At 50.4% G+C, this 57,671-nt stretch carries 44 protein-coding genes, 5 tRNA genes, 3 rRNA genes and 1 riboswitch (1 of these 53 running past the window's edge); of the genes, 24 read left to right on the top strand and 28 right to left on the bottom strand.

Going from position 1 to position 57,671, the window contains the following annotated elements; all coding sequences use genetic code 11:
- A protein-coding gene (locus tag QOS46_RS01705; protein ID WP_283606810.1) for an ABC transporter ATP-binding protein crosses the window boundary here: on the bottom strand, positions 1-405 show its 5' end (the start). The gene continues 1,341 nt to the left of window position 1, outside the view; the window shows 405 of its 1,746 coding nt (coding positions 1-405); its start codon is at positions 403-405; its stop codon lies off the left edge, out of view.
- Positions 402-2,138, bottom strand: a complete 1,737-nt coding sequence (locus tag QOS46_RS01700) for an ABC transporter ATP-binding protein (protein ID WP_283606809.1) — start codon at positions 2,136-2,138, stop codon at positions 402-404. The genes QOS46_RS01705 and QOS46_RS01700 overlap by 4 nt, the downstream gene beginning before the upstream one ends.
- A gap of 320 nt (positions 2,139-2,458) precedes the next feature.
- Here QOS46_RS01700 and QOS46_RS01695 point away from each other — a divergent pair, with 320 nt between their 5' ends.
- On the top strand, positions 2,459-2,758 hold the full coding sequence (locus QOS46_RS01695; protein ID WP_283606808.1) for a DUF3892 domain-containing protein: 300 nt from the start codon (positions 2,459-2,461) through the stop codon (positions 2,756-2,758).
- Positions 2,759-2,840: 82 nt separating this feature from the next.
- Here QOS46_RS01695 and QOS46_RS01690 read toward each other — a convergent pair.
- From QOS46_RS01690 to QOS46_RS01655, 8 genes are all read right to left on the bottom strand, one after another.
- Positions 2,841-2,916, bottom strand: a tRNA-Asn gene (locus QOS46_RS01690).
- Between the two features lie 7 nt (positions 2,917-2,923).
- Positions 2,924-3,040: ribosomal RNA gene (rrf, locus tag QOS46_RS01685) — 5S ribosomal RNA — on the bottom strand.
- Between the two features lie 87 nt (positions 3,041-3,127).
- Positions 3,128-3,202: transfer RNA gene (locus tag QOS46_RS01680), tRNA-Glu, on the bottom strand.
- Between the two features lie 66 nt (positions 3,203-3,268).
- A tRNA-Lys gene (locus QOS46_RS01675) sits at positions 3,269-3,344 on the bottom strand.
- Positions 3,345-3,498: 154 nt separating this feature from the next.
- A 23S ribosomal RNA gene (locus QOS46_RS01670) occupies positions 3,499-6,334 on the bottom strand.
- A 265-nt stretch (positions 6,335-6,599) separates the two neighbouring features.
- Positions 6,600-6,676 (bottom strand) — tRNA-Ile (locus tag QOS46_RS01665).
- 71 nt (positions 6,677-6,747) lie between these two features.
- Positions 6,748-6,823: transfer RNA gene (locus QOS46_RS01660), tRNA-Ala, on the bottom strand.
- 162 nt (positions 6,824-6,985) lie between these two features.
- Positions 6,986-8,504 (bottom strand): 16S ribosomal RNA (locus QOS46_RS01655).
- The 16S, 23S and 5S rRNA genes sit together here with 5 tRNA genes alongside, the layout of an rRNA operon.
- 538 nt (positions 8,505-9,042) lie before the next feature.
- On the opposite strand from QOS46_RS01655, the gene metA reads away from it, so the two are divergent.
- The gene (gene metA / locus QOS46_RS01650; RefSeq protein WP_283606807.1) at positions 9,043-9,963 is read left to right on the top strand and encodes a homoserine O-acetyltransferase MetA; all 921 of its coding nucleotides are present in this window, start codon (positions 9,043-9,045) and stop codon (positions 9,961-9,963) included.
- A 139-nt stretch (positions 9,964-10,102) separates the two neighbouring features.
- On the opposite strand, the gene QOS46_RS01645 is transcribed toward metA, so the two are convergent.
- Entirely contained in the window at positions 10,103-12,445 is a 2,343-nt protein-coding gene (locus QOS46_RS01645; protein ID WP_283606806.1) for a SpoIIE family protein phosphatase, read from the bottom strand.
- Positions 12,446-12,738: 293 nt separating this feature from the next.
- Here QOS46_RS01645 and QOS46_RS01640 point away from each other — a divergent pair, with 293 nt between their 5' ends.
- Both QOS46_RS01640 and trpS read left to right on the top strand, forming a co-directional pair.
- Complete coding sequence (locus QOS46_RS01640; protein ID WP_283606805.1) at positions 12,739-13,932, top strand: aminotransferase-like domain-containing protein; 1,194 nt, start codon at positions 12,739-12,741, stop codon at positions 13,930-13,932.
- 20 nt (positions 13,933-13,952) lie between these two features.
- Entirely contained in the window at positions 13,953-14,966 is a 1,014-nt protein-coding gene (trpS, locus tag QOS46_RS01635; RefSeq protein WP_283606804.1) for a tryptophan--tRNA ligase, read from the top strand.
- 116 nt (positions 14,967-15,082) lie between these two features.
- Here trpS and QOS46_RS01630 read toward each other — a convergent pair whose 3' ends face one another.
- The 3 genes from QOS46_RS01630 to QOS46_RS01620 form a co-directional block, all read right to left on the bottom strand.
- Entirely contained in the window at positions 15,083-15,514 is a 432-nt protein-coding gene (locus QOS46_RS01630) for a DUF2178 domain-containing protein (RefSeq protein ID WP_283606803.1), read from the bottom strand.
- Positions 15,501-15,731 carry a helix-turn-helix transcriptional regulator gene (locus QOS46_RS01625; protein WP_283606802.1) on the bottom strand — a complete coding sequence of 77 codons (231 nt, stop codon included), beginning with the start codon at positions 15,729-15,731 and terminating at the stop codon, positions 15,501-15,503. Before QOS46_RS01625 ends, QOS46_RS01630 begins: the two co-directional genes overlap by 14 nt.
- Positions 15,732-15,956: 225 nt before the next feature.
- On the bottom strand, positions 15,957-16,862 hold the full coding sequence (locus tag QOS46_RS01620) for a patatin-like phospholipase family protein (protein WP_283606801.1): 906 nt from the start codon (positions 16,860-16,862) through the stop codon (positions 15,957-15,959).
- Positions 16,863-17,201: 339 nt separating this feature from the next.
- Between QOS46_RS01620 and QOS46_RS01615 the strand changes: the two genes are divergently transcribed.
- Complete coding sequence (locus QOS46_RS01615) at positions 17,202-17,744, top strand: type II toxin-antitoxin system PemK/MazF family toxin (RefSeq protein ID WP_283606800.1); 543 nt, start codon at positions 17,202-17,204, stop codon at positions 17,742-17,744.
- A gap of 344 nt (positions 17,745-18,088) precedes the next feature.
- Here QOS46_RS01615 and nrdD read toward each other — a convergent pair whose 3' ends face one another.
- Positions 18,089-18,373: an anaerobic ribonucleoside-triphosphate reductase gene (gene nrdD / locus QOS46_RS01610; protein ID WP_283606799.1), complete on the bottom strand. Its 285-nt coding sequence runs from the start codon at positions 18,371-18,373 to the stop codon at positions 18,089-18,091.
- A 189-nt stretch (positions 18,374-18,562) separates the two neighbouring features.
- Between nrdD and QOS46_RS01605 the strand changes: the two genes are divergently transcribed.
- From QOS46_RS01605 to QOS46_RS01580, 6 genes are all read left to right on the top strand, one after another.
- Complete coding sequence (locus QOS46_RS01605) at positions 18,563-20,218, top strand: spore germination protein (protein ID WP_283606798.1); 1,656 nt, start codon at positions 18,563-18,565, stop codon at positions 20,216-20,218.
- Complete coding sequence (locus tag QOS46_RS01600; protein ID WP_283606797.1) at positions 20,215-21,384, top strand: Ger(x)C family spore germination protein; 1,170 nt, start codon at positions 20,215-20,217, stop codon at positions 21,382-21,384. The genes QOS46_RS01605 and QOS46_RS01600 overlap by 4 nt, the downstream gene beginning before the upstream one ends.
- Positions 21,381-22,682, top strand: coding sequence for a GerAB/ArcD/ProY family transporter (locus QOS46_RS01595; protein ID WP_283606796.1), 1,302 nt, complete (start codon positions 21,381-21,383; stop codon positions 22,680-22,682). The genes QOS46_RS01600 and QOS46_RS01595 overlap by 4 nt, the downstream gene beginning before the upstream one ends.
- A 16-nt stretch (positions 22,683-22,698) precedes the next feature.
- Positions 22,699-22,908 carry a hypothetical protein gene (locus QOS46_RS01590; protein WP_283606794.1) on the top strand — a complete coding sequence of 70 codons (210 nt, stop codon included), beginning with the start codon at positions 22,699-22,701 and terminating at the stop codon, positions 22,906-22,908.
- Positions 22,909-23,036: 128 nt separating this feature from the next.
- Positions 23,037-24,380, top strand: coding sequence for a CCA tRNA nucleotidyltransferase (locus QOS46_RS01585; protein WP_283606792.1), 1,344 nt, complete (start codon positions 23,037-23,039; stop codon positions 24,378-24,380).
- Positions 24,364-24,867 (top strand): DNA-deoxyinosine glycosylase, encoded by a 504-nt coding sequence (locus QOS46_RS01580; protein ID WP_283606790.1) that lies wholly within the window; start codon positions 24,364-24,366, stop codon positions 24,865-24,867. Before QOS46_RS01585 ends, QOS46_RS01580 begins: the two co-directional genes overlap by 17 nt.
- A 205-nt stretch (positions 24,868-25,072) precedes the next feature.
- Here the strand turns inward: QOS46_RS01580 and QOS46_RS01575 are convergent, their stop codons facing one another.
- The 3 genes from QOS46_RS01575 to QOS46_RS01565 form a co-directional block, all read right to left on the bottom strand.
- Entirely contained in the window at positions 25,073-27,595 is a 2,523-nt protein-coding gene (locus QOS46_RS01575; RefSeq protein WP_283606788.1) for a cation-translocating P-type ATPase, read from the bottom strand.
- 112 nt (positions 27,596-27,707) lie between these two features.
- Positions 27,708-27,804: riboswitch (NiCo riboswitch) on the bottom strand.
- Between the two features lie 356 nt (positions 27,805-28,160).
- On the bottom strand, positions 28,161-28,877 hold the full coding sequence (gene sigE, locus QOS46_RS01570; RefSeq protein WP_283610751.1) for an RNA polymerase sporulation sigma factor SigE: 717 nt from the start codon (positions 28,875-28,877) through the stop codon (positions 28,161-28,163).
- A gap of 8 nt (positions 28,878-28,885) precedes the next feature.
- Positions 28,886-29,785, bottom strand: a complete 900-nt coding sequence (locus QOS46_RS01565; protein ID WP_283606786.1) for a sigma-E processing peptidase SpoIIGA — start codon at positions 29,783-29,785, stop codon at positions 28,886-28,888.
- A 248-nt stretch (positions 29,786-30,033) separates the two neighbouring features.
- Here QOS46_RS01565 and QOS46_RS01560 point away from each other — a divergent pair, with 248 nt between their 5' ends.
- The 9 genes from QOS46_RS01560 to QOS46_RS01520 all read left to right on the top strand — a co-directional run bounded on the left by QOS46_RS01560 (position 30,034) and on the right by QOS46_RS01520 (position 40,085).
- Positions 30,034-30,699 (top strand): GOLPH3/VPS74 family protein, encoded by a 666-nt coding sequence (locus tag QOS46_RS01560; RefSeq protein ID WP_283606784.1) that lies wholly within the window; start codon positions 30,034-30,036, stop codon positions 30,697-30,699.
- Between the two features lie 18 nt (positions 30,700-30,717).
- Positions 30,718-30,987, top strand: a complete 270-nt coding sequence (locus tag QOS46_RS01555) for a helix-turn-helix domain-containing protein (protein WP_283606782.1) — start codon at positions 30,718-30,720, stop codon at positions 30,985-30,987.
- Between the two features lie 459 nt (positions 30,988-31,446).
- Positions 31,447-32,499 (top strand): inorganic phosphate transporter, encoded by a 1,053-nt coding sequence (locus tag QOS46_RS01550; protein ID WP_283606780.1) that lies wholly within the window; start codon positions 31,447-31,449, stop codon positions 32,497-32,499.
- Positions 32,500-32,544: 45 nt separating this feature from the next.
- The gene (locus QOS46_RS01545) at positions 32,545-33,168 is read left to right on the top strand and encodes a DUF47 domain-containing protein (protein WP_283606778.1); all 624 of its coding nucleotides are present in this window, start codon (positions 32,545-32,547) and stop codon (positions 33,166-33,168) included.
- A gap of 564 nt (positions 33,169-33,732) precedes the next feature.
- A complete protein-coding gene (locus tag QOS46_RS01540) occupies positions 33,733-35,289 on the top strand; it encodes an L-lactate permease (protein ID WP_283606776.1) in 1,557 nt (518 codons plus the stop codon).
- A 149-nt stretch (positions 35,290-35,438) separates the two neighbouring features.
- Positions 35,439-36,860 (top strand): FAD-binding oxidoreductase, encoded by a 1,422-nt coding sequence (locus tag QOS46_RS01535; RefSeq protein ID WP_283606775.1) that lies wholly within the window; start codon positions 35,439-35,441, stop codon positions 36,858-36,860.
- 33 nt (positions 36,861-36,893) lie between these two features.
- The gene (locus QOS46_RS01530; RefSeq protein WP_283606773.1) at positions 36,894-38,033 is read left to right on the top strand and encodes an acyl-CoA dehydrogenase family protein; all 1,140 of its coding nucleotides are present in this window, start codon (positions 36,894-36,896) and stop codon (positions 38,031-38,033) included.
- A 235-nt stretch (positions 38,034-38,268) separates the two neighbouring features.
- The gene (locus QOS46_RS01525) at positions 38,269-39,069 is read left to right on the top strand and encodes an electron transfer flavoprotein subunit beta/FixA family protein (protein ID WP_283606771.1); all 801 of its coding nucleotides are present in this window, start codon (positions 38,269-38,271) and stop codon (positions 39,067-39,069) included.
- Positions 39,070-39,083: 14 nt separating this feature from the next.
- Positions 39,084-40,085 carry an electron transfer flavoprotein subunit alpha/FixB family protein gene (locus tag QOS46_RS01520; protein WP_283606768.1) on the top strand — a complete coding sequence of 334 codons (1,002 nt, stop codon included), beginning with the start codon at positions 39,084-39,086 and terminating at the stop codon, positions 40,083-40,085.
- A 192-nt stretch (positions 40,086-40,277) separates the two neighbouring features.
- Here QOS46_RS01520 and QOS46_RS01515 read toward each other — a convergent pair whose 3' ends face one another.
- From QOS46_RS01515 to QOS46_RS01495, 5 genes are all read right to left on the bottom strand, one after another.
- Positions 40,278-41,036, bottom strand: a complete 759-nt coding sequence (locus QOS46_RS01515; protein ID WP_283606766.1) for a FadR/GntR family transcriptional regulator — start codon at positions 41,034-41,036, stop codon at positions 40,278-40,280.
- A 198-nt stretch (positions 41,037-41,234) separates the two neighbouring features.
- Positions 41,235-42,212 carry an acyl-CoA dehydratase activase gene (locus tag QOS46_RS01510; protein WP_283606764.1) on the bottom strand — a complete coding sequence of 326 codons (978 nt, stop codon included), beginning with the start codon at positions 42,210-42,212 and terminating at the stop codon, positions 41,235-41,237.
- Positions 42,184-43,278 carry a hypothetical protein gene (locus tag QOS46_RS01505; protein WP_283606762.1) on the bottom strand — a complete coding sequence of 365 codons (1,095 nt, stop codon included), beginning with the start codon at positions 43,276-43,278 and terminating at the stop codon, positions 42,184-42,186. Before QOS46_RS01505 ends, QOS46_RS01510 begins: the two co-directional genes overlap by 29 nt.
- Positions 43,271-44,227 (bottom strand): acyl-CoA dehydratase activase-related protein, encoded by a 957-nt coding sequence (locus tag QOS46_RS01500; RefSeq protein WP_283606760.1) that lies wholly within the window; start codon positions 44,225-44,227, stop codon positions 43,271-43,273. Before QOS46_RS01500 ends, QOS46_RS01505 begins: the two co-directional genes overlap by 8 nt.
- Positions 44,228-44,416: 189 nt before the next feature.
- Positions 44,417-45,256 (bottom strand): GGDEF domain-containing protein, encoded by an 840-nt coding sequence (locus QOS46_RS01495; RefSeq protein ID WP_283606758.1) that lies wholly within the window; start codon positions 45,254-45,256, stop codon positions 44,417-44,419.
- A 310-nt stretch (positions 45,257-45,566) separates the two neighbouring features.
- On the opposite strand from QOS46_RS01495, the gene QOS46_RS01490 reads away from it, so the two are divergent.
- Positions 45,567-45,935, top strand: a complete 369-nt coding sequence (locus QOS46_RS01490) for a helix-turn-helix domain-containing protein (RefSeq protein WP_283606756.1) — start codon at positions 45,567-45,569, stop codon at positions 45,933-45,935.
- 386 nt (positions 45,936-46,321) lie between these two features.
- Here QOS46_RS01490 and QOS46_RS01485 read toward each other — a convergent pair whose 3' ends face one another.
- From QOS46_RS01485 to QOS46_RS01475, 3 genes are all read right to left on the bottom strand, one after another.
- Positions 46,322-47,125 carry an ATP-binding cassette domain-containing protein gene (locus tag QOS46_RS01485; protein WP_283606753.1) on the bottom strand — a complete coding sequence of 268 codons (804 nt, stop codon included), beginning with the start codon at positions 47,123-47,125 and terminating at the stop codon, positions 46,322-46,324.
- Positions 47,100-48,020 carry an ABC transporter permease gene (locus QOS46_RS01480; protein WP_283606751.1) on the bottom strand — a complete coding sequence of 307 codons (921 nt, stop codon included), beginning with the start codon at positions 48,018-48,020 and terminating at the stop codon, positions 47,100-47,102. The genes QOS46_RS01485 and QOS46_RS01480 overlap by 26 nt, the downstream gene beginning before the upstream one ends.
- A 139-nt stretch (positions 48,021-48,159) precedes the next feature.
- A complete protein-coding gene (locus tag QOS46_RS01475) occupies positions 48,160-49,287 on the bottom strand; it encodes an ABC transporter substrate binding protein (protein ID WP_283606749.1) in 1,128 nt (375 codons plus the stop codon).
- Between the two features lie 746 nt (positions 49,288-50,033).
- Between QOS46_RS01475 and QOS46_RS01470 the strand changes: the two genes are divergently transcribed.
- From QOS46_RS01470 to mscL, 3 genes are all read left to right on the top strand, one after another.
- Positions 50,034-52,928, top strand: a complete 2,895-nt coding sequence (locus QOS46_RS01470; protein WP_283606748.1) for an acyl-CoA dehydratase activase — start codon at positions 50,034-50,036, stop codon at positions 52,926-52,928.
- Positions 52,929-52,939: 11 nt separating this feature from the next.
- A complete protein-coding gene (locus QOS46_RS01465; RefSeq protein ID WP_283606746.1) occupies positions 52,940-54,241 on the top strand; it encodes a 2-hydroxyacyl-CoA dehydratase in 1,302 nt (433 codons plus the stop codon).
- Positions 54,242-54,439: 198 nt separating this feature from the next.
- Entirely contained in the window at positions 54,440-54,880 is a 441-nt protein-coding gene (gene mscL / locus QOS46_RS01460; protein ID WP_283606744.1) for a large-conductance mechanosensitive channel protein MscL, read from the top strand.
- Between the two features lie 83 nt (positions 54,881-54,963).
- Here mscL and QOS46_RS01455 read toward each other — a convergent pair whose 3' ends face one another.
- Together QOS46_RS01455 and QOS46_RS01450 are read right to left on the bottom strand one after the other, a co-directional pair.
- On the bottom strand, positions 54,964-55,545 hold the full coding sequence (locus QOS46_RS01455) for a LysE family transporter (RefSeq protein ID WP_283606742.1): 582 nt from the start codon (positions 55,543-55,545) through the stop codon (positions 54,964-54,966).
- 390 nt (positions 55,546-55,935) lie between these two features.
- Positions 55,936-57,546, bottom strand: coding sequence for an MBL fold metallo-hydrolase RNA specificity domain-containing protein (locus tag QOS46_RS01450; RefSeq protein ID WP_283606740.1), 1,611 nt, complete (start codon positions 57,544-57,546; stop codon positions 55,936-55,938).
- Positions 57,547-57,671: the final 125 nt, after the last annotated feature.

Raw genomic sequence — 57,671 nt, 5'->3', positions numbered from 1 at the left:
CAAAAGGCCGTCGGACACCTGATCGACATCATTCACAACGCGGCTGACAAGATCCCCGTGCGCGTGACTGTCAATAGTCCGAAGCGGCAGGCGGTTGACCTTTTCATAAGCCTTCACACGCAAGTCACGAACTGTACGGTAGGCCGCCTGATTGGTGCAATACGTCATGATCCACTGAAACAGTGCGCTGACAAGCACTGTTGCCGCAAGCAGCAGCAAAATGCGGCGCATATTTTCGTAATTCACCTGACCCGGAGCGACAATTTGGTCAACTGCATGACCGATCAAAATGGGTGTGTACAGAGAAAGCGAGATATAAATAATGGCGCAGATCAGCGCGCCCATGAGAAAGGCAAAATACGGCTTCATATAGCCTGCAATTCGTCTGAGTATGGAACGATTCATTTTGCCACCTCCTCGCGATTCATCTGCGACAAGCAAATTTCCTGATAAACGGGGCAGCTTTGCATCAGCTCTTCATGTGAGCCGATACCGGCCACAGCCCCGTCGTCCAGCACAAGGATGCGGTCTGCGTGGCGAATGGAACTGACCCGTTGAGATACAATCAGAACCGTCATCCCGGCGGTATCATTCTTGAGTGCATGCCGTAGCGCGGCATCGGTTGCAAAATCCAGCGCGCTGGAGCTGTCATCCAGAATCAGCACCTGCGGATTTGCCGCCAGAGTTCGGGCAATTGCCAATCGCTGGCGCTGGCCACCGGAATAGTTTTTACCACCCTGACTAACTGGAGAAGATAGCCCTTTCGGCAGGGCACGAACAAAATCCTCTGCCTGCGCGGTTTTCAGGGCTTGCCACAATTCCTCATCTGAGGCCACCCCATTCCCCCATTGCAGATTGCTGCGGATGGTCCCCGTGAACAGCTCGGATTGCTGCAGAACAGTTCCTACCCGGCTACGCAGAACAGCAAACGGATATTCCCGCACATCCACACCGTCAAGCAATACTTGTCCCTTGGTGACATCGTAGAAACGCGGAATCAGATTCACCAGAGTCGATTTTCCCGAACCGGTACCGCCGATAATTCCCACCGTCTCCCCTGCTGGGATTGCAAGATTGCAATCCTGCAAAGCATATTCCCCGGGCAAATGATAGGAAAAGCTGACATCGCGAAATTCCACTTTCGGTGCATCTGGGAGCTGCTGCAGCTCTGCGAAGGACTGGTTTTCCTTCACAGTGGTCTCGGTATTCAGAACCTCATTGACTCTAGAGGCCGACGCGGATGCCTTCGTAAAAATCACCACAAGGTTTGCAACTACTACAAGAGCAAGAAAAGTTTGGTTCATATAATTAATCAGAGCAACAATCTGCCCCTGTGAAACGACGCCAGTATCCACCCGGTATCCGCCAAACAATACAATCGCCAGAATTGAAAAATTCACAATAGCAAATGTAACCGGATTCAGCAGAGCGGAAAGTTTTCCGACCCGAATTGCTGTGGCCGCCTGCTCCTCTGCTGCATTTGTAAAGCGCTTCGTCTCCTGATCTTGACGGGAAAATGCACGAATTACCCTAACGCCCGACAAACTTTCACGCGATAAACGAGAAATGACATCCAGCTTTTTTTGAATGGTCTTAAAAAAGGGGATGGATCGGCTCATTACAAGATAGAGAGCCAGCCCGATGAGTGGTGTCGCTACCACGAAAATCAATGCCAGTGGAACATCAATTGTCATCGCCATAACGACAGCGCCTATCGCCAAAAACGGTGCGCGCACTACCAAGCGAATCAGCATTGCAACCGCCAGTTGAAGCTGATTAACATCATTTGTCAATCTGGTAATCAACGAAGGCGTACCGAAACGGTCAATCTCTGCATAGGAAAGCGTGTTGATATGCTGAAACAATTCGCTGCGCAGTACAGTTCCAAAGCCCTGAGAAGCCATTGCTGCCATTTTCTGGCACACTAAGGTTGAGCATAAACCGACAACACCGAGCAGCAGCATTACTCCACCCATTTTCCAAATATAGCTGATGTCACCTCGGTGAACCCCTTCATCAATGATTTGTGCTGTTACGATCGGAATAATCAGTTCAAATATGGCTTCAATTAATTTAAAAATTGGGCCAAGAATGACCTGTTTTCGATATTTTTTTAAGTATTTAGTCAATTCCCGCAAAATAGATCAGGCCTTTCTCAAACGAAATAAATCGCTTTAGAATATACTTTAAATTTGATATTGTTTTTGCCGAATAGGGTTATTATAACATGATTCTAAAAGGATGACATCTCTTTCACAAAAAATTGAACCGTAATACTCATGAACAGCACATTCATTGATTATTGCTCTGTTTTAAAACAGAAAAATCGTCCTCTATGATTTTTTGAGTATCTGCAGCAAAAGCCTCATTTAAAATAAAAACAATCTTATTCTTTACAGCATTTGTGGCGTAATATTTGAAAGGAATTCCGACAAACTATATTGCAAGGAGTGATCGTATGGATAACCAAGGAAACCAGTTTATCGGAAATTTACCAATGAATATTAATGCCGTTACGCCTACGCCGAAACCCGATGCGCAGTCTATTACGCAGCTGGTGAAGCACAGCGGTCGTATTGAGGGTTATCAGCTTTCAAACGGTCAGCTGATCTCTAAGCAGCAAGGCGTAGAATTAGCTAAGGCAGGAGAAATCCGCGGAGTTGCTGTTGCCGTGAGAAATGGCAGTGAATATCTTCGCTCTTTGCCCGATGGTCAGGAAAGCAATAACCTAGGGAATCTTCCGTCTATTTCACAGTAATCTCATTCTTTTCTTTCATTTAGATTCTGCCTCAAAAATGAGATACAACAAGAAAACCACCAGTATTACTGGTGGTTTTCTTTGGCTCCCCAAGTTGGACTCGAACCAACGACCCTGCGGTTAACAGCCGCATGCTCTACCGGCTGAGCTATTGAGGAATATCAATGTTGGCGTCATCCTATTGTCCCGGGCCGTTACCAGCCAAGTATCTTCGGCACTGATGAGCTTAACTTCCGTGTTCGGAATGGGAACGGGTGGACCCTCACCGTCATCGACACCAACTATGTTCCGCAGAGGAGGTTTTCGCCTTCCTGTCGGATATTTGTAAAAACAGTTTCCTGTTTCTTACGACTACTTCAAAGATTGTTTTGGTGACCCGTGGGGGAATCGAACCCCCGTTACCGGCGTGAGAGGCCGGTGTCTTAACCGCTTGACCAACGGGCCACATCTCAGCCTTAGCCAGGTGCAGAGGTCAGAGATCCTCGAACCCCTGCCTGACTTCATTCTTCGTGGTGCACCATCAGGGATTCGAACCCGGGACACCCTGATTAAGAGTCAGGTGCTCTACCAACTGAGCTAATGGTGCTTGCCAAGCGAAAACTTGAACTTCTCGCCGCTGTTTCCAGCAACAGATGCGCTCGCAGCCCTTCGCCGATCTTTGGTACCCTCATTTCGGGCACTGAAAACTGAATAAAGAAGAAACAGAAGAAAGCGATTGAGCAAGGCGTTAACCAAGATTAATGGTCAAGCCCTCGACCGATTAGTACTGCCAAGCTAAATGCATTACTACACTTACACACGCAGCCTATCAACCTTGTAGTCTTCAAGGGGTCTTACTAGCTTACGCTATGGGATATCTTATCTTGGAGTCGGCTTCACGCTTAGATGCTTTCAGCGTTTATCCGATCCGCACTTAGTTGCCCAGCTGTGCCATTGGCATGACAACTGGTGCGCCAGAGGTGCGTCCATCCCGGTCCTCTCGTACTAAGGACAGCTCTCCTCAAATATCCTGCGCCCACGACAGATAGGGACCGAACTGTCTCACGACGTTCTGAACCCAGCTCGCGTACCACTTTAATCGGCGAACAGCCGAACCCTTGGGACCGAATACAGCCCCAGGATGTGATGAGCCGACATCGAGGTGCCAAACCTCCCCGTCGATGTGGACTCTTGGGGGAGATCAGCCTGTTATCCCCAGGGTAGCTTTTATCCGTTGAGCGACGGCAATTCCACTCTCATACCGCCGGATCACTAACTCCAACTTTCGTTACTGCTCGGATTGTCATCCTCGCAGTTAGGCTAGCTTACGCGTTTACACTCAGAGGCACGGTTTCCGTCCGTGCTGAGCTAACCTTTGAGCGCCTCCGTTACCTTTTAGGAGGCGACCGCCCCAGTCAAACTGCCCGCCTAACAATGTCCCCCGGCCGGATTCACGGCCGCAGGTTAGAATTTCAACCATCTAAGAGCGGTATCCCAAGGATGACTCCACCACGGCTGGCGCCGCGGCTTCCTAGTCTCCCGCCTATCCTGTACATAAATGATCAAAACCCAATATTAAGCTGCAGTAAAGCTCCATGGGGTCTTTCCGTCTTGTCGCGGGTAACCGGCATCTTCACCGGTACTACAATTTCGCCGGGCGGGTAATTGAGACAGTGCCCAGATCATTACACCATTCGTGCGGGTCGGAACTTACCCGACAAGGAATTTCGCTACCTTAGGACCGTTATAGTTACGGCCGCCGTTTACTGGGGCTTCAATTCAATGCTTGCACATCTCCTCTTAACCTTCCAGCACCGGGCAGGTGTCAGCTCCTATACTTCATCTTTCGATTTGGCAGAAACCTGTGTTTTTGCTAAACAGTTGCCTGGGCCTATTCTCTGCGGCCACATTGCTGTGGCACCCCTTTTCCCTAAGTTACGGGGTCAATTTGCCGAGTTCCTTAACTACCCTTCTCCCGTTGGCCTTAGAATTCTCTTCCTGTCTACCTGTGTCGGTTTGCGGTACGGGCGCCTTAGATATACACAAGACTTTTCTCGCCCTCGTCCAAGCATACTTCCCTACTCTAATTTCGGTCCCTTACGCCCAGGTCAACCAACGCCTGGGTTATGCCCTTTCAAGGTGTCCTCTTGCTTAAATCTTTTGGCGGCTACGGAATATCCACCGTATGTGCATCGGCTACGCCTTTCGGCCTCACCTTAGCTCCCGGCTTACTTGGAGCGGACGAACCTTCCTCCAAAAACCTTAGACTTTCGGCCAATATGATTCTCACATATTTCTCGCTACTCATTCCGGCATTCTCACTTGTGTAAAGTCCACCAGCGCTTCCGCTCTGACTTCACCCCTTACACAACGCTCTCCTACCATAACACTTACGTGTTATCCCAAGCTTCGGTATACGATTTAGCCCCGTTAAATTTTCGGCGCAGGGGCACTCGACCAGTGAGCTATTACGCACTCTTTTAATGAATGGCTGCTTCTAAGCCAACATCCTGGTTGTCTGTGCACCCCCACATCCTTCTCCACTTAACCGTATTTAGGGACCTTAGCTGTGGGTCTGGGCTCTTTCCCTTTTGACAATGAAACTTATCTCACACTGTCTGACTCCCGTACATCAATTATCTGGCATTCTGAGTTTGATAGGGTTCAGTAACCTTTCGGCCCCTAGCCCATTCAGTGCTTTACCTCCAGTAATCTAATACGAGGCTAGCCCTAAAGCTATTTCGGAGAGAACCAGCTATCTCCGGGTTCGATTGGAATTTCTCCGCTACCCACACCTCATCCGCTACTATTTCAACAGGAGTCGGTTCGGTCCTCCATGGAGTTTTACCTCCACTTCAACCTGGACATGGGTAGGTCACCCGGTTTCGGGTCGAATACAACTGACTTCACGCGCCCGTTTCAGACTCGCTTTCGCTGCGGCTCCGGACCTTAAGTCCTTAACCTTGCCAGTTATACTCACTCGCCGGACCATTCTACAATAGGTACCCGATCACCCATTGACGGGCTCTCGGTGCTTGTAAGCACAAGGTTTCAGGTTCTATTTCACTCCCCTCCCGGGGTTCTTTTCACCTTTCCTTCACAGTACTTTTCGCTATCGGTCACTGAGTAGTATTTAGGCTTGGAGGGTGGTCCCCCCATGTTCCCACCGGGTTTCACGTGTCCGGCGGTACTCTGGATACAGCTAGCCGACTCAAAATTTCGCATACGTGACTCTCACACTGTTTCGTTGGCCTTCCCATGCCATTCTGCTATTTCTTGTCGTACATGTTGCTGTCCGAACCCCGAGGGTATTGCTACCCTCGGTTTGGCCTCTTCCGCGTTCGCTCGCCACTACTAGCGGAATCTCTGTTGATGTCTTTTCCTCGCCCTACTTAGATGTTTCAGTTCAGGCGGTTCCCCCTGCATGACTATGTATTCATCATGCAGTGACTGGACATGACTCCAGCCGGATTGCTCCATTCGGAAATCTATGGATCAATGCCCACTTACGGCTCCCCATAGCTTATCGCAGTTAGTCGCGTCCTTCATCGGCTCTCAGTGCCAAGGCATTCCCCTTGCGCTCTTTGTAGCTTGACCATGTGATTCTTGGTTCTTGCTTTGTTCTATACAATACAGTCCTGAACTCGATAGAACTGCATTGTTTGGTAAATTGTAGATTTAGATAAAAAACAATTTTTCTCGCTTTATCTGCTTCTTTTCTTTATTCAGTTTTCAATGTCCGGTGCACTCGTGCACTTTTTAGTCGCGATCGTCGATTCCGAGAAAAATTCCTCGCAGTCGCGTTCACAACCAAACTGCCGTTGTGCCCTGCATTATGCAGTTGTTTCCAAGCGTAGCTTGGTGGTGGGCTCAAGTGGACTCGAACCACCGACCTCACGCTTATCAGGCGTGTGCTCTAACCAGCTGAGCTATGAGCCCATATCTTCGGCTAGAGGCCGTCGGCTTCTCGCTTGCCTCTGTCACCCGTTTTTGTGCCAGGCTTAGCCTGGTGGTGGAGATGAACGGAATCGAACCGATGACCCCCTGCTTGCAAAGCAGGTGCTCTCCCAGCTGAGCTACACCCCCATATTCTATTGAACACTAAGGCTTCGTTCTGCTGTTTCGATTTCTTTCATTTCCTGAAGTCCCTTTTCAGGGCCTTCAAAATTAAACAACGATAGTAGACTAGGTTCCGTAATCCTGACCTTGGATGTCTGACGAAGCCTTAGCTCCATCAAGTCTCCATAGAAAGGAGGTGATCCAGCCGCACCTTCCGATACGGCTACCTTGTTACGACTTCACCCCAGTCGCCAATCCTACCTTCGACAACGTCCTCCTTGCGGTTAGACTATTGGCTTCGGGTATTACCGGCTCCCATGGTGTGACGGGCGGTGTGTACAAGGCCCGGGAACGTATTCACCGCGGCATGCTGATCCGCGATTACTAGCAATTCCAACTTCATGTAGGCGGGTTGCAGCCTACAATCCGAACTGAGATCGTTTTTGGGGGTTTGCTCCACCTCGCGGCTTGGCTTCCCTCTGTTAACGACCATTGTAGTACGTGTGTAGCCCAGGTCATAAGGGGCATGATGATTTGACGTCGTCCCCACCTTCCTCCGTTTTGTCAACGGCAGTCTGATTAGAGTGCTCTTTCGTAGCAACTAATCACAAGGGTTGCGCTCGTTGCGGGACTTAACCCAACATCTCACGACACGAGCTGACGACAACCATGCACCACCTGTCTCAACTTTCCCCGAAGGGCACCTAATGCATCTCTGCCTCGTTAGTTGGATGTCAAGACCTGGTAAGGTTCTTCGCGTTGCTTCGAATTAAACCACATACTCCACTGCTTGTGCGGGCCCCCGTCAATTCCTTTGAGTTTCAACCTTGCGGCCGTACTCCCCAGGTGGATTACTTATTGTGTTAACTCCGGCACGGAAGGGGTCAGACCCCCCACACCTAGTAATCATCGTTTACGGCATGGACTACCAGGGTATCTAATCCTGTTTGCTACCCATGCTTTCGTGCCTCAGCGTCAGTTAAAGCCCAGTAGGCCGCCTTCGCCACTGGTGTTCCTCCCGATCTCTACGCATTTCACCGCTACACCGGGAATTCCGCCTACCTCTACTTCACTCAAGCCTTCCAGTTTCGAACGCAATTTGTGGGTTAAGCCCACAGCTTTCACGCCCGACTTAAAAAGCCGCCTACGCACCCTTTACACCCAGTAAATCCGGACAACGCTTGCTCCCTACGTATTACCGCGGCTGCTGGCACGTAGTTAGCCGGAGCTTCCTCCTTGGCTACCGTCATTATCTTCACCAAGGACAGAGGTTTACAATCCGAAGACCGTCTTCCCTCACGCGGCATTGCTGCATCAGAGTTTCCTCCATTGTGCAATATCCCCCACTGCTGCCTCCCGTAGGAGTCTGGGCCGTGTCTCAGTCCCAATGTGGCCGTTCAGTCTCTCAACCCGGCTACCGATCGTCGCTTTGGTGGGCCTTTACCCCGCCAACTGGCTAATCGGACGCGAGTCCATCTTTCAGCGGATTGCTCCTTTGATATCAGTACCATGCAGCACCGATATATTATGCGGTATTAGCGTTCTTTTCAGAACGTTATCCCCCTCTGAAAGGCAGGTTACTCACGCGTTACTCACCCGTCCGCCACTAAGTAAGAGCTAAGCAAGCTTCTCTCTTACTCCGTTCGACTTGCATGTGTTAGGCATGCCGCCAGCGTTCGTCCTGAGCCAGGATCAAACTCTCTAAAATATTGTATTAAAATGACCGAAGTCAATCTAATCTATTTTAGAGCATTTTATCTGCTCAATTAGTACGCTTTCGCGTTTCTCAGTTTTTATAGAGTTCTGAGAACTCTTATCCGGAAGTACTCACTTCTTTTTCAAGAAGCTTTCTCTCAAAAATTACGGGTTCCTTCTTGTCTTTCTCGTTGTTTAATTTTCAAGGTCCTGTCTCTGTCGAATTTTTTCGGAAGAGATGCTTCGTATTATATCACAGCGAATTTCGCTTGTCAAGCATTTCTTTTCTTTTTTTCGACATTTTTTCGTCATTACTGACGAACACGCAATTTCGAATTTGAAAACTTTCGTTCATCTTATCGAATTTTCGTCCCCGTCTCTCGACGGCTTAGCTATAATACCATGCTCACAAAACAAAGTCAACTGTTTTTTTCACTTTTTTTTACTTTTTTTCAATTCTTAATTGGAACACTCCCTTCGGCAACGATTCTTGAACTATCGAGACTGATTTGCTATAATGGAAAGCATTCTAACAAAAGGAGGCTTTTGCTATGCCAATTAAAGTTCAAACATCACTGCCGGCCATTGAAGTCTTGGAATCTGAGAACATCTTTATAATGACTCATGAACGCGCCATGTCTCAGGATATTCGTCCGCTGAAGATCGTGATCCTGAACCTGATGCCAACCAAGATTGAAACCGAAACTCAGCTGTTGCGTTTGCTGGGTAACTCTCCCTTGCAGGTGGATGTTGAACTGATGCATATGGCAAGCCACTTTTCCAAAAACACCTCTTACACGCACATCGATACCTTTTATAAAACATTTGACGAACTGAAAAATGATAAATTCGATGGAATGATCATTACCGGTGCGCCGGTGGAACTGATGGACTTTGAAGATGTGGATTATTGGAATGAGCTTTGCGATATTTTTGCCTGGAGCCGGAAAAACGTGTATTCGCTCCTGACAATCTGCTGGGGAGCTCAGGCTTCGTTATATTATTTTTATCAGATTCCAAAATATACCTTGCCAAAAAAACTTTCTGGAATTTTTGAACACCGTGTGTTGACACCCATGCATCCGCTGATCCGCGGATTTGACGATGTGTACTACGCGCCGCACTCCCGCAATACGGAAGTTCGCCGAGAGGACATTAGACAGCATGACGAGCTGGTGATCCTCTCCGACTCCGATGAGGCGGGCGCACATATCATCGCGAACAAAAACGGGCGACAATTTTTTGTGACGGGCCATGCGGAATATGACCGGGAAACATTGTCAAACGAATACTTTCGCGATCTGAATAAAGGCATTGACCCTGATCTGCCGGAGCATTATTTTCCGGATAACGATCCCTCCCAAACGCCGCCGCTGACCTGGAGAAGCGGAGCCAGCCTGCTGTTTTCTAACTGGCTGAACTATTATGTATACCAGCAGACCCCATATGATCTGAAAGACCTTTCGGAATAAAGGGGTTACAGAATAACCGGCGAATAAAAATAGAACGAGAAACTCCGCTCAATCGTTTTGATTGAGCGGAGTTTCTCGTTGCCATATTTGAGGATAAATTACTTCTCTATACGCACACTTCCAAAAGATGAAGGATTGATCAGAGTTCTTTTTTCAATTCATTTAAAGAGAGAACCAGCACGGTAATGTCGTCGTCGTGCCCGTCATCCCGGCGCTTGATCGCCTGAGAAACGATCTGCTCCGCCAGCTCCTGCGGCACCGTGCCCTTCCATTCGGTCACCATTTCCCGCACCCAGTCGTCGCCGGAGGCAACTACGCCGTCTGAGAACAGCACCAGCAGATCACCCGCGGAAAGTCGCACGGTTTCTTTGGCAAATTTCGCTTCGGTTAGAATTCCCACAGGAAGTGAGGGTGTATCAATAATGGCGGCTCGACCATCCCTGCGCAGAATGCTGACAGTCGCCCCCGCTTTCATCAGCTCTACTTTTCCATTAAACAAATCGACAGCGGCCACATCGAGCGTAGCGAGTGATTCATCGCCAGACTTGGCCAGAAGAGCCGAGTTTACAATTTTCAGCGCACAGTCAAATCCAATTCCGGCTTTGATAAGCTTTGCCATAATCCCAGCCGCCATTGCTCCGTCCACCGCCGCACGGCCGCCGGTCCCCATGCCATCGCTGATGATCGCGATCTGGCGGCCGTTCCCGTCGGGGAAGAATTCCTGACTGTCGCCGCAGAGCTGACCGTTTCCGCTTACATGCTGGAAAAATCCGCTCTGCACCCGGTACACCGGGCGCTCGCTCATCTGCATTCTGCATTTTCCCTGTGCCGAGCTGATGCAGGGCATTTCAAAGGTACGGCCGCACGCCTGCGAAATATGCCGGGTCAGCTCTGCCTTATTCAGACGGGACTTGTCCACCTGCGCGGCCTCGGCTTCGATCGTCATGCGGTCGTAACGGTCCACGCGGCAGCTGACATCGATAGGGATAATGCCACTCTGCGACATCACATCGCTGACGCGCTGGGCGGCGGTAAAATCGAACCGCTCAAACAGCTCCAGCTCCTCCGCCATATTTTTCAGCATCTGCGAGGTGGTGTCGAACTGATCGGCAACAACGCCGCGAATCTGCGCCACACGCCGCTCCGCCGCCTCGCGGGTCAAAAACTCCGCATATTGGCGGTTGATGTTTTCGACGATCTCGCTCATATGGCTGCAGTGGTCGGTAAACTGTTGCGGAAAATCATCTTTTGCTATTTTGCCGTTTTTGCGCAGGAGTTGTGTCAGAGTACCGAACGCGCGCATGGTTTCGTCGTAATTGCGTTCCCAGCAGTAAACGCGCAGCCCGCACCGAACACAGGTATTGTCAATGACCCGATTGTAAACCGCGTTGATGTCCGGCGCGCTGAACTTATCCAGTCTGCGTGACACTTCTTCCACAGAATCCGAAATACTCTCAAGAGCCTGCGACGCATAATCCAACTTCATGATCACCGAGCGGCGCAGCCCCTCGCTATGTAACAGATCTGCCGGCCGGGCAAATACAGTGGTAAGCCGGCTGCCCACATCTTTGGGCCAGACCAAATATATGACGCTCGCGGCCATCACTTCATACAGACCTGTCATAACCGATTCTCGGCTGCCGACCTGCAAGGATGCCACCGCGTTCGAAATGACAAACGCACACGCGGAAACGAGCCGCCCCAGCGGAGAAAACACGCCTGCCATCAGCCCGCCAAGAGCATATGCACCCGAAAGATAGCTAACCCCGGCGGTGGAAAGGCTTAAAATAACGCCCGCGCCGATTCCGGTAACGCTGCCCCCGGTAACTCCCCCGTAGCGCGCCGCCAGCAGAATGCCGAGTACGGCCAGAACATGCCCCAGAGAAAGGCCTCCCAGAGTGATGCTGGAAAACGCCAGCACCAGAATTCCCGCCGACAAGGTTACACAGGCCAAATCCTGGCTTTTCATTGCGGTAAGGCCTGTCCCCTTCAGCAGCAGGGTACCCGCCCTTACCAAAAAATACGAAGCGCCGGCCGCCAGCATCGATTCGGCAACATACATCGCGATGCCCGCGGCATCTGTACCATTCACGATCGCCATAGCCAGCCCCGTCATCAGCACCGGAGCAAATGAAATCAGCGGAGCAAAAAACGGATGCATCCGCAGCTTGACCAGATCATTGAGCGTCCACCGGATTGCAGCCGCGGCCAACAGAGCGGCGACATACCGCACCGGGAACAGCGCACTCGACGGCAGAAGGTAGCCGAGCAGCACACCCAGCACCATTCCCCACATTCCTCCAAATGGAACTGCAGCAATCGCTGCCACACCAAACGGAGCATACCGGCCGAACACGATTGCCCGTGAGCAGGCAAACCCCACCGCAAAGCAGGCAGCCTGTACCATAATCTTTCTCGCAACAGGTGTTTCCAACAATTCCCCAACAGACAGCCTCTGCCGCACAACAGCTTTTTCTTTCATCTTTCCGCACCACCATTTTCATTCAAATAATCTTTGCTTTCAAAAGTCCCTTCATTTCTTCCCCGACAAAGACGGAAGAGAAACAACCTTTTCAAGAAAAATCCCTTTCCAAAGAAAACCATTCTTTAGCTTGCCCTTCTATTATACATAGCGTATATATCCAGAATTGTCATAACGCGCTGTTTTATTTTGGCAAATATTGCCGTAGATTCAACCAAGTGTGCAGAATTGATTCTTTTTCCAATTTGTGTTAGACTATTTGCAAAGATTTTAGCCGGAAAGGTCGCTTTGTAATGGAGTATTTATTCTCAGACCGGGTGCAAACCCTAAAGCCCTCTGCCATTCGCGAAATTCTGAAATCGGCTACTGCGCCCGGGATGATTTCCCTTTCCGTCGGGAATCCCGCGCCGGAAGCATTCCCCGCAAAAGAAATCGGCGAAATCTCTTCGCGGATTTTTCAGCAGCGCCCAATCGACGCATTACAATATAATGTGACCGAAGGGTACCCTCCGCTGCGCCAGACGCTTACCTCTTATTTAAAAGAGAAGCACGGCGCGGGACGTGATTTTGATGATCTGCTGATTACCTCAGGAGCGCAGCAGGTGATGGATCTGACGACAAAATCCTTGTGCAATGCGGGAGACGTCGTTATTTGCGAAGCGCCGAGCTTCATCGGCTCGCTGAATTCTTTCCGCTCCTATCAGGTGCGCCTGCGCGGCGTTCCGATGGAATCCGATGGCATCGATCTTGTTGAGCTGGAGCGCGCCCTGCGCGAAGAACCGACAGCCAAGTTCATTTATACGATCCCAAACTTCCAGAATCCCTCCGGCATTACGATGAGCGCAGAAAAGCGCCGTGGTGTTTATGAGCTGGCCAAGCGGTTCGGCGTGCTGATTCTGGAGGATAACCCCTATGGTGACCTGCGTTTTGCAGGTGAAGAGATCGCACCGATTAAGGCACTGGACGAGGATGGTCTTGTGATTTACGCCGGCTCCTTCTCCAAGGTGATTTCTCCTGGCATGCGCGTTGGCTATACGCTGGCGCCGAAGCCAATCGTTCAGAAAATGGTCGTCTGCAAGCAGGGTGAGGATGTTCACACAAACATCTGGTCACAGCTGATCTGTGAGGAGCTGCTGACCAGCTATGATTTTGCAGCGCACCTTGACCGTATCCGCGGAGTCTACCGCGAAAAAGCAAAGCTGCTGCTGGAGCTGGCCGAACGCTACCTGGCCCCGAACATCACCTGGGAGCCGATTGAGGGCGGTCTGTTTTTGTGGTGCCGCCTGCCGGACGATATTAACATGATAGATTTCTGCCGCAAGGCGATGGAACGCAAGGTTTGCGTTGTGCCCGGCAACGCCTTTTTGGTGGATGAAACCCAGCCGTGCCAGTCGTTCCGCATCAATTACACCGCCCCCACCAACGAACAGCTGTCAAAAGGCATTGAAATATTGGGCCAGCTCGCCAAAGAGCTGCGCACCAAATAAAAGATAGGAGTCCCGTTCATATGGAAACAGAAACCCAACCGAAACAGATTATTTTCAGCGCCGTACAACCCAGCGGCACCATTACTCTGGGCAACTACCTGGGCGCGATTAAAAACTGGGTGACGATGCAGGAGGATTACCGCTGCGTATTCGCACTGGCTGACCTGCACACCATTACCGTTCGCCAAGACCCGGCCGCGTTCCGCCGCCACACGCTGGAGGCCTACGCCCTCTTTCTTGCCTGCGGAATCGACCCGCAGAAAAACCCCTTCTTTTTGCAGAGCCACGTTCACACCCACGCGGAGCTGGCCTGGATTCTGAACTGCTACACGCAGTTCGGTGAGCTTTCGCGTATGACGCAGTTCAAAGATAAATCAGCCAAACACGCAGATAACATCAATGCCGGACTGTTCACCTACCCCAGCCTGATGGCGGCGGATATTCTGCTGTACCAGTCGAACCTCGTGCCGGTCGGTGCCGACCAGAAGCAGCACTTGGAGCTGGCCCGCAATATCGCCGAACGCTTTAACGGCGCTTACAGCCCCACCTTCACCGTACCGGAACCATATATTCCGAAAGTCGGTGCGCGCATCATGTCACTACAGGAGCCGACGCGCAAGATGTCGAAATCCGACGAGAACGCCAACGGCTATGTAGCCGTACTCGACAAGCCGGATGATATCGTGCGCAAATTCAAACGTGCCATTACCGACAGCGAAGCCAGGGTTCACTTTGCCCCGGACAAGGACGGCGTAAACAACCTGATGGGGATTTACTCTAGCGTTACCGGCCTGACGAACGAGCAGATTGAAGCGGAGTTCGAGGGCAAGGGCTACGGTGACTTTAAGCTGCGCGTAGCGGAGGCGGTCATTGAGGAGCTGCGCCCAATGCAGGAGCAGTATGAGCGCCTAATTGCCGACAAGGCCTACCTGGAACAGTGCTATACCGAAGGCGCACAGCAGGCGCTGGCAATTTCTGTCCGCACGCTGAGCAAGGTGATGAAGAAGATCGGATTTTTGCCGAAAAAGTTCTGATTCACGCAGTAAAATTGAAAGAATAGTTTTATTTTAAAAGAAGGGGTACCGCCGGTCATGTCGGCGGTACCCCTTCCCATTTTTAGAAACTATTTCATGCAGTTTCTGTGTGATCTCTAACTATGCTTTTCATAATAAATGCTTGCGATAATATCCAACAAAAAGCTGATATTCCATAAGACTGCAACGGCAATCAGAAAGGGAATCCACGCGATATTTCCGGTAATCTTGTAAGCAGCGGCAAAAACCACCACAGCCACTAGCAGGAACGCCTGCAGAATATCAAACGCTCGTGCTTTGCTCTTTAACGCGACCAGTCTGTTTCGTTCATCTGCCTCTTCGACTTTGTCCTCTCTGGTCGCCTGTTTGGAAAAGGCCCGAACAAATCCCACAATTCCAATGATGAGAAGCGCAACGGAAAACAACACGTCTTTGATTTGTCCCATCAAAAAATCATTTGGTGAAATGATTTCATGAGTTAGATTAAAGACCGCCAACAGCGTCCAAACGATCCCCCAAATAAGACCCTTTCGATTATAAATCTTCATATTGTATATCCTCCCATTCTTTGTTTTCTTTTAAACAACACAAATGCTCTACTGTCGTTCCAAACACTTCGGCCATTCGGTACGCCAGCATCAGAGAAGGACTATACTGCTCTTTTTCAATCGAAATGATCGTTCTGGAAGAAACATGCACCAAATCTGCCAACTGTTGTTGTGTTAATTGAGCCGCTGCCCGCAATTCTTTCACTCTTGTTTTCATAATCTCCTTTTCCCTTAACATGAAGCTTACTTCTTGTGAAGTTAACTTCATGTTACTATACCACAATGGATTTGTCAATAAAAATGTACCTCAAAGAAAATCCCCCGGTATTCCACACAGAGCAAGGCTCTGTGTGGAATACCGGGGAATTTTTCAGGAACAGAAGATCGGTCAGGCCAATAAACGGAACACTTTTTCTATACAGAAACACAATGCCTCGGCTGCTTAAGGCCGGGTACGAAACACCCGCCGGGAGCCGGGGTAGGACGGGGAAAACAGATTTTTAATTTCTGGCAGCCTGCGTTTTGTTTCTTCGTAACCGGCATCCATACAGGCTTCCATTTTACCAAAGTCCAGCAGCCGGGTGTGATCCGGCAGGTGCGGTGTCAGTTGCAGTTTCTCTCCGTGTGCCACATACTCCTGAAGGCGTTCCTGCATAACAGACAAAGAGTGAGTAGGCACTTCCCAAATATTGATCTGCTCAGGCATGCGGTACTCCTTCCCTACGTCTACCGCCAGCACGTTCGGCTCCCCAGCAGCAATCAGCAGGTTCACCGGCAGTATATCCGTCACGCCGCCGTCCACCAAGCAAAGCTCGCCGATCAGTTTTGGCCGGAATACCGCCGGTACCGCCGAGGTAGCCCGCAGCACCTCACAAATGCGCAGGCCCGAGCTCCAGCGCACGCGCTCCAACTGCTGAACGCCGCGCAGGTGGCTGGTACACGCGATTGTCAGGCCGGAATTGAGATCCGCACAGGGAATCACCGTGAGCATGTTCAGATCACGCATCATTTTCCCACCCGTCAATCCGCACAGGTAATCCTCCAAACGATTGCCCTTTAAAAATCCGGAAAGCTTCACCTCTCTACCGGTCAGCAGTTGTGGTACTGTCCGAATTAGGCCCCAATAATCCGGGTCCAGAAGAGAACGACCTCCTCCTGCCAGCTCCTGCACAATCCCGCGCAGCTCGTGCGCTGAGTACCCTGCCGCGTAAAGCCCCGCCACGATTCCGCCCGCGCTGGCACCCGCTATGGAGTCGGGCACCATGCCCGCTTCCTCCAGAGCCAAAAGAACCCCTACATGTGCCGCGCCGCGAATTCCTCCGCCCGAAAGCGCCAATCCAAACGACATGTCCCGCCCCTCCGTTTGCTGCTCATTTTCTGCCATAGACATTCAACTTTAAAATAAAACTGCTTCCCCACCTGTGGTTGAGAGAAGCCCGCTTATTGTCTTCCGTTGAATGCTGAGACAATTGATTGACTCTACTTCAATGATATGAGCGGCAAGAGAAGATTTTTCCTGATTACTAAAATATTTGGGCTGTTCTTCTATTGTAAAGATCTTTTCGTATAGAAAATAAAAAAACACCAAAAATATTCAAAGAATTTCTCTGAATAATCCGTAAAGATATTTACTAGAATGAAAAGTTGTCGTAATATATATGAAAGAAGAAATAAAGGGGGGGCTTTGGTGCCGGCTGACACAGAAAAAGCGAGGATGCAGGAAATCAGGGATACGTTTTCGCGTCTTTTGAAGATGATTACCGAAGACGACAGGCTGAAAAATCACAGCGCCCGATGGCTGACCGAAGTCACCGATTACGCACTGTGGTTTGAAGAAAAGTATAAGTACAAGTTTCGGAACACACCGAATTCTCTGGTCGTGAAAAAGGGAGAAATTTATCACTGCAACTTTGGCCGGAACATTGGCTCTGAGCAGGACAAGTTCCGCCCTGCTATTGTGCTGCAAAACGACAAGGGCAACCTGCACAGCCCCACTACAATTGTGGCGCCGATTACCGACGAAACAAAAGCAAAGCTGCCCACCCACATTTATATTCGCAGACTGAAGCCGGATTGCCCCGTGCGCGGAGTCATTCTTATTGAGCAAATGCGCTGTATTTCGAAGAATCGCCTGAGTAATCGGATTGACACGATCGACACAAAAATCCCACCGTGGGTACAGGTGATGGAAGCTATTAAAATTGAGCTGGATTTGTGTAAAAAGGATTGACAGCCTGATAAAATCGTGCTATTATTGTGGCATATACATAAACTTCTGCTCTGCAGGAGTGACCCGTTCTGGCGGGGGTCTGATAAAAATATTCCATGTGTTCCAAAAGGTTCGGGCGATGCTTTTGGAACATGATTGCATGGGTGTTTTAGAAAAGGGAGTCAACAATCTGTTGACTCCCTTTTCATTTCTCAAAGAAAAGCATCCATAAAGTGTATTGAGCTTCGAAAAACAGTTGCGGTAACGATCTGTTTTTCGGATACGGCAAGCCGCCGACAGTGAATACCAAAAGCAATTCTCCCACCGGCATAGCCGGTGGGAGAATTCTTTTGGTATTCATAAAATTATAAGAAAGACCTGCCCGTGCCGTGAACCACACGGTCGTTCAGCTCCGCCAGCTTTGCGTCGTTCCAACGGTCTGTACCGCCCACCAGATAACCGGTAATTCGACGAATTCGATCAAAAGGTACCGGCTCAAGCTCATATTTTAAATTGACAAACTCTCCGTCCAATTCTACTTCCATAGACTTAATGTGCCGGCCCGGATTGTTTTCGTGTACATAACGAATGTAATTCATCAGTTCCTTCTCATCTAATGTCCCGCCGGTAACGATGACGTTCTCGTTCATGCAGATCCCTCCTTATCGGATTCCTTTTCTTTAATATACACTATCTTGTATGAAATGTCAACACGTAACATATATATAGTGCGCAAAATGCAATAAACAATAAAATAAGCACTGCCGCGCCTGATTCCGTATGATTCCTCTCTTTTCTGCAATACTAGAAAAATATCCTTGGGAAAGGAAGGGACCTCCATGATATGGAATCTATTTCAGCGTAAAATTGGGTTTTACAGCCATCGCAACAGCGCGAATCAGGAAAATGAAAAAAAGAAGGAGCCAGAAAAGAAAACGGATTCCAAAGATCCGGAAATTTCGGACCGGCTCGAGGAGAATCTGACATACGTTCAACATTTATTGGGAAACAGCGGTGATATCAAAATACACCGGTTTTGTCTTGGAAAAAACAGGGAATGCCCTGCCGCTCTGCTGTTTGTAGACGGACTGATCAATCAAAAGGTGATCTCGGACGAAATTCTGTACCCCATTTTATCTATGGAATATACCGTCCCCTCCTCCAGACAGGACGGAAGGGAGCGCATCAGCCAGCTGCAGGAAAAAATTCTCTGCTCTGGTGATACCCAAACTCTGTTAAAGCTTTCTCAGGTGGCCGCCGGCATTCTTTCCGGCGACGCCGTGATTCTGGTAGAAGGATGCGCGATTGGTCTGGGAGTCAGCGCCAAGGGCTGGGAAAAGCGCGGCGTTACCGAGCCGGAAACAGAGTCTGTAGTACGCGGCCCGCGCGAAGGCTTTACCGAAAATTTTCGAACAAACACCTCTCTGCTTCGCCGTAAAATCAAAAGCCCCAGCCTGCGCATGGAGCAGATGACAATCGGACGAAAAACACTGACTAACGTGTGCATTTCATACCTGGAGGGAGTGGCCCGACCCGAGGTGGTAAACGAGGTGCGTGAAAGACTCAAAAGGCTGGATGTGGACTCTGTTTTAGATTCCGGTTATTTAGAGGAATACATTGAGGATGCCCCGTTTTCCATTTTTTCCACCGTCGGGTATACCGAAAAGCCAGACGTTGCCGCGGCGAAAATACTGGAAGGCAGAGTCGCGATCATTGCAGACGGCAGTCCTTTTGTACTGACCGCTCCCCTGCTGTTCATTGAAACCTTCCAGAGTGCAGAGGACTATTATATTCGCCCGCTGTTTGCCAGCCTCCTGCGCATTCTACGCTATATTGCATATAATTTCTCCGTCTTTCTCCCCGCAATTTATATTGCTCTGACCACCTTTCATCAGGAGCTGATTCCCACTACGCTGCTGCTGACGATCGCCAGCGCCCGAGAGGGCACCCCATTCCCCGCATTTTTGGAAGCACTGCTCATGATTTTCGCCTTTGAAGTATTGCGGGAGGCCGGTTTGCGCCTGCCGCGCCCGGTCGGCCAAGCTGTGAGCATTGTAGGTGCGCTGATTATGGGTGACGCCGCCGTTTCCGCCGGTCTGGTAGGCGCACCAATGGTCATCACCATTGCTTTGACTTCCGTGGCCGGTTTTGTCGTACCGGAGCAGAATGACTCCATGGCTATTTTGCGCCTGATCACAATGGTTTTCGCTGCCGCACTGGGCGGCTACGGAATCTGCCTGTGTTTTTTGGGGCTTCTGGTCCATCTTGGTTCGCTTTCTTCCTTCGGCACCACCTATTTTAACGGATTCTCTCTCTCAAGGGATCTGGAGGATGGCGTCATCCGCATGCCCCTATGGGTGATGACAAGGCGCCCCGCACGCCTGGCAAAACACGATATGACCCGCAGACGGTTTTTCATTCCTCCCAATCCTCGCCCTGCCGCAACCCCCAGCGGTGAATCCGGGAATTCCGGCTCCGGGGAGGATGGATCATGAAACAAAAGCTCAAACTCATTTTTTCCATGCTGTTATGCAGCGTTCTTCTGTGCATGACGGGCTGCTGGGACAATAAAGAGCTGGACGGCCTTTCCATCGTCACCGGCGTCGGAATCGACACCAGCAAGAATCCCGGACAGCTGGATCTCAGTTTTCAGATTGCAACGGTTCAGAACGGCTCAAAGAAAGAGGACGGCGGAAACAACACTTCCCCCTACTTGATCAGAGAAACGAAAAACCGATTTATTATTGGCGGAATGGACACGCTGCGGTACGGAAACAGCCGTGAGCTTTTTCTTCAACACAATCAGGTAATCCTCTTTGGCAGCGGCGTGGCGAAGGCTGGAGTAAAGCCTTATCTTGACACCTTTATGAGAAATGCGGAAACCCGCATGGAGGTTTGGATTCTGGTAGCAAAGGATGACGCGAGAAGCATTTTAAGCACTCAAACCGAGCAGGATAAAATTCCTTCTATCGCCTTATCCAGAATGATACAGAACGAAAGGGCAATCTCTCCGTATACCAGCACAAACATGCTGCAGTTCACCTCCCGCCTGGTGGACCACTCCACCGCTCCCGTAACGTTGGTTGTGGAGCGAAAGGAAGAAAACAAGCAGCAAACCCTGAATTTTTGCGGCATGGCTGTTTTTAAGGATGACATTATGGTTGGAATGCTCGATATGTACCAAATGCAGGGCTATATGCTCAGCATGGGCGAAGTAGATGGCGGAAGCGTAGAGCTGATTACAGAGCTTGGCAATGCCAGCCTGAAAATCACAAAATCCATCTGTAAAAAAGAAATCCAGCTGGACGATCAGGGAAACATCACCTATAAGCTAAAAATCAATACAAACCTCTCGATCGGCGAGCTGCAAAATTTTCGCAGCATGGACATTAATAAGGTGATTCCACTTCTCAATGAAAAGGCAAAGGCGGATCTGGAAACCAAAATCAAAGCCTGCTTTGCTGAATCGCAGCGACTGCGCTCCGACATTTACGGAATTGGCGCCCATATTCATAAATACCACCCAAAGCAGTGGAAAAACATGGAGAACGCCTGGGCGGCCATCTACCCCAAAATTCGCCTGGAGCTGGAGGTAGAAACCAATTTGAGTTCCAGCGGTAAAATTTCGGAATCTTTAAATATGAGAGAGGGTCATGAATGAAACCGGAATCGAAAAAGGTCCATGGTCTGGATTTTATGTTTGCCATGGCTTGCTATATTCAGTCTTCGTCCCTGTTGTCCTCTTTCTTTCTTTCAATCACCCGTCAAGACTCCTGGATCATAGTCCTATTTGCCCTCATCTTCTGTGTCCCGCTGGTATGGGTTTACAGCAGACTGATTGAGAGCTTTCCTTCAAAGAACTTGTTTGGAATTTTGCAGACCGTGTATGGAAAATACCTGGGCAAATTCTTTAGCGCACTGTATGTGCTGTTCTTCTTGATCCTAACTTCTTTGAATCTGAGTGATTTAAGTGAATTTGTAAAAGCAACCATCATGCCCAAGACACCGCTTGTTGTCCTCGCATTTACGTTCCTTTTAACCTCCGCGTGGGCCGTCTATGTGGGCGGGCTGCGTCAGATGGTAAAATACGGCTTCATGATGACAATGATTTGTATATTGATTGTCATCGCAACGATTCTTCTCACACTAAACCTGATGGAGTTTGATAATTTTCTGCCCATGATGGACCTCAAGCCCCAAAAGTATATTCAGGCCACAAATATTGTCGTCACCATCCCGTTCGCTGAAATCATTATCTTTTTAATGACAACAAATCATGTAGATGCAGGAAAACGAGGATTCTTCCCTTTGCTTTTGGGCGGTGTTATTATTGGCTGCATCACCATTCTGCTCGTTATTATGCGAGATATCGCCGTTCTTGGGAATACCATTTCGCTTTTCGCCCTGCCATCCTTTGAAACGCTGCGCATGGTCAGTGTAACCCAAGCGCTCAGCCGCATGGAAATTGTTTTTGCATTTATTTTGATTGCGCTGTTATTTTTTAAGATAACATGGCTTTATTATATTACAACCCTCAGCGCGGCACAGCTTTTGCGCTTTCAGGATCACCGGCGGCTGATTTTATTGATTGGTGCTTTAGCGGTAACCACCGGTTTTATTCTGTATCCAAACGCACTGGCCCACAATGAATCCGGACAGAAAATCGTACCGCTGGTCTGGCCGATCTTTGAGATTATTCTGCCGCTTGTCACGTTAGTCATCGCAAAGTTCCGCGGAATGACTCGGAAAAGACAAAGCGGAACAGAAAACCGAAGCAGTTCCTCCGGCGCAAAGACAGACTCCGCACCGCAGTCCGGCTCGAAGTCCCCTTCCGATTCCAGAGCGCAGAACAGTTCAAAATCCCGGCCAAATTCCGGAGCAAAGCCGTCTCATGATTCCGAATCACAGTCCAGCCCCAAGGCCTCCGGCTCCGGGCCTTACCGGTCGCAGTCCGTTTAAAGAAAGGAGACGGGCTATGTTTTTAGTTGTTTTCATCTATTTAATTATTCTTGCCATTGATCTCCCCCCTTTGATTCGGGAAAAGAACAAGCACGATCTGACTATTTATTGCGTTTTATTCTCGATTATCTGCGCTTTATCTATCATCCGCTCCCTCGGGATTCCTATCCCTAGCATTTTGATGCTGCTTGGGGATGTCATGACGAAAGTCGGGTTGACCTATTAACGGTGCTCTGTTTTTATGGTATAATGGCTGAAAACCAGCCATTATACCATTCTCTGTGCATGGCTGCACGCAGAGGCTTACGCAAATGCAGGATATGGCCCCATGATTACAGAAAGTAGACGATACTTATGAAACTGGAGATTCCCCTCCCAGTGCAGAAAATTCTGCGCTGCTTGAATACTGCCGGCTACGAAGCCTCGGTTGTGGGCGGATGCGTTCGGGACAGCCTTCTCGGCCTTTCCCCAAAGGACTGGGACATCACCACTTCGGCCAGGCCGGAGGAAGTGAAGCTAGCGCTGAACGGCCTCAAGCTGCTGGAAACCGGCCTGAAGCACGGTACTGTTACCGCACTTTGCAGCAAAATGGCAGTAGAAATCACCACATACCGAATCGACGGCACCTATTCCGACAATCGAAGGCCGGACAGCGTCTGCTTCACCGGCAGCTTGAATGACGATTTATCCCGCAGGGATTTTACGATCAATGCCATGGCTTATTCCGAGCAAGACGGCCTGACTGACTGCTTTGGCGGGCAGGAGGATCTGCGGAAAAAAATACTGCGGTGTGTTGGCGATCCCGACCGTCGCTTTGAAGAAGACGCCCTGCGAATTTTGCGCGGGCTGCGTTTCTGCGCCGTGCTTGCACTGTACCCCGACGAAAAAACCGCTCAAAGTATGCGTACTCACAGTGAACTGCTGAACCACATCGCGCAGGAAAGAATCGGCGCCGAGCTGCTAAAGCTCCTGTGCGGCCAACATGCCGCCCGGGTTCTACGGGAGTTCTCTCTGGTAATCGGGCAGATTCTGCCCGAAATTCTGCCGATGCTCGGCTTTGAGCAGCACAATCCCCACCATATTTACGACGTTTGGGAGCATACGCTGCATGCACTGGACGCAACGCCCCCCGCCCCTGTGCTTCGTCTTGCTATTTTACTGCACGACAGCGGAAAGCCTCACACCTATACCTGTGACAAAAAAGGAGTCGGGCACTTTTATGGGCACGGCGCGGTGAGCGTACAATTGGCAGAGCAAGCACTCCGCCGCCTGCGTCTGGACGGAAAAACCATCCGCCGGGTCAGCACGCTGGTTCGCGTACACGATATGCCTCTTCAGGCTGACGCCGCTTGGATTCGCCGACGTCTGAACCGGATGGGCGAGGAAGATTTCCGCGCCCTGCTGGAGATAAAACGGGCAGACAGTCTGGCACAGAATCCCGCCTACCACGACAGGCTGAATCAGCTCGATGCCGTACTCCCGATTTTGGAGCAGGTTCTGTCGGAGCAGCAATGCTTTTCCCTAAAAAATTTAAAAGTAAGCGGAAATGATCTGATTGCCCTCGGCGTTCCTCCCGGACCACAAGTGGGCACACTGCTGTCTCGGCTGCTGGACGCGGTCATCAACGGAAAAAAACCCAATGAAAAGGAGGCTTTGCTGAACCTGGCAAAGCAGGTGCTGCATGAAAAGCATTGTTGAACATACGATTCCTCCCATTTACGACAGAAATTCCAAAATTCTGATTCTTGGTTCCATCCCATCCCCAAAATCACGGGAGCAGGCTTTCTACTATGCCCACCCGCAGAACCGATTCTGGCCGGTGCTTTCCGCTCTGCTCGGCAGCGAGCTGCCGAAAACGAATCAGGAGAAAACGGACTTTCTGCTCAAAAACCGGATTGCCCTGTGGGACGTGCTTAAAAGCTGCTCCATTGAGGGTGCGGATGATTCCAGTATTTCCGAGCCCGCCCTAAATGATCTGACCCCAATTCTGCGAACGGCGAATCTTCGGGCCGTGTTTACCACCGGAGGCAAAGCGGCTTCTTTTTACCGCTCCGCCTGGCTGGCTGAAATTGCACTGCCATTTCTCCCCCTGCCCTCCACCAGCCCCGCAAACCGCGGAAGATACCCGATGGATCGCCTACTGGAGGAATACCGGGCAATCCTGCCTTTTTTGCAGGAGAGCTAACACTATTGGCAGCGGCAGAGATTCCGTATGAATAAAAAGGTCTTCGAACCCCTATTTTTCTCATCATAAAAAAATGCTCTCCGCAAAAGGTGGGAAGTCATAGGGGTAGATTATGACTCCCTCTATCAGGCAAACTGAATACGGTAATAAACAAGCAAAACAGCCCGGCACATGAATGGATTCATGTGCCGGGCTGTTTTGAATATTAGCGCTTTAAGCGATTTTTCAGCTTTACTAGTTCATACCACAGCACAGATGCAGCTGAAATTCCCAGAGCAACCAACAGCAACGGTAGCGGCAATGGGGCAAGCTTCAGAACGCCAGACAGCGGCGTATACAGAATCAGGCCAAGCAGCGCCAGCGTGCCGAGATTAATCGTCCACATCACCCGGTCTTTCATCAGGCGACGAACAGATTGAAAGATGGAATCATGGTCGGAACTGTTAACCTGCACCAAGAACAGATTTGCCAGCATGATGACGGCCAGCCCCATGGAGCGGGCTACGGATGCATTGGCGGGGTCGTTTGCCAGCACCGCGAAATACGAGCCAAAGGAGGCAGCAAACACCGTAATTCCCTGCAAAATGCTTTTGCCCAGCAGCTCGGCGGTCAGCAGCTTATCTTTCGGGTCGCGGGGACGGCGCTCCATGATGTCGCTCTCGGCGGGCTGACGCTCCAGAACGATAGAGCAGGTGGGGTCGATGAGCACCTCCAGCAGTACTACGTGGAGCGGTAAAAGCAGGAGTGCGGATGGTGCGATGCCAAGAAACGGGGCCAGCAGAGCCGAAAATGCGATGGGAATATGGATGGTAAAAACATAGCCCACCGCCTTGCGGATATTGTCATAGATGCGGCGGCCATCCCTAACGGTTTCTACAATGGTGGTGAAGTTATCGTCCATCAGGATGAGGTCGGCGGCCTCACGGGAAACCTCACTGCCCCGTTTGCCCATGGCAATGCCGATATCGGCATATTTAAGGGCTGGCGCATCGTTCACACCGTCGCCGGTCATGGCGACAATTTCGCCGTTTTGCTTGAACGCCTTAACAATGCGCATTTTATGCTCCGGCACCACCCGTGAGAAAATGGAAACCGTCTTGATGGCCTCCTGCAGTTCCTCATCGCTCATATTATTCAACATATCACCGGTGATAATGTCGTCTCCATGGGGCAGACCGATTTTTTTGGCGATGGCTGAGGCGGTGATGCCGTTGTCGCCGGTAATCATCACCACGCGGATACCCGCCCGGTTGCAAACGGCAATGTCCGCTTTCACGCTCTCGCGGGGAGGGTCAGCCAGCCCAACAAGACCCAGCAGCACGAGGCGGCAGTCGGTGATGGAAGCGGGAATTTCCGCCTCGCTACGGGGCTTTGCCGTGGCGATAGCGATAACCCGCAAGCCCTGCCCGGAAAGCTCCAGATTTTTACGCTCCGCTTCCGCCCGCTGCTCCTCAGTCAACTCGCAGACAGTAAAAATCCGCTCCGGGCTCCCCTTAGCCGCAATCAGGATGTCTCCGTCGTGCTGCCAGACATGGCCCATCATTTTCAGTTCATTGGTAAAAGCGTATTCCGTAAGGAAACTGCTCTCCTCAAAGAGGTGTTCCCGTGTGATACCGTGAGCCTCGCAGCAGGCAAGCATCGCTTTTTCCATGGGATCATAGGTGTCGGTCTCGCAGCCGAGGCCCATGGTTTCCACCATGCCCCGCTCATCACCGGAGGCCACCCACAGTTCCTGCACGGACATCTGATTCATGGTGACGGTACCCGTCTTATCCACACACAGCACCGACACTGCGCCTAGAGTCTCTACGCTGGGAAGCTTGCGTACAAGGGAGTGCTTTTTGGCCAGTCGCCATGCACCCATGGAGAGGAACACGGTGAGGATGACGGGGAACTCCTCCGGGATCATGGCCATAGCCAGCGTCACGCCGGAGAGGACGCTCTCCACCAATCGATCCATAAACTTGTGGTCGGGTATATCCATCCATGTAAAAATACCCACCAGCACAAACAGAACACCCGCGATGATGGTGCAGGTCTTGACCAGATTGCCGGTCTGCTTTTGGAGCGGGGTATCTTCCTGCGGGGCAGCGGCTACATTTTTGCCGATTTTTCCATACTCGGTGGCCAAGCCGATTTTATCCACACGGACAGTTGCCGTCCCCTGTGTGACCAGTGTACCCGCATAGCAGTAATCCCTGCGCCAGTAGTCACCGGACGACCCTGCGCTATTCTCTGTCACTTTCCATACACCCTCGGCTTCACCGGTGAGAGAGGATTCGTCCACAGAAAGGTCGGCGCACTTCACCACCACGCCATCGGCAGGGATTTTTACACCCTCGCAAATCATCATCAAGTCTCCGGGAACCAGGTCAGCGCTGGCGATGGTCTGCTCCTTTCCGTCCCGAAGGACGGTAACATGGGGCGCGGATAGGCCCTTCAAAGCGTTTAGGGTCTTGTCGGTTTTCCATTCCTGGATAACATCAATGCTGATGATACCCACCACAAAGATGAGCATTATGATGCCGTCCCGGGGCTCGCCCAACAGAAAATAGATGGTCGCCGCCACTAATAACAGCAAAAACATGGGCTCACAGATAATGTGGAGCGTCTTTTTGAGAAAGCTTTCTTTTTTTTGTGGAGTCAGTTCGTTTTTCCCAAACTGCTCTTGAAGCCGTTTGACTTCCGCGGCGGTCAGCCCCGCCGAATTTACGGGTGTGTTTGTCATAAAAGAATCCTCCGTTTCCTACTTAAAGCAGGGCTTGATTTCTCCTATGGCACTCCATTTCAAAAGTCGGCTGTCCCGTTAGGGTATAAAAATACACACCCGCGGAACATACTACTGTCCCACAGATGTGTTAATAATCCATCTGCTGCCGCCATAAACGCGGCCCGGCTCAACACCCTTTAGGGCTTTGCCTGCTCAGTTTGTACTGTTGATCTTGCATCCCTTGTCAGAATGTAACGCAGTGCAATTAGAGATTGTATTAGATTATATGCAACCGATCGCGCTTTGTCAACTATAATTTTCTTAAAGAGGACACTACCGGGAAGGAACGGTAGACTATGCGCCTATTTTTCTGTCTTTCATCCCATCGCGCCTTTGCCCGCATCTCCCTTCCGGATAGTTTGCTCTCCACATAATTCCGCCGGGCCTAACTGGCGGCGGTAGACCATTCCTTAAACCGCTCCTCGGTCAAATTCTCGCCGCTGTACGGCAGCGGCGAGAATACACCTTATGATACTTAGTGAGATATTGCTGCGAAAACGCATCTGCCCCAATATCTGTTTGGTTACCCAACCCGCTCCAAATCTTTTTTCAGCCGCTCGATGATTCGCTTTTCCAGCCGCGAAATGTAAGACTGTGAAATTCCGAGCGTATCCGCAACCTCCTTTTGTGTATGCTCGCGGCAGTTGTTCAGACCAAAGCGCAGCTGCATAATCTGCTGCTCGCGGGAGGAAAGATGCCCCACCGCTTCCAGCAGCAGATCCTTTTCCACCTCTTTTTCAATTCCTTTGTTAACGGTATCCTGTTCGCTGCCCAGCACATCCGACAGCAAAAGCTCGTTGCCGTCCCAATCCACATTTAGCGGATCGTCGATAGACACTTCGTTTTTCAGCTGTGAGCTTTTCCGCAGGTACATTAGAATTTCATTTTCAATGCAACGCGACGCATACGTTGCAAGCTTGATGTTCCTCTCCGGACAAAACGTATTGACCGCCTTGATCAGGCCGATTGTCCCAATGGAAATCAGATCCTCTACTCCGGCCGAGCTGGATTCAAACTTCTTCGCTATGTATACGACCAGGCGTAGATTATGGGTGATGAGCGGTTCGCGCGCGTTTTCTCTGCCCAGACGCACGTTTTCCATTACAATGGCTTCCTGAGCCGGCGTCAAAGGCGGAGGCAAGGTTTCCGGACCGTTGATGTAGTGCACCTCCGCCGCAGGCCAAAAGCGCCAGATTAGCCGCAGCAGCCACCCCCTGATTCCGGAAATCAGTTTTTCCATTCCCCTTTTCACAACGATTTCTCCTTTCCGGCAATCCGCTTGCCTTGTGTGATAAGCTCCGGGTTCAGCAAAGCGCTGAAGCCTGTTGTGCCCAGTTTCTGGGCGGAAACAGCCAGGTATACCTCCTGAACTGTAGTCCTCTCTTTTGCCGTCTGAATTTCAATGGAATCCGGCCGAAACGCCGGCAAAATTCCCTCTCCCCCTACCGCACGAAATGGCACCAGACGAAGCCCCGGCTGTACCTCTCCCCGCTTTTCTCCCGCTGACACAAACAGATAGGAGTTTACCGCGGGCGGAACCAGTTCCTGCACACACTGATATTCGGCCACAATCACCGGGTAACCGGAAAACGGCTCCTTGAGGCTGTTCCCCGTATCAATTTTTGTGGTAAGGCGCACACGCTTTCCCTGCGCGCAGACTGTGACAAAGCAGAACAGCGCAGTTGGCTGCCGCTGCCCGGTGAGCCGGTTGAGCAGCGTGACGCCTGCATAGCACACAACGGTCAGCGCCAGCAGCATCAGCGGGGAAATATCAAAATAAAGCACAGAATTTTTAATGATCATTCCGTTCGGTGCCGCCAGATACCAAAGCGCCAGCATCGCGCCAGCAAAGCCGAAGCTGGTAAGGTAAAATCCGCCTACGGTGCGCAGAAAAAAAAGCCAGGAGGAAACACCGAACGCTGTAACCACAATGGCGGCGGAAAGCACCAGCTTGACTAAAAAGGATGCAAGCACCGGCAGCGACGGAAGCAAAATCACGAGAGAACCGAGGGCTCCGACAGCCGCCCCCAGTACCATGCGCAACCGTGAAGCGGAAATATGAAAAAATCCGGCAACTGTTAAAAGCAAAAAATAATTGACGAAAAGGTTGACGGCCACCAAAACATCTACGTAGATAATCTGCTTCATCCCGCCCCTCCTTTTGCGCCGCAAAATTATTATAGCCGCTCAAAACGGCTGTTTCTGTCAAAACTTGTTCCCGCCGGAAGAATAAAAAAAGACGGGGATGGAAGCCAAAAATCTCTTTTTGCGGTTATGTTTGTGCTTTGGAAAGTGCCTTTGAAAATCAATTTTGTAACGCACCTTGACATGTGCCATAAGATACATTATTCTATAAGCAGTAAGTAGTAAGTAGTAAGTTGATGTGAGGTGCTCTAATGAAACAATTATCATTTACGCAGGAATATCTTTTATGCGCGTTAAGCCCGAAGGGTACGCTTCCCATGCTGCGGCAGACGGAAATCCTAACGTGTCTTGTAACAGGCGGACTTTTGGAACTGCTGTACTCCGGCACAATTTCCATCGATGCGAAAAATAAAGTTCTCGTTGAAAAGGAGCTGGAACGCAATCAATTTCACCTGGAGCCGCTTTATGATACCTTAAAGGGCAGCAAACCCATGAAGGTCTATGATCTCGCAGCCAAATATGTCTTTTCCTCCCATAAGCTTCCGGATCACTATTTGCAAGCGCTCTGCCTGCCTATGGCAGAGCAGCAGGGTGTTTTCCCAAAAACAGGAGGGCTGTTTCATAACAGACCTGTCTATGTGCCTAATCAAGAAGAGGTTGAAAAAATTGTTGAAAAACTCCGTGCCGTTTTTTTGGAAGACGGCACGGTGGATGACGATACACTTGTACTTGGTGCATTGCTGCAGAAAAGCGGACTGATCAAAAACTATTTCTCAAAATTCGAGTCAGATTCCCTGAACCGTCGCATACAGGAAATAAAAGAAAGCGAAGCCGGCTCTTTGATCAAAAAAATGATAGACTACGTTGATACACTGATTGCTGTAATGGCATCCGTTGGCAGCAGCGCCGGTTCATAAAAATGGAGGTGACTGTTTTTGTCAAGGCAAAGACAGCTGGAGATTATACAGACCGCGGAATATGTGACAATCGGAGAGTTGGTCAGGCTGACAGGTGCTAGATACAGCACCCTGAAATATTACACTGAGGAAGGTATGCTTCCTTTTGAGCAGGAGGAAGAAAATCTGACCCGCCGATACAGGCGAACCAAGTCTGTGGAACGTATCTCCTATATTAAGCGCCTGAAAGAGGATGGACTTTCCATTTCCCAAATCAAAGAAACGCTTAATTCCAAACAGAGAAATTAGCAATAGAATGAGTCAATTTCATAATCCATTTCCTTATAACTATATATTATTGATTAAATTAATTATAAATATTAAATAATATTAAATTCTATGCAATCAGGTTATTCAATTCGCGGTGAGTACTTCAATCATTTACTGATAAGTTCCTCTCCTTCTTTCTATCTGTATTTAAATTTAATTTATTTACTATGAATATTATATTATAAGTTGCTATTTTCTTGTTGTGATTCTAACCATTTTTCATTTTATTTCTTCCTCCACTTTTGATTTTCGGGGAAAACTATTGTGAAAATTTGTACCTTTTTTCGCCGAAAATTATCGGATCATTGATGTAGTTTGAAAACTTTTCTTTTTCCAAATAAAATATCTTTCGCTTCGTACAAGATGTGATATAATGAGGAGGAACTATTTTAAGAACAGGTTAAAAAATGATGAAGCATTCATGTAAGGGGAGTGTAAATGACTGTCTCACTAGCAGATTTTATATCGTGGATCTCGATTTATCCCATGCTTGGAATCACTGCGCTGCTCACCACCGGAGTGATTCTTGTGAACGGCTGGACGGATGCCCCCAACGCGATTGCCACATGCGTGTCTACCCGCGCTATGGCGCCAAGGCCGGCCATTCTGATGGCTGCCGTATTCAACTTTTTAGGCGTTTTTGTTATGACCTCAATCAATGCCAGCGTAGCCGCTACCATCTATAACATGGTTGATTTCAGCGGCAATACACACGAAGCTCTTGTGGCTTTGTGCGCCGCACTGCTGGCGATTGTCATCTGGGCCACTGCCGCCTGGTGGTTCGGAATCCCCACAAGCGAAAGCCACGCGCTGATTGCCGGACTTTCCGGCGCGGCGATCGCCCTGCACGGCGGCCTTTCGGGCATTAACGGTGCCGAGTGGATCAAGGTGATTTACGGCCTTGTTCTCTCAACCCTGCTCGGTTTTGTCATGGGCTGGGGCAGCGCCAAGGTTACACAGTTCTTCTGCTGCAATATGGATCGCCGGCGCACCACCGCATTTTTTCAAAAGGCACAGATTGGCGGCGGCGCGGCCATGGCGTTTATGCACGGCGCACAGGACGGCCAAAAATTCATGGGCGTATTTATGCTGGGGATGTTCCTGGCCAAGGGAGAAGCAAACGTGCCGAACTTTCAGATTCCAATCTGGCTGATGCTGTTCTGTTCCCTGGTCATGGGTCTCGGCACCTCGATCGGCGGCTACCGCATCATCAAGGCTGTCGGCATGGACATGGTCAAGCTGGAAAAACACCAGGGCTTCACGGCTGACCTTGCCGCCGCAGGCTGTTTGCTGCTTTCTTCCCTGACAAGCATTCCGGTTTCTACCACACATACCAAAACCACCGCCATTATGGGTGTTGGTGCCGCAAAACGTCTCTCCTGCGTAAATTGGGGAGTCGTGAAAGAAATGGTGATGACCTGGGTACTAACCTTCCCCGGCTGCGGATTGATTGGTTTTCTGATGGCCAAACTGTTTATAACTATTTTTTAATATCGGCATCTGCCGACACCTTGACGAAACAGGAGAATCGAAACTATGGCGAGAAAAAGCGATCAATATTATTACAATGTATTGTCTGAGGGCATTGATTACTGCATGCAGGCCGCCGATTTACTGCTGGCAACGCTGAAGGATTACCACCCGGAAAAGATGGATGCCTGTATTCGGGACATGCATGCAATTGAGCATGCGGCTGACCTGGCCAAGCACGTGATGATGAGCCGCCTGGTCAAGGAATTCATCACTCCCATTGAGCGCGAGGATATTATTGAGCTGGCTCAGACGATCGACGACGTGACCGACGGAATTGAGGACGTTGTGCTGCGGCTGTACATGTTTCACACGCAAACCATTCGCCCGGAGGCGCTGCAGTTCGGCTCTATCATTGTTTCCTGCTGCCAGGCTCTGAAATCGATGATGGATGAGTTTCACAACTTCAACAAATCCAGCACAATCCACCAGATGATCATTGACATCAACCGGATGGAGGAGGACGGCGACAAGCTTTATACCGAAGCGATTCATGCTTTGTATGCCAATCCCACCGACCCGATCGAAATCTTCACCTGGACGGAAATCTTCAACCACTTTGAGCGTTGCTGCGATACATGCGAAGATGTAGCCAATGTAGTGGAAAGTGTTATTATGAAGAACACCTGATTTCCTTTTCTATATCACACGTATTTGCGGCGGGCAGCTTTTGGCTGTCCGTTCTTTTTTGGGGTGCGGTCAGGCATGTACTTGCCTTGGCCGCACCTGTTTCTGTTTTAGTCAGAGCTGGCCATCTTTTTGTTGCGATTTTTTAGTTCTCTGCACGAACTAAATCAACAAAAAACGATTCTGTCTCTTCCAGGAACAATAATTTTTTATATGAATGATCTTCCATATGTTGAAATGATTTCTGTATTATGGAATCTCTTGATTTTCAGGTACTCTGCCCTAATTCCCGTGTCAATTTTTGAAGAGTTTTTAATTTTTTGTCAAATTCTTCAAACCGTGCATTCTTTTGTGGAATTGGTAGAGCCAATAAAATTTCGATTTCAATGTATATTCTTAACATTTTTAACATAAGCAAACGAAATGCACAAATTTTGATATTGACAAAGCACTTTTTCCAGAGGATAATAAGACAAAGTGGCGGTAGCAAGGGGAGCGCTCCGTCATTTCACGCGCAATTTGGTAGTATCAATTATCAAAGAAAGCGTTCATGAAGGAGGAGCAATTGTGTTTCTGGAGTTCATTCTTGCGCTGTTGCCGATTTTATGGCTTGTCGTATCTTTGTGCTACATAAAAATGCCTGCTTACAAAGCCTGTCCCGCAGCGCTCGTCATCACTGTTCTGTTAGCCCTGTTGTATTGGAAAACCCCCGGATCGCAGGTACTCACCGGCGGACTGGAAGGCGCTACAATGGCGCTTTGGCCCATTTCCCTCGTAATCATCGCCGCAATCTTTACATATAACCTTACCGTCAAAACCGGAGCCATGGCAAAAATTCAAAAAATGCTGACCTCCGTTTCGAACGACAAACGGGTGCTAGTACTGATCATCGCCTGGGGTTTTGGCGGATTTATGGAAGGAATGGCCGGTTTTGGAACCGCCGTCGCCATCCCCGCCAGCATTCTGTGCGGCCTTGGTTTTAACCCCATCTTCGCCGCTGTCGTCTGTCTGGTGGCAAACGCCACCCCCACAGCGTTTGGGTCAATTGGAATTCCCACCGTTACCGCCGCATCCGTTTCGGGCCTTGACCCTCAGGCCACAGCGATTGTGGTATCGATGCAGCTGTTTTTGATGGTGCTTCTCACCCCCTTTCTCCTGGTCACAATCACCGGCGGCGGCCTAAAAAGCCTGAAAAGCAGCTGGCATATCGCCCTGATTTCCGGCCTTGGGTTCGCAGTGGTACAGCTTCTCGCAGCCCGCTTCATCGGCGCGGAGCTGCCCGCAGTAACCGGCTCGATTGCAAGCATGCTGCTGACCATCGGCGCTGCAAAGATTTTCTGCAAAAACACTCCGAAAGAGTATCAGCTTTCTGAGGAAAGCAGTGCCAAGCTGCAAAAACAGGAACACCCGAGCTTTCGCGAAGCCGTCATCTCGTGGTCGCCTTTTCTGCTGATTTTCGTCTTTCTGTTGACCGTTTCTAAGCTGGTACCCCCTGTTTACAGTGTGCTTTCTGCGGTGAAAACCAGCGTTGTCATTTATTCGGGAGCCGGGGCTTCGCCCTACACATTCTCATGGCTGACCACCCCCGGCGTTTTGATTTTTGTTGCCGCGTTCCTGGGTGGGCTGCTGCAGAAAGCCAGCCTTTCTGAAATGGCACAGGTGCTGCTTCAAACGGTGAAGCAGATGCTGAAAACCATGATCACTCTGATAACAATCCTTGCCGCCGCAAAAATCATGGGATACAGCGGCATGACCCGCGATATCGCAACCTTCCTTGTAGCGATTACCGGCACAGCCTACCCCCTGGTTGCGCCCCTGATCGGCTCGATTGGCACCTTCGTTACCGGCAGCGCCACCTCCTCTAGCGTGCTGTTCAGCTCGCTGCAGGCAGAAACCGCTCGTGCTATCGGCTTACAGGAAATTTGGCTGGTAGCCGCCAACACCATTGGCGCCACGGCAGGCAAAATCATTTCACCCCAGAGCATCACGATCGCGGTGGCCTCCACCGGAACCAGCGGAGAAGAAAGCAATATTCTCCGTATTACTTTGAAATATTATTTGCTGTACATCGTGATTTTTGGCCTTATCTCTTATTTGGGTTATGGTCTTCTCTCTCTCGTGTAAGCGACACAACGCTTGCTTTACGGAACACGGTCCTCTGCCCGAATCTCCCCTTTGAGCAGGGTATTTCACCGAAATTGGAAGCTTTCGAAGCAAGCAGACTCCATTCGATTGGATAAATCATTTCTTGTATCAGGAAAGGAACGTGCAGTATGAGCCAGTACAACAAGGTCACCCCCGAATTGATCGAACAATTCAGACAGATCGCACCCAACCGCGTTTCCGTCAACGGAGACATCAACGACGATTTTACCCATGACGAAATGCCGATTTACGGTAAAGCATGTCCTGAGGTTGTCATCGAAGCCACCTCCACTGAGGAAGTTGCGGCTGTGATGAAGCTTTGCTACGAGAACAGCATTCCCGTCACCCCCAGAGGCGCGGGCACCGGCCTGACCGGCGGCGCGGTTGCTCTTTGCGGAGGTGTTATTCTTTCTACCACCAAGATGAATAAGATTCTTGGCTATGACAAAGAAAACCTGAACGTTCGCGTTCAGTCGGGTGTTCTGCTCAACGATTTGGCGGAGGACGCCACAAAGCAGGGCTTGCTCTATCCCCCGGATCCGGGAGAGAAATTTGCTACCCTTGGCGGTAACGTTGCCAATAACGCGGGCGGCATGCGCGCCGTGAAATACGGCACCACGCGCGACTATGTACGCGCTATGACGGTCGTTCTGCCCACCGGCGAAATCGTCCGCCTGGGCGCGAGCGTATCGAAGAGCAGCAGCGGCTACAGCCTGCTGCACCTGATGATCGGCTCCGAGGGAACCCTCGGAATCATCACCGAGCTGACGCTCAAGCTGGTTCCTCAGCCGAAAGAGGTTGTCAGCCTGATCGTTCTGTTTGAGAATCTGGAGGAGTGCATCGCCGCTGTTCCACAGATCATGTTGGCGCATCTGCAGCCCCAGGCACTGGAATTCATGGAGCGCGAGATCGTCATTTCTTCCGAGGCTTACCTCGGCAAAAGCGTGTTCCCGCAGGAGTTTGAGGGCAGCCAGGTGAACGCCTACCTGCTGATTACCTTTGATGGTGAAAACGCCGACCAGCTCGATGAAATCATCGAGAAAGCCTCCGAGGTGGTTCTGGAAGCCGGTGCGCTGGATGTTTTGGTCGCCGACACGCCGGCCCTGAAAAAAGATGCCTGGGCGGCCCGCAGCTCGTTCCTTGAGGCGATCGAAGCACAGACCAAGCTGCTGGATGAATGCGACGTGGTTGTACCCACCAGCAAAATCGCAGAATACCTCACTTACATCAAATCAATTGAGCCGGATTATGGCTTCCAGATTAAGAGCTTCGGCCACGCCGGCGATGGCAATCTGCACATTTACACCTGCTCCAACGACATGGAGCTGGAGGAGTTTAAGAGCCAGGTTCACGACTTTATGAAGAAGGCCTACGCTAAGGCAACGGAATTCGGCGGTTTAATCTCCGGCGAACACGGCATCGGCCACGGAAAGCAGGCCTATCTTTCTGAAATGGCCGGCCCGGTGAACATGCGCCTGATGAAGGAAATCAAATCCGTTTTTGACCCGAAAGCAATTCTGAACCCCGGAAAAGTCTGTGTGAGACTGTAAGCAATCAAACTATTTTGAGTGGAGGAAAAAGCGATGGCATATATCATTTCTGAAGAAGGTCAGGAGCTGCTGGGAGCAGTGAAGGAATTTTGCGAAAAAGAAGTCAAGGAACAATGCAAGAAATATGACAAAACCGGTGAATGGCCGAAAGAGATTTATGATAAGGCGATTGAAATGCAGCTGCACATGCTGGAGGTTCCCGAAGAATACGGCGGCATGGGCCTTGACCGTGTCTCCGTCGCTGCTTTAATCGAGCAAATGGCAATTGCCGACTCCGGGTTTGCCACTACGATTTCCGCAAGCGGCCTCGGCATGAAGCCCGTTCTGATCGGCGGAACCGAAGAACAGAAGCAGCGTGCCTGCGATTTGATCGTAGACGGCGGATTCGCCGCTTTCTGCCTTACCGAGCCCGGCGCGGGCTCCGATGCTTCCGCCGGCAAAACCACCGCCGTTCGCGACGGCGACAGCTACATTCTGAACGGACGCAAATGCTTTATTACCAACGGCGCGGTTTCGTCCTTTTACTGCGTGACCGCGATGACCGACAAATCCGCCGGTACCAAGGGAATCTCCATGTTCTATATCGAGAAAGACACGCCCGGTCTTTCCACAGGACATGAAGAGGATAAAATGGGAATCCGCACCTCCAACACCTGCGACGTTGTGCTTGAGGACTGCCGCATTCCCGCTTCCAATTTGATCGGCGCCGAAGGACAGGGCTTTTCCATCGCCATGAAAACGCTGGATCAGGCTCGCGCCTGGATGGGTTGCATCGCAACCGGCATCGCCCAGCGCGGCATGGAGGAAGCCATCGCCTACGGCAAAGAGAGAATTCAGTTCGGCAAGCCAGTGCTGAAAAATCAGGCACTGCAGTTTAAAATTGCCGACATGGCCATCAAGATTGAAACTGCCCGCCAGATGGTGGCCCATGCCCTTACCCTGATGGATCTCGGTCTGCCTTACAGCAGGGAATCCGCAATCGCGAAGTGCTATGCGTCCGACATTGCGATGGAGGTTGCCTCCGAAGCGATTCAGATGTTCGGCGGCTACGGTTTCAGCCGTGAATACCCGGTAGAAAAGTTGCTGCGTGACGCGAAGATTTTCCAGATTTTTGAAGGAACCAACGAAATTCAGCGCATTGTTGTTGCCAACAATACCATTGGTCGATTCTGATTCGCCGGAGCATTCACCCATACAAAAAAATCCTCCCCTAGGGGGAAGAAATCAAACAACCTTACCCTTCTGCAAATAGAACAAAACAATAACAGCAATTCTCTCCCCGCCTTCGGCGGGAGGAGAACCAACAGCATTCTTTCTGCAAGGAGAACGAAACAATAACAGCAATTCTCTCCCCGCCTTTGGCGGGATGAGAACCAACAGTTTTATTTCTGCAAGGAGAACGAAACATATGGAAATACTGGTATGTATCAAGCAAGTGCCGGACGACGCGGCTGAAATCCGCCTGAAGGCGGACGGAACACCCGATCTGGACAACGTGGCGCAGGTCGTGAACGCGTTTGACACCTATGCTCTGGAAATGGCAACCCGTTTGAAGGAAGCGGTAGGCGGTGAGATTACGGTGATCAGCGTGGGCGGCGAAAGCGCCCGCGACGCGCTGAAAAACTGTCTTGCCGTTGGCGCACAGCACGCGTTTTTACTCACCGACCCCGCCTTTGAAGGCTCCGACAGCTTGGGCAAGGCCCGGATTCTAGCGGGGGCAAAAGCCAAGCTGGAAGAGAAATCCGGCAAGCCCTTTGACCTGATCTTCTGTGGACTCGAAGCCACCGATAAGGCTACCGGCCAGACCGGTGCGCAGCTGGCCGAGTTATTGAATCTTCCCCTGGTCACCAATCTGACCGATATTTCTTATGAAAACGGTACCGTCACCGCCAAGCAGGAAACCGATTTTGGCTACAACCGAATTGATTCCGCCGCACCGTGTGTTGTTACCGTGAATACGCCGGCCTACACACCACGCTACCCCACCATCAAGAGCAAGCTGGCCGCGAAGAAGATGCCCATCGACCCCATTTCTCTTGCCGATTTAGGTGAGGATGCCGGCAAGGTCGGCGAAAAAGCCGCCCTCACCCGCACCGTACGGTTTGCGGAGCCTCCCCAGAAGGTTGCCGGGGTGAAAATTAAAGAAGAGACCTGCGAGGATTCCGCCCGCCGGGCCGTAGCCATGATGGTCGAAGCAAAAGCGCTGTAAGGGAGTACTGAAACATGGAACAAAATCAAACTCAAAACGTATTGGCGTATGTGGAAACCAGCGCCGGAAAACCTGTGAATGTCGGTTTGGAGCTGCTGACGCTGGCCAGAACAATCGCCGGTGCCGCCGGGCAAAAAGTGACCGCCGTTCTGATCGGCAGTGAGCTGGATGAAGCAGCGCAGCGAGTTGCCAGCCTTGGTGCGGACAAAGTGATCGTTGTGGATGACCCTGCTTATGCCGCCTTCTCGATGGATGAATACACCGGCGTATTGGAGCAGCTTGTCAAAGACGAGTGCCCTTCTGTATTCCTGATGGGAAACACGCTGCAGGGAAAGGGAATTGTTCCCCGCCTGGCGGCCCGCTTCCAGAGCGGCTGTGTTGCGGATGTAACTTCCGTCTCCACTGAGGGCGATGCGCTGCATTGGATTACACTCCGCTTTGGCGGCACTGTTCTGGCCGAGGAGGTCATCGAAAATTCCCCGGTACAGTTTGCAAGCGTGCGCACCGGCGCATTCTCCAAGCCGGAGCCCACACAGAATACCGCACCGGTAGAAAAGAGGGCAATCGCTGTTTCGGCTGACTCCATTCGCACGCAGATCCGCGAGGCGGTGAAGGAGCTGACCGAAAGCGTAAACCTGGAAGACGCCGACGTGATCGTCTCCGGCGGCCGCGGCATGGGAAACGCGGAAAACTTTAAGCTGGTGGAAGAGTTGGCGGCCCTTTTGGGCGGTGTGGTAGGCGCTACCCGCCCCGCAATTGAAGAGGGCTGGGTATCGAGAGCGCACCAGGTTGGCCAATCCGGCAAGATCGTTGCGCCGAAGCTGTATATTGCCTGTGGTATTTCCGGCGCGACGCAGCACGTTTCCGGCATGTCCTCCTCCGGCTTTGTCGTAGCCATCAACAAAGATGAAGACGCCGCTATTTTTGATGTGGCGAATGTCGGCATCGTCGGCGACGCGGTTAAGGTCATCCCCGCGATGATTGAGGAAATCCGAAAAACAAAAACAGAAGCCTGATTCCCCCATCCCCCTCCGTTTGCCTGTCTTCTCCACCTTAGAGGCAGAAACGGTTTATCAAAAATAGCTTTTCTCTGTATTTTTTCGGTTCATTACAATAAGGCAGGGCAGATCGTTTGATCTGCCCTGCCTTATTTCATTTTATATCACCGCAAAATTCATTGTGCGGCGGTTCAACGATCTATACCGCTTTCAAGGTGTTTCGTCTTTAAACTGCTGCAAAAGCTCATCCTCCTGAGGAAACGAAAAATCCGCCATGAGACCCTGCTCCAGCATGTATTCATCAATCAGCTCAAAATGATCCTGCACAGCCAGAGAAAGATGAACCTTATTCCGGCGGCACAGCGCATTTACAATCTGTTCATGCGCATATTGCAGCTTATGGCCCGTGTCATCATGCAGTAAAATATTATAGCGCAGGTCGTGGATAAAGCGGTCGATGGAATCCGACAATGCGCGCAGAATCTGAATAATCAGTTCATTCCCGGAAGCGATGGCAATCAGATTGTGCAGCTCCTTATCCAGCAAATCAGCCTGCTCCCCTTCACAGGTTCTCAGCTCTTTTACAATTTGCTCCAAACGCGCCACCTGCTCCGAAGAAATACGATCCACAGCGAGCATCGCGGCCTCCATCTCCAACCCCCGGCGCAGCTCCGCCAGCTGCCGGTAGCTGATTCTTTGGAGTAGCGAAAGCAGGCCAAAAGTATCCTTGAGACTTTGGCTGATGTCGCAGCAAATAAAGTTCCCCGCGCCATGTTCACTGCGAATAAACCCCATATGCTCCAGCAGGCGCATGGCTTCCCGCACAGAATTGCGGCCCACGCCAAGCTCTTCGGCCAGCTTTCGTTCCGGCGGAAGCGGATTTTCCATTGAAAGACTCCCGTCCTTCAGTTTTTGCTGTAAATAGTCCAGTACCTTTTCATAAGCCTTTGCGCTCTTTTCCTTTTCCATGAAAGGAACCCTCCATTGTCTGTCCGGGCATTCCGAATTATAATCTAACGTTAGACGATATATTGTATTATAGCATATTGTTCGGAATTTTCGTAGCCCTAAGACAGAATACATACCAACGGGAGATCTCTTCTTTGATTGCGCTCTGGCACGATTTTACAGGCATTCTCAATAAATCAGAAACTATATTTTTCGATCTCAAACTTGTACGCTTGCGGCCTTTTCCTTTACAGTATGCAAGCCTCTTTCGCAGCGGTTACCCCAGGCATCCAACAGCTCGTCATCCCGGTAAAAACGGACAATCTCACAGCGATTGGGGCAGCCGGAGCATTCACCTGCTTTTGTCGTAAAGGTCATTTCCAACAAAGACGGATCGAAGGGCTGCTTCCTCGGCACAGAGCGCGACAAAATGGCCGCGCCGATCGCGCCCATCAAATGAGATTCCGGGTCTACCGTGACGCCGGCGTGAAGCTCATCCTCAAACGCCCGAACAACTCCCTTGTTTTTGCTCACGCCACCCTGAAACACAATCGGCTCTTCAATGCGTTTGCCCTTGCCTACATTATTTAAGTAGTTCAGAACCACCGCACGACACAGTCCCGCTACAATATCTTCTTTGCTGTGCCCGGTCTGAGCCTTGTGAATCATATCTGATTCCGCAAACACCGTACATCTTGCGGCAATTTTAGAGGGGGATTGGGAACGCAGCGCCAGGTCGCCAAGATGCTCTACCTCCAGCCCCAAACGCTTGGCCTGCGACGATAAAAATGCGCCGGTACCGGCTGCACACAGCGTATTCATCGCGTAATCGGAAACCACCCCACCGCGGATCAGAATAATCTTGGAATCCTGCCCGCCGATTTCCAGGATCGTACGCACCCCCGGGTGACGTGACAGCGTTCCTACTGCATGGGCCGTAATTTCATTTTTGACCACATCCGCTCCCAGCATACTGCCGATCAGCCGCCGCGCGGAACCGGTTGTGCCAACGGAACGCACGCTGACCGGGCCGGGCGCTTGTTCAAATAGAATGCCCACCAGGCGCTTGACCGCCCCCACCGGGTCGCCCTCCGTCCAGAGATATTCCTCCGAAAGCACCTGCCCATCCTCACTCAGTAGCACGCCCTTGGTAGAGATAGAGCCGATGTCAACCCCCAGAGACACGAGCTGTTCCATACGCTTTTTTCCTCCTCATGTCAATCATATCGGCAAAGGCCTCCAGCCTTGTTTCCACCCCCACCTCGCTGGTGTTAGCGTCGAAGCTCAGGTGCAGAATCGGTATGCCGTAGTCCTGCTCCAGGCGCGTTAAAGCAGGCATCACGTTCAGCTCCGGTATGCAGCCAAACGACTTCATGTGGATCAGCCCGTCATAGCCCAGGTCGGCATACTGTCTGGCCTGGCAGACGCTGTCTACCCCATTGGCTCCTACCGTATATTTTAAATAGTCTCCACTTTCCCGCAGAGAGATGCGGTCTTTTTTCCCAAACAGCAGAAATGACGCGCTCATCCTTCTGCTGACGCTGATGTTTCTGGACGCCAGCTGCTTCTCCAGGTAAAAATTGCTGAACGGTTCCATCAGCGTATACAGCTCCCCAATCACTCCAACACGAAGTGGCATGGCGCTCTTTTTCACCGGAATATCATGTATGGCACGGGAGTACTGCTGCTTCAGGCGTTCCAACTGAAGCATGGTGTTGGGTTTGCTTAAATCCTTTAAAAGCTGCTTCTGAAGCTTTTCAAAGGAACCCGGAACCAACTCAAACCCCACGTTTTCACGAATATTGTAATTCAGCGCATCCATGATTTTCAGGCTTTGCGCCGTGCGCATCATCACACTTACAATTTCGCGCATGGAAAGCGGGCACTCCAGATTGCGGAGTACCCGATAGATTGCTTCCGGCTTTACAAGCGCCCGGGAAAAGCAGAGAAAATCAAATTGATACCCCAAATCCCGTAAAATCTGCTCCTGAACCTCTCCGTAATAGCCATAGCGGCAGCCAAGACCCGTTTGCAGCAACACATTCGCCCCGGCCTCAAGGGCTTCGATATAGTTCCCCATATTATATTTAAACGGAGAGCAGACAAAATCGGGGCTGTATTTGCTGCCCAACTCCAGCGTACGCTGAGTGATCGGAGGGGCGGAGATCACTCTCTGTCCCGGAAAGAGCTCCCCGATCATCGAGCGAATGATCACATGGTAATCCCCGATATGGGGAAAACTGAACACAAGCTGCTTATCCATATACCCTTTTCCTTTCCCCCAAAATATCCAGAAAGCTCTCAATTCGAGTCTGCAGCCCGGCGTCTGACTGCTGCTCATCCATGAGGAGCTGAATCACCGGCACCTCGTGTACCCGCCGGATGACCAGCTCATTGACAAGAGAATCGGTGCCGCAGGGAAACGCGGTGAGCAGAATCACACCGTCCACACGGTTTTTGTACAACTCGATTGCACCGATCATCTCCTTATTCATCGTCCAATACAGCTGCGTAGAGATCGCCTTGGATTTCTGGCTGCAGTCACGGCGATTACAGTAATCTGAAAATAAGACGGTTCCGTTCTGCTCGCGGATCATCCGGCAGACCGGCCCACCAATAAACGAATCATGACTGATATAAGGCTGTGCGGCGATCAGGATTTTCAGGCCGTCGCCCTCACTGACACGCCGCTGACGCTCCATACACGCAGAATCCTTCCTTTGCTGGCACTGCCTGGCTCGCTGATACGCTCGAAAGCACTGGTCTGCGCTTTTGCCCAGTTGTCGGCCCATTGCAATAAAGCCGAGCATTTCAGAGCGCGTGCTCCCCTTTAAATTATAAGTAATCAGCTTGGCCCAGGGAAACGTATGCCGCACAATATCGTACAGCCCTAAAAAGCGCACGCAAAATTCCTCACTGCCGCGGGTTCCCTCAAATCGAGGAACCAGTATCACGTCGCATTGACCCAGAAGAGACTCCACATGACCTAAATACAGCTTCATGGGCAGGCAGTTTTCCGCTTCGGAATGACGAATTCCGTCCTCCAGAATAGTTCTGCAGGTTTCGCTGCTCACAATGACCTCACACCCAAGCTCCTGAAAAAATGTTACCCACAAACAACCGTACCGATAATATAGGAATGCTTTTGGTATTCCGATTTTCAATGTTATCACCCAAAGGCTATTATGGATTTTTTCTCTGTAAGTATTCATTTGGCAGGTGCATTTCCATATCCTCACAACAAGCACGAATTTGATATACATCAAAAAAATCCATTCAAGGCACCTGTAAGGGCTTGAATGGATTTTCACGGGTCAACTAATTTCATTTCAAAAAGCAGTTCATTTTTCTTTTCAATTTGCAAATGCTTGGGACTATTCCGCGCTTCCCGATCTTGTGTCTTATACAACCTGATCTCTGCCTGCGTTTTTGGCTTGATAGAGCTTTTTATCTGCTAGGTAAATCAACTCCGCCACATTCTTCGACGCGTGGTCTGGGGTGACTGTTTCTACGCCAATACTGCAGGTAATGGCAATTTCCCCGTAGGTGGTGCGAAAGACATGGCCCCGAATGGAATCACGGATACGGCAGGCAATTTGCTTGGCGGAATCGCTTTCCCAGCCAGGCAGACAAATCAGGAACTCATCGCCGCCATACCGGGCGACCCATCCGCTTTGGGCTGGAACCAGCTTTTGCAGCAGAACGGCGATCCCGTGCAGCACACAGTCGCCGGCGACATGGCCGTTATGATCGTTGATTTTCTTAAAGTAGTCAATATCAATGAATAGAATGCTCAGCGGCTGTTCTTGCTCAAAGCAGCCCTGCAAATCGGCAGGAAGCCGAAGATCGATATACCGCCGGTTATACAGATGAGTGAGAAAATCGGTATAAGCTGTCTCCTGATAAGCAGCATTTTCTTTCTCGGCCTTCTCCTCCGGCCGGAACGTACGCCGGATCAAAACCAACAGGCAGGCTCTGTCTGCCACCACAAGAGGAATTCGGGTAATACTGCAAATAGCGGAGTCATCCGCAGAGATGCTCAGCGTTGTACCCGGCCCGAAAAGAAACTGATATTCAAATCTTCCCTCTGGAGAGCTCTGAAACAGACCCTCCGGATTGATATCCTGTAAATCATCGTAAAGGATTAGCCCACAGTTGGAATCCACCAGATACATGGAGGACGAGAAGGTTCTCAGTACACAGAACAGATTCTTCACATCTGATAAAGATTCTAATACCATTGTTTCCCTTTCTACCGACTCGGCGAACCATCGTTTTCCTTAGGTTGAAACCGTGCATCGCCAACTCGGGACCAACAAAAATCGTTCCGCCAGCAAAAGACCTCGTTTTCCCAAAACCGCCCCGGCTATCGCGGATTTTTGACGTCTGGGAAAAATGACAGAAAGGATTTTAGAGCATTTTTGCAAAACAAAAAAACACAAAATGAGTGTATTTCTTTAAATTATACATATAATATTTGTGCAAGTCAATACGCAAATAAAGCGTGTGATAAGATCGTTTTCGTATAAAACAGTTGAAGGAAGGGTTGAAATGAAAGCAATAAATCAAATCATTCGCGATTTACGTGAAGATAAAGATTTAAGACAGTCAGACATAGCCTCCGTCTTAGGAACAACGCAGCAACATTATTCCCGATGCGAAAAAGGGGAATCGCAGCTTTCAACTCGTTCCATCATTGCTCTGGCTGATTTTTACCATGTATCTACAGATTATCTGCTTGGCAGGACAGATTGTAAGCAGGGAATGGAAGTTCTCAACCAGCAAATCACAGAAGAATACACAACCGGACGTTTTTTGACGGATGTGCTTTCCCTAAGCATTGTCGGGCGCTGCGCTGTGACTGAATATTTGAAGCTTCAGCTTCTGAAAGAAGACGTAGAGCAAAAAAGGCTTCTTTAAATCTTGGCAATCCGATTCTCCCTCATCCCCCCTAATCCTTTATATATTCGTATATTTTATTTTTATGCACACCCGACGTACCCAGCAGGACGGCAGGCAGCACGACTCTACTCATTTCCAGTTTATTGGAATTTGTTTTCAAAACCGGTACTATCTTATGATCGCCCAGCACGACTTTAAGCTGCTCTTGCTTACCACATTCCGTCGGAATGGCAATATTATTCTGATTGAAATTCGGATGATAACAAAAGCCTCCCCTTGTTGTTTACAAGGAAAAATACAGCAGTATAAAAAACAAAGGCAAGCAGCAAAAATTTGCTGCTTGCCTTTGTTTATCTTGGTGGGAATGCGCCTAAGCACACCGCTTCCTTTTCATTTACAACAATTCAGTTTCCAACCTCAAGGCTGATTTGATTGAAGCGATTCAGGAGGTCATCCGTAGACATGGCTTCCTTCGCCTCATCTGCGGCGTCGATTACAGCCTGGCCCTGGTGCATCATTAAGAGCCGGTTGCCGTATTGAATCGAATATTTCAGGTTATGGGTTACCATCAGCGTCGTCAGGTTCTTTTCTGTTACCAGCTCCTGCGTCAGCCGCATGACATTCTCGGAGGACCGCGGGTCCAGAGCCGCTGTATGCTCATCCAGAATCAGCAGGTCAATCGGCGTCATGGTTGATATTAGGAGAGCGAGTGCCTGCCTTTGCCCTCCGGAAAGGCTGCCCACCTGCACGCTGAGCTTATCCTCGAGCCCCAGGTCAAGGCGCTGCAGCATGGAGCGGTATTCATCGGTACGGCGGCGGCTAACCCCGCGTGAAAGCCCATAGAACGAACCTTTATTGTCCGCAAGAGCCATGTTTTCGAGAATCGTCAGCTCGGGGCAGGTCCCCTTCGAAGGGTCCTGAAATACCCGTCCAATCGACTGGGAGCGCTGGAATTCCTTCCTCTTACCGATCTCCTCACCCTTTAGCAGAATACTGCCGCTGTCGGGCAAGATACTGCCGCAGATGAGATTCAGCATAGTGGTTTTACCGGAGCCATTGCTGCCTACCACCGAAACAAACTGCCCAGGCAGTATTTCGAGATTAAAATCGGAGAACAGAACGACCTCGCTCACAGAATCGGGAGAAAAGATTTTGCAGATATTCCGCAAACTGACCATGCTGTCAGATTTGAGTTGGGTTGACGACATGCGGATGCTTCCTCCTTCCCGAGAACGCCTGATTACTTACCAGAGCCAGTGTGAACAGCAAGGCCATCAGCAGCTTTAAGTAGTTGGTGGGCAGGCCGAGCTGCATCGCGATGACCAGGCAGGTTTTGTACAGAATGGCGCCGATCACCACCATGGCGGTGGGGCGGATGAATTTGATCTTCCCAAGCAGGCTGGTACCGATAATAACCGAGGCCAAAGCCATAACGACCATACCCGTACCGCCGTAAATGTTGGCGGTCTCGGTCTGCTGTGCCAGAATGGAGCCTGCCAGAGCCGTGCAGCCGTTGCCGATTGCAAGCCCTGCAATCTTCATCCGGCCGGGGTCTTTGCCAAGCGAAATCACATACTGCGGGTTATTGCCCGAGGCGCGTAGCAGCAGGCCGGATTTTGTTTTCAGGTACAAGTCCAGCAGCACCTTCACGAGAATGACCACCAGCAGCACAATTAGAATCACACGGTAATCCTGCATGCCGGGCGGCATCAGGTGAACGATTGGGCCGGAGGTGAAGATGGTCGGCTTATTATAGAACGGAAGTACCGCGGAGCCCCTTGTAACAACAAGGTTCACGCTCCACAGGCCCGTCATCACCAGAATACCGGAAAGCAGGTCGGTAATATGCAGCTTTACATGCAGCAGTCCGGTGATGCAGCCGGCAGCCGCACCGGCCAGAAAAGCCACCACACAGGCAATCCAGGGATTCACGCCGACGGCAATCAAGGCCCCTGTTACACACGCGCCCAGCGGGAACGTGCCGTCTACCGACAGATCCGGGAACCCCAGAATCCGATAGGTAATATACACACCCATCGCCATAATTCCGTAAATTAGGCCTTCCTCCATCACATTGAAGAACAGACCGAAAAAAACATCCATTCGCTGTTACCCGCTTTCCGTACAAATCGTGTTTTAAACCGGCAGTTTCTCTGCCGTGTGTTTACGGGCAGAGAAACTGCAAATAACTGTTTCAGCTTTGGAACCGCAGCCCTTTGCTTTATGCTGCCCGCTCGTGTTATTATTTGCTCGATTCCGCAGAGTTTTCCTTAACCGCCTCGGCGTTCTGATAGTCCTTCGGCAAAGTCAGGCCGAAAATACTCAGAACATCGGAGTTATACACAGGAGCAAAATCCTTTACAACGTAAACTGGGGTTTCTCCGGCTTTCTTCTCGCCCTTCAGGATGGAAGCTGCCATTTTGCCGGTTTCTTTGCCGAGCGCAACGTAATCGATCCCCTGAGAGGCCAGGCAGCCGTTTTTCACCTGCTCGATTTCAGAACCGAACACTGGAATGTTGCCTTTATTCGCAGACTGCAGAACAACCTGCAGATTGTTGACAACGTTATTGTCCGTAAAATTATTGATGCAGTCGACGCCCTTACTGACGAGCGACGCGGCGGCGGAGGCTACTTCGGATGCATTCACGATGCCGGATTCCACAACCTCAAAATTGTATTTCTTCGAAACCTCTTTCAGAGTAGCCAGCTGACTCACGGAGTTCGGCTCGCTGGTGGTATACAGTACACCGATTTTCTTTGCATCCGGCAAAAACGCGCGAATCATTTTGACCTGCTCCTCCAGCGGAAGAACATCGGAGCTTCCGGTAATATTGTTTTCGGGCTTATCAAGGCTCTTGACCAGCCCGGCCGCCACGGGATCGGAAACCGCGGTGAACACCACCGGGATATTGGAATCCTTAGCCGCGCTGTAAGCGGACATCGCCGACGGGGTTGCAATACCGACCAGCATATCATATTTGGAAGAAACCATGTTCTTTGCAATCAAATCGCTGTTGGAAGCATCGCCCTGCGCATTTTGAAAATCAATGGTCAGGTTTTTGCCCTCTTCGTACCCTGCTTCCTTCAGGCCCTCCACAAGGCCCGTGTAGCAGTTATCAAGTGACGGATGCGCGGCGTATTGAATCACGCCGATTTTCAGCGTTTTTGCTTCTCCGGAAGGAGTGGAAGAAGTGGTAGAGCCTTTGGAGCATCCGGCAAATCCGGCGGCCATTACAGCGGCCAGGGAAACAGCGGCAATTTTTTTCATTAGTTTTTTCATAGAAATACCAAGCCTTTCTTTTTCAAAAATTTCAATGTCGTATTTGGAAAGTTTTTGATCGTGTTTCAGCTTCCACCAGCCATCCGGCATACAGCACCACCTCCAATTTGGCAATAAAAAAAGCTCTTGCCCCTGATTGCTCAGGGACAAGAGCATCAGCTCCTGCGGTACCACCCAATTTGACGCTTTAGCGCCCTCTCACTCGCATACCCGATTTGATATACGCTCCTCTGATAACGGGTAGAGCCCCCGTCGCAGACTACTTAGCACTGTGGCCGTTCGCCCCGCCCTCATAAGTCCATTCCCCGCGCGATCTCTTGCCGCAATTCCACCGCATGCAGCTCTCTGAAAAGACATCTTGCCCGGCTACTACTCTTACTCTCAGGTTTTTGTATTGCCCTTATTATATGACGGCTCTTTTCATTTGTCAACACCGCAGATTTAAAATTCAACTTTAATATCACGAAAAAGGTCGTATCCAAAAATTGACATTCTACAAAAAACACGGTAAAGTGATAAAGAACGATTTCGATTTTTTGAGGATGCGTGCTGGCACTATTTGAAATTTTTACTAAATCTGGTATATTATAGAACAGTTATATACAATATGAAGAAAATCAATTGTGTAATTCTCTTAAAATTACGTTTGCCGACTCAGGGCGCTTGCCAAAACGCGAAATCTGCATTACAATAGGAAAAAGAAAAAGTAGTTAAGCAACCTAACTAATTAAAAGCTGCGTGATACAGTCAATATAGGGCGTGCCGCCGTGCCGGCCTTAACCTTGAATGCAAAAGCCAGAACAGCCAAAATATTGCGGAGGAAATGAGACGATAGGATGAGAATCGGTCTTGACGTTGGTTCCACGACCATCAAGTGCGTCGTGCTGAACGATGATAATCAAATTGTTTATCAATCATATGAGCGGCATTTTTCACAGATTACTGAAAAAATGGCAGAGCTTCTGCGCAAAATTCAGGCAGAGGTGTTAAACGGGGCTCCCGCATTTCTGTCGGTATCCGGCTCGGCGGGAATGGGAATTTCTCAGACCTGTGATTTGCCCTTTATTCAAGAGGTATACGCCACCCGTGTTGCCATGGGCAAGCTGATCCCCGATGCGGATGTGATTATTGAACTGGGCGGCGAAGACGCAAAAATCCTGTTTTTGACCGGCGGTACCGAGGTACGCATGAACGGCTCGTGCGCCGGCGGAACCGGAGCTTTTATTGACCAGATGGCAACTCTTCTGCACCTTTCTCTGGAAGAAATGAACGAGCTGGCTGAACAGCACGAAAAGATTTACACCATTGCTTCGCGCTGCGGTGTATTCGCCAAATCTGACGTTCAGCCGCTGCTGAATCAAGGTGCGCGCAAAAGCGATATTTCCGCCAGTATTTTTGCCGCCGTAGCCAACCAGACCATCGCCGGGCTGGCGCAGGGCCGCCCAATCCGTGGGAAGGTGATTTACCTCGGCGGGCCGCTGACCTTCCTTGCGGCGCTGCGGGAAAGCTTTGACACCGCTTTAAAGGTAACGGGTGTCTGCCCCGAAAATTCCCTGTACTATGTGGCGATGGGTGCCGCCTTCAGCAGTGAAGCTGCCGTGGATTTGGACACCGCATTGACGAACATAGAAGAATACCGCGGCAAAAGCAATTTTCTGTCCATCCCCTCCCTGTTCCGCGATGAGCAGGAATACCGGGAGTTTCAGGAGCGCCACCAGAGCTGCCGTGCCAAGCGCGGAGAGATTGCCCAATATAATGGAAAGGCGTACCTTGGCATTGATGCCGGTTCCACCACGGTAAAAGCGGTGGTTCTGGGAGAGGACTGCGAGCTTCTCGATTCCATTTATCAGAGCAATTCCGGCAATCCGGTGCCGATCATCCGCGAATACCTGATGAATTTGTACGAGCAGTACCCCAACCTGAAAATTTGCTCTGCCGCCGTGACCGGATATGGCGAAGAGCTACTGAAAAATGCGTTTAATTTGGATTTTGGCGTTGTTGAAACCATGGCGCACTTCACCGCGGCCAAATATTTTATGCCAAACGTCGACTTTGTCATCGATATTGGCGGTCAGGATATGAAATGCTTTAAGATTCGGGGCGGTGCGGTAGATAACATCTTTTTGAACGAGGCCTGCTCCTCCGGCTGCGGCTCTTTTTTACAGACCTTTGCGAACACCCTCGGGTACGACATCGCGGATTTCGCGAAAAAAGGCCTGTTTGCAAAGCGCCCGGTCGATCTGGGTTCACGCTGTACGGTGTTCATGAACTCCTCTGTCAAGCAGGCGCAAAAGGACGGTGCTACCACAGAGGACATCTCTGCGGGGCTTTCCGTCAGCGTTGTCAAAAATGCCGTTTACAAAGTAATCCGCGCCGCCTCGGCTGAAGAGCTGGGCAAAAACATTGTGGTGCAGGGTGGAACCTTCCTAAACGACGCTGTGCTGCGCGTGTTCGAAAAGGAACTCGGCGTTAACGTCATCCGCCCCGACATTTCAGGACTGATGGGTGCGTTCGGCGCGGCGCTGTACGCAAAGAGCCGAGCCGGGGAAACCAGCACCCTGCTTCCTTACCAGGAGCTCAAGGACTTTACCCATGAAGTAAAGGTGGCAACCTGCGGACTTTGCAGCAACCACTGCCGCCTGACAATTAACAACTTCGGAGGCAACCGGCGCTTTATCGGCGGCAACCGGTGTGAAAAGCCGGTTACGCGCCAGCAGGGCGGGCCTGCACTCGATATATACACCTACAAGCTCGACCTGTTGCAGAGCTACCAGCCGGTACCTGGCCCCCGCGGAAAAATCGGGGTTCCGATGGGACTGAATTTCTACGAGCTTCTGCCGTTCTGGCACTCGTTCTGGACAACGCTGGGCTTTGAGGTAATCCCCTCTCCCCTTTCGACCCGTTCGCTGTATTTGGAGGGACAGCACACCATCCCCTCCGATACCGTATGCTTCCCCGCGAAGCTGATGCATGGGCATATTGAAGCACTGCTGCGGCAGGGAATCGATACCATCTTTTATCCCTGCATGTCTTACAATCTGGACGAGGGACTTGGCGATAACCATTACAACTGCCCGGTGGTCGCCTATTACCCCGAGGTGCTATCGGCCAACGTGGAAGATTTGAAATCCAAAACCTTTATTCACGATTATGTTGGCATTCACAGAAAGCGCGACTTCCCCATTAAGATGCACCAGATTTTGAACCAGTATTTCTCCGGCATCAGCCTCCGTGAGGTTCAGAAGGCTGCAAAGGCCGCCTACGAGGAATACGACAAGTACTTTGCTCAGGTGCACAAGGAGGGCGAGCGTATCATTGAGGAAGCGGAACGCCTCAAAAAGCCGATCATTGTGTTGAGCGGCCGCCCCTATCACTTGGACCCGGAAATCAATCACGGCATTAACAAGCTGATTACCAGCCTCGGCGCCGCCGTAATCTCGGAGGATGTGATCAGCAACCGCGTGGAAAAATTCCGCACCGGCGTACTGAACCAGTGGACCTATCATTCCCGTTTGTACGCCGCCGCAAAATACATTGGCACCCGGCCGGACATGAATCTGGTGCAGCTGGTTTCGTTCGGCTGCGGCGTAGACGCCATTACCACCGACGAAGTACGCGAGATTCTGGAAGCGGAAGGAAAAATCTATACACAGATCAAAATTGATGAAATTACGAATCTGGGAGCGGTGAAAATCAGACTGCGCAGCCTGTTCGCCGCGCTGGAACAGTGAGGTGAGTATTCTTGGCGGAAATGAAAAGAGATAAAACCGGGCGTATCCTGTTTACCAAGGAAATGAAGCAGGAATACACCATTCTTTGCCCGCAGATGGCGGAAATCCATTTTTCACTGATTATAAACGTCTTCCGCAACTGCGGCTACAATATGGTGCTTTTAAAAAATGATGGGCCCGGTGTCGTGCAGGAGGGCCTGAAATATGTGCATAACGACACCTGCTACCCTGCGCTGCTCGTGATCGGCCAGTTTATGGACGCGCTGAAAAGCGGAAAATACGATCTGGACCGCACCGCGCTGATTATTACGCAGACAGGCGGCGGCTGCCGTGCCTCCAACTACATTCACTTGCTCCGCAAGGCTCTGCGCCGGGCAGGCATGGAGAATATTCCGGTGGTTTCCCTCAATCTCTCCGGCCTTGAGAGCAACCCGGGCTTTTCACTGACCCTGCCCATGCTGCGCCGCCTGATCGCTGGCCTTGTGTACGGCGACCTGCTCATGCTGCTCGACAATCAGGTAAAGCCCTACGAAATCAAAAAAGGCGAAAGCGCCGCTCTGGTTCAGAAATGGATTACGGAGCTTTCCGACCAATTCAACCGCGATGAGGGCTATTCTTTAAAACAGCAAAAGGTCAACCTAGAAAAAATCACCGCGGAATTTGCTGCTATCCCCGTTCACCGCATCCCGAAGGTGCGTGTGGGAGTCGTCGGCGAGATTTTTGTGAAATACTCCCCTCTCGGTAACAACCAGCTCGAGCAGTTCCTTGCCGAGCAGGACTGTGAAGTCAACGTGCCGGGACTGTTGAATTTTATGCTGTTTAAAGTGGATAACCGCATGGAGGACATCAAGCTCTACGGCGGCAACCCGATCAAATTCCGCGTGGTGAAAGCCATGATGGATTACCTGATGAAAATGCAGGAGCTTCTGATCGCTGCCGTAAAAACGCAGCCCTGCTTTGAGGCCCCGATGAATTACACCCACACGAAGGCGCTGGTCAAGGATGTGATCGGCTACGGCAACAAGATGGGTGAAGGCTGGCTTCTGACTGCGGAGATGCTTGAGCTGGTTGAATGCGGCTTTGAAAATATCGTCTGCACACAGCCATTCGGCTGCCTGCCGAACCACATCTGCGGCAAGGGCATGATCCGCCGGATCAAGGAAATCGACGACCGTGCCAACATTGTGCCGATTGATTACGACCCGAGCGCGACACGTGTGAATCAGGAAAACCGCATCAAGCTGATGCTGGCGGTCGCCCGGGAAGCCCTGAAGCAAAGCACGACAGAACCGGCGGCAGTTATACCGCATTGATAAATCATCCAAAAAAATCAACTTTGTGTCCCGGTTTCCCTACCGGCACAAAGTTGATTTTTTTGACAAATTCTGATATGATAACGATTATTAATCTGTAATTCAAAAAAACAAGCCTCTATCCTTTCGAGGGGGAGAAATCAGCTCTCTTTTACCGTTTTTATGGAAAAGAAGTAAACCTATTTTTGGAGTGTAGTTATGGGAAAACAGGAGGAACAAAACGTGAAAAAGTTCATCCAGGAATTTAAAGAATTCGCAATGCGCGGCAACGTGATCGATCTTGCCGTCGGTGTGATCATCGGCGGTGCATTCGGAAAAATCACTACCTCTTTGGTGACAAACATCGTTACCCCTGTGCTTTCGGCGATTACTGGAAGGATTGACCTGAGCAAGCTGGCCGTTGGCGTTCCCAACGCCTTTGGCGGAGCCGATATTGTTATCGCTTACGGCGCGTTTCTGCAGAACGTACTGGATTTTATAGTCACCGCCTTTGTCATCTTCCTGATGATCAAGCTAATGAACAAGCTGCGTCAAAAGAAGGATGAAGAACCTGCCGAGCCGGAGGCTCCGGTGCTAAGCAAGGAAGAAGCGCTGCTGACGGAAATTCGGGATTTGCTGAAAGAAAATAACAAAGGGTAATTCCCGTTTTTATGAAAATAGAAAAAAACGCGCTTGGGTGTGGCTATCATCAGCTGCTTCCAGGCGCATTTCTGTGTTTTCTCTTAGTGAATGATCATGGTAAAAGCGTTGTACAGCAGAACAAGAGCCATGATAATGTTCACCGGTAAGTAATATCGATCATATATGCCTTGAATCATTGTGCCGAAAAAGGCCCAAACTGTTGTAGCGCAGGTCCCCATTGTCGCAATCAGGAATGAAGTAGCGAGTACAACAGCAAGACTGCTGCTGAAAGGAGTGACATACTTAATCAAGGCAGTTATGCCAAACATATATATTTTCACATTAATTAGCTGGAGGAGAAAGCCCGATAACAGATTGGGGGCTTTTTGCGTGTAATCGCTAGCTGGCTTGCTGGTTAATATATGAAAAGCCAGCCAGACAATATAGGCCGCGCCGATATATCTCATATAACTTAGGACAGACTCAAAGTGCGATCCCAAAGAATAGACCATAAATGCACAGGCTGTCTGTACCGCATAATAGCCTAAAAAAATACCGGCCAGCAAGAACCGGCTTTTTCGGAATCCATACCGAACCATTGTGTTCAGTGCAAGAAGATTACCCGGCCCGGGAGTAAACGCATTGATAAAGCAATAAGATAAAAACCCCGATATCGAAAACATTTTAACATACTCCTGACTAAATAGATCGAAAAAGCCGAGGGATATATACCCCTCGGCTTTTAAAGAAAGGCTTACACTGCCGAATAAATCTTATCCTCTGGATCAGTGCTCCACGAAGGCTTCGATCCAACAAAAACATATTTTGAAACAATCCGCTTAACTGCACCCTCATTATGCTTTCTTTCATCGAATAACTATAACAAAATAAAGTTACTATGTCAATCGGAAGTAATAGCAATACAAGAGCATTTGTTTGGCTTTTATAAAAGACCTCCTTTCACTTGGGCTGGTAAGTCCAGGCAAAAGGAGGTTTTTCTGTATATGAAGTTTCTAACCGGCACTGGCAAAGCCAGACATAATTTTACATGAAGCTTTTTCTATGAAAGCAGCTCAGCGCTCCCATTTCTTTGCAAGAGAGAGAATCTGGTCGGCAAAGCGGGCAAGGTCTTTGTTAGCGCCGCCCTCGTTGCGCAAAATGGTCTGGTGCAGCTGGCGTTCCGCGGCCAGCAGTCGCTGAAATGCAGAAGCAAGCTTGCGAGCCTTGGCCTTCTGCGGCTGCTCACTGCGCTCCAGAGAGACATCCACACCGAAGTCCAGTTCTTTGTCTGCGAGCAGATCGTACCTGGCCTCAAAATTTGGTACATAAATAGAATAGCCCATATCATTCAGTTCTTCGGAAAAAGCCAGGCAGGTTTCACGCTCCCCGTGTACGACAAACACACGCTGCGGCTTTGGCTCAAATGCTTTCAGCCATTCGAGAAGACCGTCGTGGTCGGCGTGGCCGCTGAGCGCACGAAAATTATGAATCTGAGCCTGAACAGTAATCTCTTCGCCGAACAGCTTGACCTCTTTAATACCGTCTACCAGCAAACGACCCAGCGTACCGTTTGCCTGGTAGCCGACAAACAGCACCGCGCATTCCGGCCGCCAGAGATTATGCTTTAAATGGTGCCGAATCCGCCCCGCTTCACACATGCCGCTGGACGAAATAATCACCTTCGGAGTCGTGTCAATGTTTAAAGCACGGGAATCTTCCACGCTCTGGCTGATATTCAGGTTGGAAAACGAAATCGGCTTAAAACCGGAGCGCAGAATCTTGAGTGTTTCTTCGTCGGCGTAGCCGGTTAAGTCACCGCTGAAAATACGCGTGGCCTCTGCCGCGAGGGGGCTGTCCACATACACCGGGAAATCCGGAAAGCTTTTGACCAGATGGCGCTCCTTGATCTCGCGGATAAAATACAAAACCTCCTGCGTACGGCCCACAGCAAAGGCCGGGATCACCACGTTGCCGCCGTTTGCCAGCGTTTTGTCGATCAGCTCCGCGAGCTGTGGGGTGTAATCGTCAACGTGCTCGTGCTGCTTTAAACCATAGGTAGACTCCATCACAGCATAGTCTGCTTCCAATAGATACTGGGGATTGCGAATCAACGGCTGATTTTTGTTGCCGATGTCCCCGGAAAAAACCACCTTTTTTGTTACGTCCCCTTCGGTCAGCCAAGCCTCTGTAAACGCGGACCCAAGCAGATGGCCGGCATCAGAAAAACGAAGCCGGATACCGGGTGCAGGTTCGAAAATCTCACCGTACTCATGCGGCTCCAAAAGGGTCAGGCATTTTTCAGCATCATCAATGGAATAAAGTGGCTCCACCAGTTCATGGCCGGCGCGGCGCCCCTTGCGATTCTCATTGGTCGCATCCATTTCCTGAATATGCGCACTGTCACGCAGCATGATGGAAAGCAGCTCACACGTTTTGCCGGTCGCATAAATCTTGCCGTGGAAACCTTGCTTTACCAAAAGCGGAAGCCGCCCGCTGTGGTCGATATGCGCGTGAGTGCAGACCACAAAATCCACCGAAATGGGCAAAAACGGAAGAACAGCGTTATCCTTTTCGTCCTGTCCCTGCTGCAGTCCACAATCCACCAAAAAACGGACTCCATTGGTATCTACACAATGGCAGCTTCCGGTTACTTCCTTATCTGCGCCAAAGAACGTTAAATACATCAAAACGCCTCCCTTATCCTGTTTTCCAAACTGTTGCTGACTGCCTTTTTATTGATAGACAGCCTTTTGCATACTCCCCATCGAAAGCGGGAACATGCTTATTTGTTCCTATAAGAATACCGGGG

Origin of the sequence: Faecalispora anaeroviscerum, from assembly GCF_947568225.1 — a bacterium.
Lineage (GTDB): Bacteria > Bacillota > Clostridia > Oscillospirales > Acutalibacteraceae > Faecalispora > Faecalispora anaeroviscerum.
This window is presented reverse-complemented; position numbering and strand designations above follow the sequence as displayed.

Bases quoted from the DNA above. Each gene is read 5' to 3' on its own strand.
- QOS46_RS01695 (WP_283606808.1), top strand. From the start codon at position 2,459: ATGGATAACCAAGGAAACCAGTTTATCGGAAATTTACCAATGAATATT.
- metA (WP_283606807.1), top strand. From the start codon at position 9,043: ATGCCAATTAAAGTTCAAACATCACTGCCGGCCATTGAAGTCTTGGAA.
- QOS46_RS01645 (WP_283606806.1), bottom strand. From the start codon at position 12,445: ATGAAAGAAAAAGCTGTTGTGCGGCAGAGGCTGTCTGTTGGGGAATTG.
- QOS46_RS01640 (WP_283606805.1), top strand. From the start codon at position 12,739: ATGGAGTATTTATTCTCAGACCGGGTGCAAACCCTAAAGCCCTCTGCC.
- trpS (WP_283606804.1), top strand. From the start codon at position 13,953: ATGGAAACAGAAACCCAACCGAAACAGATTATTTTCAGCGCCGTACAA.
- QOS46_RS01630 (WP_283606803.1), bottom strand. From the start codon at position 15,514: ATGAAGATTTATAATCGAAAGGGTCTTATTTGGGGGATCGTTTGGACG.
- QOS46_RS01625 (WP_283606802.1), bottom strand. From the start codon at position 15,731: ATGAAAACAAGAGTGAAAGAATTGCGGGCAGCGGCTCAATTAACACAA.
- QOS46_RS01620 (WP_283606801.1), bottom strand. From the start codon at position 16,862: ATGTCGTTTGGATTGGCGCTTTCGGGCGGAGGAATTCGCGGCGCGGCA.
- nrdD (WP_283606799.1), bottom strand. From the start codon at position 18,373: ATGAACGAGAACGTCATCGTTACCGGCGGGACATTAGATGAGAAGGAA.
- QOS46_RS01605 (WP_283606798.1), top strand. From the start codon at position 18,563: ATGATATGGAATCTATTTCAGCGTAAAATTGGGTTTTACAGCCATCGC.
- QOS46_RS01600 (WP_283606797.1), top strand. From the start codon at position 20,215: ATGAAACAAAAGCTCAAACTCATTTTTTCCATGCTGTTATGCAGCGTT.
- QOS46_RS01595 (WP_283606796.1), top strand. From the start codon at position 21,381: ATGAAACCGGAATCGAAAAAGGTCCATGGTCTGGATTTTATGTTTGCC.
- QOS46_RS01590 (WP_283606794.1), top strand. From the start codon at position 22,699: ATGTTTTTAGTTGTTTTCATCTATTTAATTATTCTTGCCATTGATCTC.
- QOS46_RS01585 (WP_283606792.1), top strand. From the start codon at position 23,037: ATGAAACTGGAGATTCCCCTCCCAGTGCAGAAAATTCTGCGCTGCTTG.
- QOS46_RS01580 (WP_283606790.1), top strand. From the start codon at position 24,364: ATGAAAAGCATTGTTGAACATACGATTCCTCCCATTTACGACAGAAAT.
- QOS46_RS01575 (WP_283606788.1), bottom strand. From the start codon at position 27,595: ATGACAAACACACCCGTAAATTCGGCGGGGCTGACCGCCGCGGAAGTC.
- sigE (WP_283610751.1), bottom strand. From the start codon at position 28,877: ATGGAAAAACTGATTTCCGGAATCAGGGGGTGGCTGCTGCGGCTAATC.
- QOS46_RS01565 (WP_283606786.1), bottom strand. From the start codon at position 29,785: ATGAAGCAGATTATCTACGTAGATGTTTTGGTGGCCGTCAACCTTTTC.
- QOS46_RS01560 (WP_283606784.1), top strand. From the start codon at position 30,034: ATGAAACAATTATCATTTACGCAGGAATATCTTTTATGCGCGTTAAGC.
- QOS46_RS01550 (WP_283606780.1), top strand. From the start codon at position 31,447: ATGACTGTCTCACTAGCAGATTTTATATCGTGGATCTCGATTTATCCC.
- QOS46_RS01545 (WP_283606778.1), top strand. From the start codon at position 32,545: ATGGCGAGAAAAAGCGATCAATATTATTACAATGTATTGTCTGAGGGC.
- QOS46_RS01535 (WP_283606775.1), top strand. From the start codon at position 35,439: ATGAGCCAGTACAACAAGGTCACCCCCGAATTGATCGAACAATTCAGA.
- QOS46_RS01530 (WP_283606773.1), top strand. From the start codon at position 36,894: ATGGCATATATCATTTCTGAAGAAGGTCAGGAGCTGCTGGGAGCAGTG.
- QOS46_RS01525 (WP_283606771.1), top strand. From the start codon at position 38,269: ATGGAAATACTGGTATGTATCAAGCAAGTGCCGGACGACGCGGCTGAA.
- QOS46_RS01520 (WP_283606768.1), top strand. From the start codon at position 39,084: ATGGAACAAAATCAAACTCAAAACGTATTGGCGTATGTGGAAACCAGC.
- QOS46_RS01515 (WP_283606766.1), bottom strand. From the start codon at position 41,036: ATGGAAAAGGAAAAGAGCGCAAAGGCTTATGAAAAGGTACTGGACTAT.
- QOS46_RS01510 (WP_283606764.1), bottom strand. From the start codon at position 42,212: ATGGAACAGCTCGTGTCTCTGGGGGTTGACATCGGCTCTATCTCTACC.
- QOS46_RS01505 (WP_283606762.1), bottom strand. From the start codon at position 43,278: ATGGATAAGCAGCTTGTGTTCAGTTTTCCCCATATCGGGGATTACCAT.
- QOS46_RS01500 (WP_283606760.1), bottom strand. From the start codon at position 44,227: ATGAATACTTACAGAGAAAAAATCCATAATAGCCTTTGGGTGATAACA.
- QOS46_RS01495 (WP_283606758.1), bottom strand. From the start codon at position 45,256: ATGGTATTAGAATCTTTATCAGATGTGAAGAATCTGTTCTGTGTACTG.
- QOS46_RS01490 (WP_283606756.1), top strand. From the start codon at position 45,567: ATGAAAGCAATAAATCAAATCATTCGCGATTTACGTGAAGATAAAGAT.
- QOS46_RS01485 (WP_283606753.1), bottom strand. From the start codon at position 47,125: ATGTCGTCAACCCAACTCAAATCTGACAGCATGGTCAGTTTGCGGAAT.
- QOS46_RS01480 (WP_283606751.1), bottom strand. From the start codon at position 48,020: ATGGATGTTTTTTTCGGTCTGTTCTTCAATGTGATGGAGGAAGGCCTA.
- QOS46_RS01475 (WP_283606749.1), bottom strand. From the start codon at position 49,287: ATGCCGGATGGCTGGTGGAAGCTGAAACACGATCAAAAACTTTCCAAA.
- QOS46_RS01470 (WP_283606748.1), top strand. From the start codon at position 50,034: ATGAGAATCGGTCTTGACGTTGGTTCCACGACCATCAAGTGCGTCGTG.
- mscL (WP_283606744.1), top strand. From the start codon at position 54,440: ATGGGAAAACAGGAGGAACAAAACGTGAAAAAGTTCATCCAGGAATTT.
- QOS46_RS01455 (WP_283606742.1), bottom strand. From the start codon at position 55,545: ATGTTTTCGATATCGGGGTTTTTATCTTATTGCTTTATCAATGCGTTT.
- QOS46_RS01450 (WP_283606740.1), bottom strand. From the start codon at position 57,546: ATGTATTTAACGTTCTTTGGCGCAGATAAGGAAGTAACCGGAAGCTGC.